Raw genomic sequence first — 57,671 nt, forward strand, 5'->3', positions numbered from 1 at the left:
GCCAAATGGGTATTCTGATTACCGATCACAATGTTCGCGAAACTCTAGCAATTATCGATCGCGCCTACATTATGCGAGACGGTCAGATTCTCGCCTCTGGCAGCGCTGAGGAACTTTACAACAATCCCTTAGTCCGTCAGTATTACCTTGGAGATAACTTCCAGCGTTAAAGCCTTATGTCTTCCGCTTCCTTCCGACTGCGATCGCCAATTTCTGTGCTCGATCGCTATATTGCTCGTCAATTAGCAAGTCCGTTTATATTTGGCGTAGCGGCGTTTTCGTCGATTTTGGTGTCGGTTGGGGCGATTTTCGATCTCATCCGGCAGATGACCGAACTGGGACTGCCGATCGCGATCGCTGCCCGTGTTCTCCTGTTAAGAACACCAGAATTTATTGCGCTGTCGTTTCCGATGGCAACGCTGCTTTCCGCCTTAATGGTTTATAGCCGTCTGTCTACAGATAGCGAACTGATTGCGCTCCGGAGTGCGGGGATTAGCATTTATCGCTTGATCGTGCCTGTGGTAGTGCTGAGTTTTCTGGTTTCGCTGCTGACCTTTGCATTTAATGAAGCGATCGTTCCCGCCGCGAAATATCAAGCAGGAGTCACCCTAGAGCAAGCCTTAAAGCAAGACAAGCCAAGGTTTGACGAAAAGAATATTGTGTTCCAGCAGTATCGCGAGGTGAAGCAGGATGGAGCGTCGCAGCAGCAGCTTGAGCGAATTTTTTACGCCCAGCGATTCGACGGAGTGCAGATGAAAACCTTAACGGTGCTGGATTTTTCCCAAGAAGGACTCAACCAGATTATCACCGCTAATTCTGCCCAATGGAACTTCGAGCAGCAAACCTGGGACTTCTCCGACGGCACGATTTATCTCGTCGATCCGAATGGCTCATACCGAAATATTCTCAAATTCGAGCGGCAGCAGATCCAACTCCCCCGCACCCCGCTCGACCTTGCCACTCGTAAAACCGATTCCGCCGAGATGAATATCGCTGAGGTGCAGGACTATATCAAGCTGGTGGAGCAGAGCGGCAACCAAAAGAGCGTCAACCAGCTCACGATGAGAATTCAGCAAAAAATCGCGTTTCCGTTTGTCTGCTTGGTCTTTGGGTTGGCAGGGGCAACGCTGGGAACTCGTCCTCGACGCGGCGGCAAAGGCACCAGTTTTGCGATTAGCATTTTGATTATCTTTACGTATTACCTGCTTTCGTTTGTGTGTGATGCGTTCGGGCGATTGGAGATTTTCACCCCAGTTCTGGCGGCTTGGTTGCCCACGGTGGTAGGACTGAGCGCGGTGAGTTGGCTATTGGTACGGGCAGCACGATAAGCATGGACAAACCGCTCTTTCTTCGGAATCTCTGGTATTACGCGCTTCCGGGCGGATCGCTGAAACCGGGACAAACGATCGCAAAAACTCTTCTAAACGAACCGATTTTATTCGGACGAACGCGATCGGGTGACGTTTTCGCGCTGCGAGATATTTGTCCGCATCGCGCAGTTCCCTTAAGCTGTGGACGATTTGACGGCGCTGAAGTGGAATGTGCCTATCACGGCTGGCGATTTAATCAAACTGGAAAATGTTCAGCAATTCCAGCCTTAACCGAGGATCAAACGCTTGATTTTTCTCGATTTCGGGTGCGATCGTATCCAGTGCGAGAGCTTCAGGGGAATGTCTGGATTTTTATGGGAGCTGAGGATCAGAGCCTTCCCGAAGATGAACCGCCGCAGGTTCCAGGGTTCGACAGTACCTATCAAGCTGTGGTCGTGATGAATTTCCCCGCGTATCTCGATCATGCGGTCGTTGGATTAATGGATCCGGCTCATGTGCCATTTGTCCATCGATCGTGGTGGTGGCGTTCTGATCCGACCTTAGCAGAAGAAGTGAAAACCTTTGATCCATCGCCGTTAGGGTTCACGATGCGGCGGCACAAACTGGAGCGATCGACGCTGCTCTACGATTTAGTTGGTGGTGATCCAGAGGTCGAGATTTCGTTTCAGCTTCCGGGTGTGCGGTTTGAGCAAGTGATTACCAAGCAGCATCGCGTTTGTAATTTAACAACGATGACCCCCTTGAATGACAACGAAACTGAGGTCACAACGCTGTTTTATTCAACCATTCCTTGGTTTAATCTGCTCAAACCGTTTTTGGTTCCAGCGACTCGGACATTTCTGAATCAGGATCGTGAAATGGTGGTGAAACAGCAAATCGGGCTAAAACACAATCCTGGATTAATGCTAATTAAAGACGCAGATACTCAGGCGCGGTGGTATTACCAATTAAAGGCGGAATTTACGCGATCGCAAGCCGAGATGAGATCGTTTGTAAATCCCGTAAAAGAGCAGATTCTCCGGTGGCGGTGTTGATAGCGTTCTACTTTTTTTCAGGCGATCGGCACACAAATTCCATCACTTTATGCGTACTGCTCCCCGCTTTCGGTTGCAGCAACATTCCCGTATCGCCATAGTCAAATTTTTGAATCAGCTTCCGATTCGTTGTGTAAGCGTTCACTTTTCTAAGACGCTGCGATTGAGCAGCACAATCCGCCGACCAGCGCATCACTGCACCATGTACAGGCTGATCAACCTTCACGTCGAGTAGCGCATTATTCGCGTCTGGAAACTGGCGATATTCCCAGTACCAGACGATCGAGCCATTTCGCTGAATCGAACTGGTATCGACAAAAAACTGGTCTTTGACCGAATTTTCTGTGATCTTTGTCCACTGAGCCGTCTGAGCAAGAGTCGATCGCATTGGAAGAATCGTCGCGCCCAACAGTAAAGTAGCGCTACTCAAAAATGCAGCAGAGCGATTTACAAACTTCAAAGCATTCATAACTTTCCTAACGGTTCGTCGGTTTCTCAGTCATCGGAGTGGTGCGGCTAGAGCCGCGATTTGCAGTCCCTAGATTGCGGAGGGCTTGCAGGGCAAATTGATCCTGTGGACGCTCATCGAGTGCCCGTTGGAAGTAGAGCCGAGCCGCTTTTTGATCCTTGCGCTGAGCAGCGGCATAACCTGCGGTCATGTAGCGATCGTAGAATGTTTCGTTTCGGCTCGCTTTCTCAGGCTTTTCCGCAACGGTAGGCTGGTAGGCTCTCAGTGCTTTTTGCACATAAGGCGCGATTTCTCGGGCATTGAACTTATTCGCGTCGCCCGTCATCCACCAAGCTGCGACTCGTTGAACCGCAGCCGTTTCATTATTGCCGATCGCTTTTGCTTCTTCTTTCAGCACGTCGCGCACGATGCACGTCACAATCGATCGAGCGATGCCTGAATTTGCTTCAAATTCAGATGGAGAGAGCGATCGTCCGGTACAGGCTTTTGACCAGCGTGGGATATTGTCGGGCTTGACTTGCCAATCACTGAATAGTCCAGTGTTAGGCTTTTCGGGTTTTGAGGCTTGGCGTAGGGCTTCAACGATCCGATCGACTTGAGCATTGCTCAACTGCGCCGATGCGGGTAGCGCAATTAAACCGAAAGCGCTGATCACGAGTAATGGTCTGATTAGCTGTTTACAAAAGTGCATAGCCGCTAAAGGTTGCATCAAAAATATGATCGTTATTTTGATCTTAAAGTGCCTGACCCTAACAAATCTTGTTTGGATCGAGCAGTGCTGATATCAAAAAACTATGAAGGAATCAGGCTTCGAGGTCAAGCCATTGTGTGACAGCCAATTCAACAAAAACAGGGGGCTGATTTACAGCCCCCCGATTTCACGACCGTTGCGACTGCACTCTATTGCGTCACACGACCAACCACTTGTTCTTTGAGCTTGTTGAACTCCTGCCCTAATTCCTCACGGTTGGAGGCTTTCAGCAAATATCGATACACAAACCAGATGCTGTAGCCCAGTCCAACCAGTTCAAAGGTCGGCTGTAATAGGGGAACGTCGTTGATCGCACCTAAAAGGGCGAGGGTGAGCTTGACCGAAACGATCGAGCCAAAAATCAGTCCGACCGTCACCAAAGGTTTGCGGTACTCTGAGAAAAATCGACCGAGATATTCCGGCAGCGATGCCAAAACCGAATAAGTCTTGTCGGCGATTTCGCGCCACTGTTCGCTGCTTGAATTGCTAGAGACAGGCGCAAGCGTTCCAGCTTCGTCCATTTTGATCGTCGGAGTTTCGACGGTGGAGGCTTCCATTTCTTTCACTTCAGGTTCCATACTAAATACCTTGGAAACAATAACCTAGTTTGTCTCGCTGGAGCAAAATTCCAGCATTCGGACAGTAGCAGAATTCAACTTTAATTTTCGCTATCTTTCAAACATAGCGAAAGTTCAGAGATAAATTTGTCTCTTGCAAGATAGATAATCCTCAAAAATCTGAACTCTGTAAACCCTACTTTCGAGCAAATTTACCCTCCAGTGAGGAGATGTAAAGGTTAATAGTGCGTTTGTTCTATAACTTACCATTAGTCAAGCGCGATCGCATCACTAAAATTCTATAAGCTGCAAAATTCCTGAATCGCTTGCCAAATCTGCGCTTCTTGATTCACTAGACTGTGATCGCTGTCCAATTCGATCAAATTTACCCACGATCGGTCTTTTACATACAAGCGGCTTTGAGCGATCGGAATCACTTCGTCGTGGACTCCATGTAAGACCAAGGTTGGAATGGGTTTCTTGATCTGGGCTTCGTCGTAGTTTTTGAGGTCTGAAACAATATCGTAATTCAAAGGTAATGATCCACCTATGCCATAGTGATAGATCAAAATTGGCACCCCGGATCGCCATCGCTCTAGGTCAGATGGGTCGAATGCAGGAAGCCAATGATTTAAATAATTAAATGCAGGTGCAAGCAAAACGACGCGATCGATTTGATCACACTGCTCGGCAATCCAAGCGGCAGTTAATCCCCCAAAGCTAGAACCAATTAACGTTACAGGTTCGTCGTGCAACAGGCTTTTAACCTGCTGAATTTGGCGAGTCAGGGTGAGATGTGGAAAATCGTTTTGATTTAGATCAGGAACTTCTAGGGAGAGATGAATCGATCGGAAACGATCGCAAAGTTGACGAGCTTTGGTCGATCGTGGACTTGAAGCAAATCCATGCAGATAAAAATATTTCATCTCTCCGCAAAAGTTAATAACTGATTTGTAATGTGACCGATCCTTCGACTCGCTGTTCTCCCCCAACGACCGGACTCGGAGCGGCTTGAACCTTTGCATTTCGTAACTCCATCACCGCAGCATCCCGGAAAATAGGCGGCGGTGCAGAGGCTCCATTCACCTGAACATTCACAATGTCTTTACGGGTTAGATTCAAGGCACTGAATACTGCATCTGCTTGAGCTTGTGCCTCTTGAGTGGCTTTACGGAGCGCTTGTTTTTGGGCGGCGGTGATCGCTTCATCTGACGCGACAAAGCTGACCCCATCAATCCGACTTGCGCCTCTCTTCACCGCTTCATCGATGATCTCGCCTGCTCGCTCGGTCGGAACTCGAAACGAAACATTATTCGATCCCGTGTAGCCGACTAGGGTTTGACGGTTGTTGGTGTAATCATATCGAGGACTCAAATTGATTCCCGTGGTTTCGAGCTTATCGACTTGGCGCGATCGCAAGAAGGTGACGACTGCATTCGATTTGCGAGCCACTTCTTGCTGCACTTCATTAGCGGTTTTGCCTTGGACTTCGACCCCCAATCGCACTTGCGCCAGTGTCGTTTGGATATCTTCGAACCCGCGACCTGTGACAGTTAAGGTTCGCACTAATTTCTCCTGAGCCTGAACCGGACTGATCATCGATAAGCTAACAATACCGATTGCCATTGGGATGGCACTCAACCGTTGCCAAGGTGACTTCTGAATGGATTTCTGAACTGGACTCATCATCACAATTGCCGTACTTAAGAATGTACCTACTTTGCCATCGCATTGGATGAATCGTGCGATCGGTTACACTTTTCGCAACTTAAGACGGGTTGTGCTTGCGCTCATGAAGTTTCAGACGAATCTCTGCGTGAACTTCTCGCGTGATCGGATAGAAATACACCAACACCATGCCAATGAGCAGCGCGATCGTGGGAACAGGGCCGATCGACAGTCGAATCGCTAACAACACCTCATCTGGCTGAACAGGCAGTTGAACTGCTTCAGTTGGCTTGACATATCCTGCCCATCCTAAACTTTGCAGCACGATCGCCACCGCAATCCCCAAGGAAACCTTTTGCAGAAACGTCACAAAGCTATAGAAAATTCCTTCGCGGCGTTGTCCAGTTTGCAGCTCATCGAGTTCGATCACATCCGGCAACATTGACCAGGGAATTAAATACGCGACCGATACCCCAAATCCTGACATCACTGCCAACACGTACATCAAGGTCAACTGTCCCGGCTGTAAAAAGAACAATCCGCCTTGTGCAATAATCCACAGCACCATGCCCGCAGCATAAACGCCCCGTTTGCCAATTCGCTGACTCGCCGCATTCCACAGCGGAAGGACGAGCATTGCAGTCAGTTGCACGGCTAATACCACGCTTGGAACTGCCCATGGGCTATTTAGTCTCATCCAGCTTCCGACAAAGTAAGGAATAATCGCTGCTGTAAGCTGAAAACTCAGCCAAGAACACAGATAAATCCCAACGACAAATAGAAATGGACGGTTGCTGAGGGCAATTTTGATTTGTTGCGCGATCGGTATCGAGACAGGTTGCTCTGATTCAGGACGCTGTAGCCCGATCGCTTTCATCCGATCGAACGTCCCCCAAACACACCAAAACAACGGCAACGATCCCAAAACGGCACAGACGGCACCAATCACCAGATAGCGCTGCCGCACTTCGGGAAACATTGATCCAATGATGCCGACCAGCACGACTGAGAGAATACTGCCGCCGATCGAGAACGCAAATCGGTAACTGTTTAAACTGGTGCGCTCATCGTAATCCTGCGTCATCTCCGGCGTGAGTGCTGTGTAAGGCAAATTCACCACCGTATAGAGCCACCCAAACGCGATCGAAATAAAGGTGTAATACCAAAACAACCCCCACTGCTGCCCGTCTGGATTGTTGCTAAACTTGGGCACAATCCATTGCAGGAAAAAGAAAAAACCGAACGGAATTGCACCCGCCAAAATCCAGGGGTAGCGGCGACCAAGGCGCGATCGAGTCTTATCGCTCATCACCCCAACCATCGGATCGTTGACTGCATCCCAGACCTTCCCGACCAATTGTGTTTGTCCAGCCAGTCCAGGATTTAACCCCGCCACGTCCGTCAGAAACGGCGAGAGATAGAAGATCAAAATATTTGCCGTGATTGCAGGGCCTAAATCTCCGGCTCCATAAGCAATTTTTGTTTTGAGGTCGAGTTTTTCAGAAATCGGCTCGTTAGCAGAATTATTCATAACAAAGTCGCAGAATCCGGGGTAACAGTTGTATTATTTTCATCGTCTTCACCTGTGTAATCCGCAGGTTGCAGAAAAACTTATCTATTTTTGACTTCACTATGCCCGATTCCACTCAGTCCGATCTTCATGTCAGTTGGTCAGATTATCATCTGTTAATCGAAAAGCTTGCAGCTCAAATTTACCGATCGGACTGGCAGTTTAATCAAATCGTCTGCTTGGCAAAGGGCGGATTGCGCGTTGGCGATGTCCTTGCCCGCATCTTCGATATGCCGCTGGCGATTTTATCGACTTCCTCGTATCGCAGCGGCAGTCAGTCGAGAAGTACGCTTGTTTTCTCAAAAGATCTGACGATGACGACGCTGAATTTGGGCAGTCATGTTTTGTTGGTCGATGATCTAGTGGATTCGGGCGTGACGTTGCAAAAGGCGATTCCTTGGCTCGATCTGCACTACGGCTTCTATATCGAGGAGGTTCGTACTGCCGTTCTCTGGTACAAAGCCTGTTCTGTGATCAAGCCCGATTATTATGTGAATTATTTGGAGCATAATCCCTGGATTCATCAACCGTTTGAGAAATATGAAAAGATGGAACCGTCGGAACTCTTGAAGCTTCCTGAGTAAAACCTGTGCCCTAGTAAATAGAGCTGAGTTTCTGCTGTCCAGATGTCATCTGCAATATAAGGCTAGGAGCGGCTAATCATGTATGGAGCAGACCCAAAAGATAAGCATCCAATGAAGGGATTTCCGCAAATCTGCTTCATTCAAAATACGGTGTCAAATCCCAATATCATTATTGGTGATTATACTTACTACGATGATCCAGAGGATTCAGAAAATTTTGAGCGCAACGTTCTATATCATTTCCCATTCATTGGCGATCGCTTAATCATTGGAAAATTCTGTGCTTTGGCAACAGAAATTAAGTTCATCATGAATGGTGCAAATCACAAATTGAGTGGGTTCTCGACTTATCCGTTTGACATCTTTAACAACGGTTGGGAAAAAGTAACTCCTCAACCTGAAGAACTCCCCTACAAAGGCGATACCGTCATCGGTAATGATGTGTGGATTGGTTATGAAGCGGTGATTATGCCAGGAGTGAAGGTGGGAGACGGAGCCATTATTGCTGCAAAATCTGTCGTGGTCGGTAATGTGCCACCCTACACGATCGTTGGGGGCAATCCAGCCAAGCCTATTCGTCAGCGCTTTGACGATGACGTAATCCAATCGTTGCTTGAAGTTGCTTGGTGGAATTGGGACATTGAGAAAATTACGCGCAACCTGGAAACGATCGTAGCAGCAGATATTGAAGCTCTAATCAATTGCAAGTAAGTAGCCTAATCGCTCAAACAAAAAAACGGGTTAACTGTAAGAAGTTAACCCGGCAGCTTGGGAACGCGCAGAGAAACTATTTTTGAACAACCAATTTCACGTTTGCATTGTTCAAGCCAGGGCGCTTGACTTCAGCCAAGGTCTTGTTCACAGCGTACTTCTGGTTGATCGAGTTGATCAGCTCAGTTTGGTTGTGCTTCTTCGCAACACCCCAGAGGTCAGCGATCAGGTCAAACGAACCATCAGCGTTACGCGACCAGCCCAAATCATATTCGCCGTCGAGAACTGCAACAATGTCAGAACGAACGCGCTGACCGTTGTAGCCACGAACATCAGCTTCGGTCTTAACCGAGATGCCCAGATCGCGAAGCGAGGACTTGAGGATTTCAGCGTCGGTGATTTTGGTGCGAAGAGTGCTAAAGTGAGACATTTTAGGTTTCCTCCGTGGAAAGTTGATAACAACGACAACGTTTAGGTTTTAGATGTTTTGTAACTCCAAGTACTTGCGTACTCAAGTTGCAAAACAGGTGTTCATACTGCTGGACGGTTGCCCAGCCCTTTGTCCTGTGGGAAGCAGGACAAAAGCCTTTTAGAACTCAAGCCGCTGATATTCAGCAACTGAGGCTGCCGCAGGTCGCGCACGCTGCCTAGCCCAATCCCGAAGGGCTGTAACCTGCTCAGTCATTGTCTTGGACAGCGGCAGAGTCGCTCTCGATGCCGCAATGATGTCCAACTGGGTAAACTCTCGATCTTGAGCGAATGCCTCGTACATGGCTGCCACTAAGGCTTGCTCAATTTCCGCTCCCGAAAAGCCGTCGCAGACGTTTGCGAGTTGGTCGAGATCAAAGCGTTCGATCTCTCGGCGGCGTTTCGCGAGGTGAATTCGGAAAATCTCTTTACGCTCTTCAGCGGTCGGGAGGTCAACGAAGAAAATTTCGTCAAATCGACCTTTTCTAAGGAATTCTCCCGGAAGGCGCTCGACTCGGTTCGCAGTCGCCATCACAAACACTGGAGAGGTTTTCTCCTGCATCCAGGTGAGGAAGGAACCAAAGATCCGGCTGGAAGTCCCGCCATCAGAATCGGCTGAGCCAGTGGTTCCAGCAAATGCCTTATCCATTTCATCGATGAAAAGGATTGCGGGTGAAATCGATTCCGCAGTTTTGAGCGCGTTGCGGAGGTTCGCCTCCGATCGACCCACCATTGAGCCGTCGTAAACTCGACCCATATCTAATCGCAGGAGAGGCAAGCCCCACAGCCGTGAAGTCGTCTTGGCAATCAGTGACTTTCCGCAACCGGGAACACCCAGAATCAGCATTCCTTTAGGTTGGGGCAGTCCATACTCTCTCGCTCTTTCGGTAAAGGCATCGGATCGCTGTCTTAACCAGTGCTTCAGTTCATCGAGTCCACCCACCGAATCGATCGTTTCATCTTCTTCGATGTACTCTAGAATGCCGTTGCGTCGAATCAGTTGCTTTTTCTCAGAAAGAACAATGTCAACTTCTTCTTCGGTTAAGCGTCCGGCAGTTACCTGAGCTTTACGATAAACTTTTTCTGCCTCGTCGCGGGTCAGACCTAACGCCGCTTTTAGAAGCTTCTCGCGGGTCTCGGTCGTAATCCGGCGAGTCCGAACTTGATCAAGCTGAGCGGTGAGAACTTGATTCAACTCAGCCATGTTGGGGAGTGGGAAGTCCATCACAACGACTTCTTTCTCCAGCTCGATCGGGATGTTTTGCATCGGAGACATCAGCACGATCGCTTTTTGCGTTCCTTTGAAGCTGGCAATCGCATCACGCAACCACCGAGTCACCGCAGGGGAATCAATAAACGGGTGCAAATCCTTGAAAACAAAGATGCCGGGTTCGCGCTGTCGCATCACCCACTCGATCGCAGCTTCTGGAGAAACTGTGTTGTGCTGGGTCACGCTGCGAGGCTGACCATACTCCACAATTCCGTGAGTCACTGTCCACAAATACAACCGCTTGGAAGGTTTCGTCTGAGCAAGAATCGAGATCGCTTGCTCTGCCCGCTCTTCTTCCGAAGTTACAAGATAAATTAAAGGATATTGAGCCTGTAACAGGATATTTAGCTCTTCTTGCATAACCGCGACCCACTAACAACGGTGCAGATGTGTGAAGCGAACCGATCAGACTGCGAACTCTGCGATGGAAACTAGCAGGGAACGACAACCTTCTCTTCGCTGGAAGACCCGATCGAAACGGTCGATAGCTCATCCTGAGTAACAGCGTTCGAGGAGTGCCCTAAAGCAGTCAACTCGCCGTTTCGCAGGACTACCGGAGTGGTACAACTGGGACAGTCGTAAATCCGATGGGTTTGACCATGAGCTTCTTCTTGCTGCTCGACAACCTCCGGGTATGTGAGGTAAAAGTCGAGCGCCCTCTCTGCGAGGACTGACATCGCCTCTGAACTCATCGCCGCTTGGATTTTTAGCTTGCGGTGCAATTCGGGCGGGAGATACAACGTAACTTTCTGCTTGTCTTGCATAGAACTTTCAGTCGTTTTACCCGGGTATGCAATTACGATATCTGGCATATCTGGGGCTGTCAAGACGGTATGCCAGCATGACGGCAATATTGTTACATTCATTTACATTATGAAGCAGGGTTTGAGTTGGATTTTGGTGGGAGTGATTGGGCTGACAAGCTGCAATGGCTTGCCGTGGGAGCGATCGAGTTCTCAGCAGGACAGTCTTCCTGACCGCTGGCAGACCTACCGGAATCCTCGATTTGGTTTTGAGTTTTTGTATCCGGAGGGCTGGATCGATTCGATTCCACCGGAAAATCAAGATGGCATTGTGTTTAGTGATCCGAAGAATGTGGGGTTTGAAATTCGCAGTTGGGCGCAGTTGAAGCGATCGACTCAAAAATCGCAGCCGACGAACTTTACAACAGCGCAGGGGATACCTGGACGATTAGAGGTGAAGGTCGAGGCGCAGACTAGCATGATGATGTTAACGATCGACCATAAAGACGTGAGATATCACTGGCGCGGCATTGCTCCGAGTGGGCAGTTTAGCAACTACTACCGATTTTTCTCGTTTATTGCTACTCGGTATCGAGTTCCGAATTAGAGGGATTGTTGAGAGCGATGGGGTTAAATCAACCTTCTGTATAAAGCGGAGAACATATGGAAAGTTTCTGTATATGCAGCCGTAAGAGCGTACTATAAAAAATCTTTCTCCATATTGCTCTGCACCAGTGTGATAACCCGAAATAATTCATTCTAGTCAGCCAATTTAGGACACTATGCGAGAAAATTCAGTGCAGTTAGACCGCTAATCTTTCTGTGGGGGCGTAGCGAGAGATGATCGGTGAGTTTGCGATGACCAAGCTATTACGAGTTCTCTCCGAGGGCATCGTTAGGGCATTATTTGGTGAGGTGCAATCAGCTTTGCTGCTGTCCGCTGCACACGTGAAGGTTAAGTTGTAAAATTAATAAGATTTCCTGATACCTAGATTTAGCTTGGTATATAACTCAATTAGAGTAGTTGAACACTGAATCAATTTGCGCCAAAACTTAAGAAACAGAAGCAAACTTGTCGATTAACAATTCGTTTAAATCCCATGAGAGGCTACTTAGGAAAACTACTGGAGTGGTTCAAAACCCTCCTTCGGAGATTGAAACGATCCCGCGATCAGAAGCCAAAGTATACGCTTCTGACCCGAAAGTTGTCTGAAGCTGAGTTGGAAAAATCTGTAGGTGAGTCTTCCTCCTTTTCAGCAAAGGTAGAATCACCTGATGAACAAGCTAACCCACAGCCACCTCCTTCCATAGAAATAGATACGTCTCAGAAGCCGGCAAATTACCCACCAATGCCACAACGGGATCTTCTGATTGATAGACCATTTGAGGTTAAGCCGTCTCAGAAGCCGGCAAATTACCCACCAATGCCACAACGGGATCTTCTGATTGATAGACCATTTGGGGTTAAACCTGAACAGGATAGAGCTAGCTCGCCTGCGGCTTCAATACAAGAAGAAAACACCTCTGTTCGTGTTACTCCACAGTCATCAATATTTAGAAATAAAACTCAATATACTGATAAATTCAGCCGAAAGCGTCCATATATCAAATGTCATGTTGACAAGCTTGAGAGAATTGTGAATTCGGAATGGAATAATCCGGATGTTTTGAGGGAAGTACATCATGAGTTACAGTTCCGAACTCGACAAAAAGCTCGAACTTTGCTCGCCCGTATTTCAGCAAGATTAACAGAGTTAAAGGACACAAAAACATTTGTTTGGCCAACTACCACTGCAACAGTAAAGGTTGGATCAAAAAATTTATCTGAAGATGTTTTCAAATATGAGGAAGGACTTCTGAAACTCTATGGGTATAAAGTTGGTGTAAATGGGCTACCAGAAAATCAACGTAGGCAGATTCTTGATGATATCTTCTTGCATTCCTTGCCATCCATAGATAACGTCGCCTACTTAAGTGAGTGGGGTCAACTAGGTACGGCTAAGAGACTGAAAAAGCTAGCTGACTCTATTGCAGCATTTACACGCAATGCGAGACGCCGTAACGCAGGTGCTTTTGATAAGGCAATTCGGGATTGGGAAGCTGACTTAGCTTATTTGAAGCGCACTTACTATGATGAGCGATTTAGTTTTCAATGGCCTCGGACAAACACTGCGAGTCGTGAGTAGCATGGTTTAACAATGTCCATGTACCCGACCGGAGGTTTTCTGTTAGAGTCTAAGGCTGTTAGCGGCGAGTGATGGGCAACGTTAGTTCGGATTACGATCGCTCCTAATATTCCTCGTCAAAACGCGATCGCACTACTTTCAGGCTGATACCCAAGACGAGCGATCGTAACTATATGCCAATGACTTTGAGCGTAATGCGATCGCGCCCCTGTCGCTTTGACTCGTACAAACCTTCATCAGCGGCTTGAATTAAATCGTTTACCTGCAAACTAGGATTGGGAAGACAGATCGCAACGCCCAAGCTAGCAGTTACATAAGCCGCAACGGAAGAACCGGGATGGGGAATTCGCTTTTGATGGAGTCGCTGACGAATCAGTTGGGCAATACGAACCGCTCCTTCCGCATCTGTATCCGGCAAGATGACAACAAATTCTTCACCGCCATAGCGTGCAACCACATCCCCAGCGCGATTCACGACCGTCAGGAGTAGGTTGGCAAATTGAATCAGGCAGGCATCCCCAGCTAAGTGCCCGTAAGCATCGTTGTAGCGCTTGAATTCATCGATATCCAGCAAAATTAGGGAAAGGGGTTTCTGGATACGGCTACAGCGTCGCCATTCTGCTTCAGCCGATTCCTGAAAATGAAGTCGATTCGGAATCGCAGTAAGACTATCTCTGCGAGCTTGCAGTTGAAGCTGTAATTCCATTTTTTTGCGATCGCTAATATCCATCACAATGACCCCCACCTTGGAAGGTGCATGATGAGTCGACGTAATGGGGAAATAGGAGGTTAACCAGGTACGCTTCACTTCTGGCTGTACAAGACTTTTACCACTTTCCTCCTGATTTAAAACGGGTTGCCCAGTCATGAGCACCTTTTGATAAACGGGTTCCAGGTTGGGAGCCAGATTCGGAAGCACCTGCCAGATGGTTTGACCTAGATGTCGCTCGATCGACAAACCATTCATCTTTGAGAGGAGTTGGTTAATCCGCACGTATCGCAACTGGTGATCCACAATCCCTAAACCGACTGGAGCTGCTGCAAAAAAACCATCGAGAGTTGCCTTGCTCTCCTGCAACTCAGCCGTCCGCTCTTCGATTTGCTGTTCTAAAGAGTCCAGCGTTCGTTCTAGAGCCAGCTCCGCTGCTCTACGCTCCTGGATTACCGCCCCCAATACTAATGTCGTAATAGAACACACGGCAATAAACGACTGCAACAACAACAGGGAACCTGTTGTAGAGTTGGTTATGAATGATCCCAATCCCTGAGAGGTCATCATGATCGCGATCACCGAGATGATGCAAACCAGTACACTGGTGAAAAATCCACCGCACCGAAAAACTGACCAAATTAAGATAGGCAAGAACGTATATTCAATTGGATAGTTCTGAATAAACACGACCCAACCGATCACCAAGCTCAGTCCTAAAGCGAGAACCATCCCGCAGAACTGAGCGCGTGAACAAAATCTCCCGTTTGAACGCCACAGGAGTAAAGGAGGGGTGAACAGCAGATGAGCCAGCATACTCGCCAGCCACCAAGTCAACCAAGCGACACCATAGTCTGTCCACGGTGTAAGCTGTACTAAGCACGTAGAAGTAATCCCGATCGTGGCGGATAACATCGGCGAAACTACTGCTGCTACGATAAAACCGTTCACAGACTGGACTTGATTAAATGCAGGCGACGTACCGGTTAACCGTTTAATGAGGGCAACGCCAGCGGCTGGCTGAAGGCAATTAGCAACAACGCATACAAGATTTAGGAAAACGAAAACAGGAATTGAAAGGGGCGGCTCTACTTTGAGAAAATCCGGTACTACCCCAATCAGTGACCCTAGAGCAATCCCTGGAAATGCCAACCATCCACACCAGGTAAAAAATGCCAGAGTTAAGCCGGAGGGCAACCAGATAGCGGTCACTTTACCTGGTAAGGGGGCAAAAACTAGACAAAGGGTAGCGGAAACGCTGTAAGCGATCGCAATGCTCAAAGTAACAATGACCCATTTCACTATCTGGTTCAACCTAGTAGATGACATAGCTGACAATCAATTCCCAAGTAGAATGAATCACTCGCACAACTTATCACACGTTCAAATGCCAAAATTTGGGTGATAATTCGGGATGAGCAGAGGAGCGTGATCGACCCACACTGTATCTTCCACTCTATGCGGAATGAGGAGACACCGATAGAGACCTCGAAGTGCTTCAGATTCTTGGAACAGAAGGAGAAGCCTTTAGACGCTTACTCTGTGGTTTGGTATTGGTAGCTTGACCGCGTTTATTTCTGAATGCGCTATCGTTTCAGGATGCGTGAGAGACTAAATCAAGTGAACAAGAGTTTAGGCAATGATGCGATCGGTGCAAAACAGTCAAATCAGTCCGCGTGAACGATCGTGGTTTTATTGGTTTACAGTGCCAATTTATCCCTATAGCCAGCGTCGGACGATCAGGCGCGAAGTCGTCGAAAATGCTGTTTGGATATTTGAACAGCTTCAGGGAATTTTCTACGTTGTTACACCGATTCGGATGACGGTTGTAAAGCTTGATGCAGGTGGGCTTTTAGTATATGCGCCTGTTGCCCCAACCGTTGAATGCTTGCGATTGCTGGATGATGTTGTTTCCGTTCACGGTGACGTTAAATATATTATTCTTCCAACTGCTTCGGGTTTAGAGCATAAAGTATTTATTCCGCCATTCGCTCGGAAGTTTCCTAATGCTCAAATTTATGTTGCACCCGACCAATGGAGCTATCCAGTTAATCTACCGTTGTCTTGGTTGGGATTTCCTCGCGATCGGACGCATTTACTCGATGGTCGATCGGTTCCCTTTGGCGATCAGTTTGAGTATGCGAAATTAGGCCCGATTCGATTGGGATTAGGCCCGTTTGAAGAGATTGCCTTGTTCGATCGACGCTCTAAAACGCTAATGGTGACGGATTCTGTTGTATCGGTTCCAGAAGTTGCGCCAGAAATCCTGCAAATTGATCCTTACCCGTTGTTGTTTCATTCGCGTGAGACGGGGGCGGAGGGCATTGAAGATACCGAAGCCAATCGCCGCAAAGGCTGGCAGCGCGTTGCATTATTTACGTTTTACTTTCAACCCAGTGGATTAGAGGTTGCCGATTTAGTTCCGTCAGTACGTGAAGTCGCCAAAGCGCCCGATCGCTCGAAAAAAGCCTTTTTCGGTTGGTATCCGTTCCACTGGAAAGCAGGGTGGCAGCGATCGTTTGAAGCATTGCGAAAACATCGATTGATTGTTGCGCCAATTTTGCAGAGATTGATCCTGAATCGGGAACCGCAGATCGTGATTGATTGGGCGGAAAAAGTTGCCAGTTGGGACTTTGAGCGCGTGATTCCCTGTCATTTGGAGGCACCGATCGCAGCCGATGCAAAAGAGTTTCGGGCGGCGTTTAACTTTCTAGAGAAGAGCGGCGATCGAACTTTACCTGATCAAGATTTTGAACTGTTGAAACAACTTGAACAGGGCTTGATTAAAACGAAAGTGACACCCCCACCAAAAGACAAGATCTAGAGAAACAGGATAGGGAAAATTCCTTATCCTGTAGGCGCTAAACGATACAGAGCTGGATCGAACTTACGTATATTTAACGCACCGCCTCTAACATTCGCGAAAAATAGAATTTCGTGCTAGTCATTGCTGTGCGCTTAACTTTAAAGCCACAGCTTTCCAGCACTTTCACAATATCGGCTTCACGATGCTGATAAGCGCGAGTGGTTTTACTGGGGCCCGGAAAAAACTCCCCGATCCGCTTCAGAATCGTTAGCAAAAAGGTTTTCGGTGCAAAACTCAAAACCAAACGATCGTCCGCCAAACTTGCCAAATGCTTGATCATCTCTGTCGCTTGTTCCGTCGGATAGTGAATCAACACATCCAAACAAACAACCGTGTGATACTTGCCGCTCAGTGTTTCTAAGTCTTGTACAGCGAAAGCCGGATTGTCTTGAAGCCCAAGTTCGCTCGCTCGCTCCTTTGCTTCACCCACCATCTTTTCGGAAATGTCGCTAGAAAACAGCTTCGCGCCTTCTTGCGCTAGCGGAATGCTCAAACTTCCGACCCCGCAACCCGCATCACAAATGGTTAAACCTGCTAAATTTTCATCACTTCTGAGCCAGCCAAGCAGCGTATCAACCGTCTGTTGATGTCCAGTGCGGATATCAAGCTGGACTTTATTTACCTCACCATCGCCATAAATTCTGCGCCAGCGATCGAAGCCCGTTGCGTTGAAATACTCACGCACTTCGGTTTTATCATCGACTCCGTTCATAAATCTGTGTTTCTTTTTGTTGATTCCCTTTTACCTATCGTATTACTCGATCGTCCCCGGCCTACGAAAAAGTTAAACGAGCCAGTCCGCATCAATTTTTCTCAATTAGCAATCAAGAGAATTTTTGGATTGCTAATAATTTCTGTAGAAACATGAGGTTCTGATGAAATTTTGATGTAGGGGCACCTATGACACAAATCACTCAGGTATTCTACGGAGAGGCAAAACCCCAAATACCTCAACAGTGGCTCGTGATTCTACGGGTTTGTTCGAGGCTGTGAGGGAACTTTTGCTTTGACAAGTCAATCTGAGTATCTTGGGGGCACCTGAACCGTGCCCCGTTTTTTATGCAAGCTTTTTATCAAACGTGAGTCGCTGCGGTGCGATCGTTCCATTTTTTCGCCATCTCAAAAAATTAGCAGGTTGCTTCAGGAAAGAATGAGGTAGATTGATCGCAGCGCGTGGAGCGGTTGTAGCAAGCGCGATCGCGGTTCCAAGATCACAGACATTCCAGTTCACTAAATTCTGCACCCCAGACAAGAGCAATCGCGTCGTTCCCGCAAGTGTGCCATTAAGTAATCTTGCTGTCCCGTGAATCACCTCAATCTCACGCGCATCCCAAGGATAGCGCCCATCCGGTAATCCAAGCGGCGAAAGCGCATCGCTGACCAAAAAAATTCCACGATCGTACTGACTAGAGCGCAGCAAAATCTCGATCATGATCGGTGAAACATGCTGCCCGTCTGCAATCAAACCGCAGTACACATTCGGGTTAGCGATCGCGGCTCCGAGCAGTCCGGGTTCCCGGTGGTGCAAACTCGGCATCGCGTTAAAAGCATGTGTCACCATCGAAGCGCCTTGATCAAAGGCTTGCTGCGCTTGCTCCGCAGTGGCTTGCGAATGTCCCAAACTCACCGTAATTCCCAAAGATTTGAGATATGCGATCGCCTCACCAGTTGGATCAAGTTCGGGAGCCAGCGTGATCACTTTAACAATTTCCGCATAATCACCTAACACCCGCTTTACAGTTTCCACATCAAGCGGCAGAAGAAATTCTTCGGGATGTGCGCCGCGCTTCTGTCGATTGAGAAAAGGCCCTTCGAGATGGACACCCAGGATTTGAGGTAGGTTAGAGTCGGCAAGAACCGAGAGCGATCGTTGGATATTGTCGATTGAAGTCGTAACGATCGTCGGCAAAAATCCATCCACACCTTGATTCCAGAGAAACTGACAAATTTTCTCTAACTGGTCGCAGTTTTCCGAATTGAGATCTGGAAATGCTAGTCCCAATGCACCATTAATCTGTAAATCAATACCGCCCAGAGAAATCCAATCCCCGGCAACATCAACGATCGGAGCCGTTATTTCAATCCGAGGCGCAATCTCTAAAACCACCTCATCGATCAAAATTTGCTGCAATCCTTGGAAACCGGGTACTTGAGCATTGATAATCAAAAAGCGCATCTGTCACACTTGATTGCATTCGTTTTGGATCTTCGCATATGACTCAGCCGTTGATTGGAATTATTATGGGCAGCGACTCGGATCTGCCGACGATGCAAGCTGCGATCGCCGTTTGTGAAGAATTCGGTGTCCCTTGCGAGGTCGAAATTGTCTCAGCCCATCGCACCCCAGAACGGATGATGGAGTATGCAAAACAGGCACACACAAGAGGTTTGAAAGTCATTATTGCGGGGGCAGGAGGCGCAGCACATTTGCCAGGAATGGTGGCATCGATGACGGCTTTACCTGTGATCGGCGTTCCGGTACAAACGAAGACGCTGCAAGGTGTGGATTCGCTGTACTCGATCGTGCAGATGCCGGCTGGAATTCCGGTGGCGACAGTAGCGATCGGCAATGCCAAAAATGCAGGACTCCTCGCGGTGCAAATTCTCGCAAGCCACGATGCCGAGTTATTTGCCAAAGTGCAAGCGTACCGTCAAAGCCTTGCAGAAATGGTACGCGGAAAACAAGCGAAACTTGATGAATTGGGCTACAAACAATATCTAACAGAATCTTAAACGACCCACACATTCAACCTTCAATCTCATCCCAAACGAACAAGTACAGCTTGATCTCGCTTATCAGATCCGGCGCTTTCTCAAGGGCTACAACCTCACCCCTGAATCACTCGACCGGGGCAAAATCGCGCTAGAATAGTACCAATGTATCGATGCGAAACGTCATGCCGTTACGATTTCGGCAGCAACGCCATGATCTGATCCACAAAGGCTTGATGATCAACGACAGGCTTCGAGATATATCCATCTGCACCGCTTTGCTTCAGAAAGTTCTCTCGATCGCCCTCCATCGCGTGTGCTGTCACCAAAATAATCGGCAAGTTTGCAGTTTTGGCATCGGCTTTCAGTAGTTGAGTCAACTGAATTCCATTCATCGCCTTACCTTGGTACATACTGCGAGAGAGAGACACATCCATCAAGATAATGTCTGCCTCTCCGGACTGTGCAATCTGAATCACTTCGTCTACATTCTCAGTATGCTTGACTGCCAGACCTCCGCGTTTTGTCAGAATTTTGGAGAAGACCCTCGCGTTGATCAGATCATCCTCCACAATCAGAACGGTTTGCATTATAAATTCCTCTTACGAAATGCACTGGATACGGCAAAATAGAACGATTGTAAGGTAGCTCAACTGTATTAGTATTTTCAGGCAAGAGCGATCAACCCTTCGGAACCCCCAAAACTCCGACTATTGTAAAAGTTCAGCAGGATAAATAGGCTCATGGCGCGGACGCAACCTCAATCACAACAGTTAAACATTCTCCCAACCGGACAGGTGATCCCAACTGCTCTACATACGGAGATGCAGCAGTCCTATCTAGAATATGCCATGAGCGTGATCGTAGGACGTGCGCTGCCGGATGTCCGCGATGGCTTAAAGCCTGTGCATCGTCGTATTTTATACGCGATGCACGAATTAGGGCTAACACCCGATCGACCTTACCGTAAATGCGCCCGTGTCGTTGGGGATGTCTTAGGTAAATATCACCCGCACGGCGATCAGGCGGTTTACGATGCGCTGGTGCGAATGGTGCAGGATTTTTCTAGTCGCTATCCGTTAGTTGGAGGTCACGGAAACTTTGGATCAGTCGATAATGATCCGGCTGCGGCGATGCGATATACAGAAACGCGACTATCGGCGATCGGGAATGAAGCTTTATTAAATGAAATTGGCGAGGCAACGGTTGATTTTGTTGGCAACTTTGATAATTCACAACAAGAACCAACCGTATTACCCGCGCAGTTACCGATTCTGTTGCTAAATGGCAGTTCAGGGATTGCGGTGGGGATGGCGACGAATATTCCACCCCATAATTTAGGTGAAGTTATTGATGGGTTGGTGGCGTTGATCGATCGACCTACCTTATCAGATGATGAATTACTCGCGCTGATTCCGGGGCCTGACTTCCCCACAGGCGGCGAAATTCTTGACACAAACGGAATTCGAGAAGCTTACTTAACCGGACGCGGAAGTATTCCCGTTCGTGGAATTGCTAATCTCGAAGAAGTTAGCACTGGACGCGGCAAGCATCGTAGAAGCGCGATCGTGATTACAGAGTTGCCTTTCCAAGTGAATAAGGCAGGGCTGATCGAAAAGATTGCGGAACTTGTGAACACAGGCAAGATCGAAGGCATTGGGGACTTGCGGGATGAGAGCGATCGCGAGGGGATTCGCGTGGTGATCGAACTGCGCCGCGATGCGAATCCTCAAAAAATTCTTAACCTCCTCTACCGACAAACTCCACTGCAAACCAATTTCGGCGTAATTTTGCTGGCGTTAGACAATGCTCAACCGCGCCAAATGACGCTGCGAGAATTACTGAATTCATTTTTATCGTTCCGCGAAACCACCCTAACTCGGCAATATCGCAACGAATACGAGCAAGCCGAAAGCCAACTTCACATTGTTGAAGGTCGATTAAAAGCGTTGTCGAACCTTGATGACGTGATTCAAATTCTGCGGAATGCTCCGGATGGCGGCACTGCTAAACTTCAGTTGCAAGAGCGACTGGATTTGAGCGATCGACAAGCCGATGCAATTCTTTCGATGCCGCTGCGTCGTCTCACCGGAATGGAGCGTCAAAGCCTGCAAACCGAGCATGATGAACTTGTTGTGAAAATGCAGGAGCTAAATAAGCTCCTCAGCGATCGCCGTGAATTACTGAAAGCGCTGAAGAAAGACTTACGATCGCTGAAGAAAAAATACAGCGACGATCGACGAACTAAAATCGTTGCGGCTACAGAAATTGCAGCCGAAGTCAGCGAAAAAGATGATGTTCCTGCGGCAAAATCAACAACAAATTTATCATTTGAGTTTGAGGAAGAAGAACAGTCCGCAGTCGTGGAAGTGACACGGCGCGGATATGTGCGGCGAATGACTCCGAAAGTGTACGATCGCGTCAGCAAAAATCGCAACGATGACACCGCCACGAAAGAACTTGAAGACGGAGACGATTTCGCAACGCAAACCGATTTCACCACAACAGGTAAAACGCTGGTTGTCTTTACGCGCAGTGGAAAAGCTTTTGCGGTGAAAGTCCGCGACATCCCACAAGCAAATAACGGCAAATCGAAAGGGACACCGCTTGTAACCCTCCTGCCACCTGCCGCACAAGCAGAACCGGATTCGATCGCAGGCACGTTCATCCTGCCAGACGCGATCGAGGATCAATTTGTCCTGCTGCTCACCGAACAAGGACGCATCAAACGATTACCACTGTCTGAATTTACAGATTTAACCGGACGAGGACTCACGGCTCTGAAGCTCAAAGAGGGTGATCAGCTTTTATGTGTGAGTCCGGTGCAAGTCGGAGAACAAGTCTTACTGGCGACCTCAAGCGGACGAGTCTTAAGATTTGAGGTGAACGATTTGCAGATTCCGATCGCAACTCGCACCTCTCAAGGTCAAACCGGAATGCGCGTTTCTAAGAAAGAACAGATTGTCGGTTGGGCGATCGCTAACGAAGACGATACGTTTCTGATGATTTCTGATCAAGGTTACGCGAAACACATGGAGGTGAGGGCCTTACGTCGAGCAAGCGCGGGAGAACTCGGAACCCAATCCTTCCACTTCAACAACAAAACCGATGTAGTGGCAGGAATCGTTGCCGTATTACCTCAATCGCTGGTGTTCCTGTTAACGAATGAGAATCACTTAGCGCGGATTGATGTAGACGAGATCGATCTGAGCGCGAGAGACGATCGTGGTAGTCGAGTCGTCAAACTGAGCAAAACTGAGCGGGTGACTCATGTAAGTTTGCCTGTGCTGTATGGAGACGAGGAAGCGATCGAATAGATCGATGTTGCGGTGGGCAGATGGCTAAATCTCTGATCACCGCGACACAAATGAATTAAAGCTGCGACTTAAAGGATCTTGTTAGCTTAGGTAGCGCAAAAAAATGATTTGTGAATCTTGTAGCGGACAACCTATCTTCAGAAAAGTGAGACGACAACATTGGCTAAACGACAGACTCTACATTGTTGAAAATGTTGATGCTGAAGTTTGTCCAGACTGTGGAGAGCGCTATTTTCATGCCACCGTTTTAGACAAAATCGATCGACTACTCACCGCAGAACATATCCGGTCAAGCAGCTCTCCGCAAGGAGCATGACTTCCCAGATGGTGATAGGACTTAACCATAATTCAGTGTCGGAGTCTGAGATTATATTCTTCAAGTTCTGGGAAAGTTGTGGGTCATCAAACAGATACCAGAGTCAAATATGCGTATCCAGCAGGATTTTTATTGCAGCACTTCCCAAGGCTGCTCAATGGGAGAAACGATATCACCTAAAATTTCACCACGACCTTTCATACATCCAGCAGCAGGACGGGGCTTATGAGATTGCGCTGGAGTGATGATCGCAATAGGTTTGCCCTCATGAATTACAGTGAGGGGTGTATTGGTTCGTTGAAGTTCTGACAGTATTGCTTGCAGAGTTTCAAGAAGGTCATTCGTCGTAATCGTCATTGAGTTAGATTGAATGAATAAAATAGAGTTTATTCGTTACTCATTTTCTTGAGTTGATTTGAGGCATCCGCGATCGCACCCGCCACACGACGAAATGTAACGATTTGTCAAGGCAAATGAGAGAATCCCCTTTCGCATCGTGCCCGAAACTCGGTAAACTACAAAGTGACTTCTGAGATACTGCAATAACAACATGAGCGTAGTTAGCCAAGTTATCCTACAAGCCGACGACGAGCTTCGTTACCCAACGAGAGGCGAACTCAACGGGATAAGAGAGTTTTTTCAAACCGGAGAACAGCGCACTCGGATCGCGAGTGTTTTGTCTGAGAGCGAAAAGAAAATCGTAGAACAAGCCAGCAAGCAATTGTGGAAAAAACGCCCCGATTTCATTTCTCCGGGCGGTAACGCTTACGGAAACCGGGAACGGGCGCTGTGTTTACGCGATTACGGCTGGTATTTACGCCTAGTGACTTATGGCATCCTCTGCGGTAGCACTGACCCGATCGAGAAAATTGGCGTGATCGGTGCGCGGGAAATGTACAACGCGCTCGGTGTTCCAGTTCCGGGAATGGCAGAGGCAATTCGTTGTCTCAAAGAAGCTTCTCTGGGTCTCCTGAGTGAAGCTGATGCAGCAGAAGCGGCTCCCTACTTCGATTTCATTATTCAAGCAATGTCATAAGGCATTCAACTTAATCGACTCCCCGGAGTCTCTGGCAGACGATCGTGACACTATCGCGGCGTTTCTGGAGATTTCGGGGAATTTGCTTTTTAAAGTTCCGAAATTTTGTAGAAATTGATTGGAGAAAAAAGATGTCTGCAACTGAAGTTTTGTCATTCTGGTTCGGGGACAAGCTAGAAATGCGGAAGGAATGGTTTACCAAAAATCCAATTTTTGATGCAGAGGTACGATCGCGCTTTCTGTCGCTTTACGAGCAAGCTGCATCGAATCAGTTGGACGACTGGAGCAATTCTCCTGAAAGCTGTTTAGCGTTGATCATTGTGTTAGATCAGTTTCCGCGCAATCTGTTTCGGGGCACACCTCGATCGTTTGCGACAGATACTAAAGCATTAGAAATTGCGAAAGATGCGATCGATCAGCAATTTGATCAGCAAGTTACCCCAGTCCAGCGATTCTTCTTCTATTTGCCGCTCGAACACAGTGAAAATCTCGACGATCAAAACGAATCAGTCCGTTTATTTGAGCAATTTAAAGGCAATCCTGAGTTAGAAGAAATCTACGATTACGCTTTGCGCCATCGAGCGGTAATCGAGCAGTTTGGGCGGTTTCCTCACCGCAATCAAATTCTGGGTCGTTCTTCTACGCCAAAAGAAATCGAGTTCCTGAAACAGCCTGGATCGTCGTTCTGAAATCTTTTTAAGCCAAAATCATGAACATTGCCGCTGACACGATTCCCACGCTTGAGCAAATCAATCAAACAAAATCTGCGATCGATGCCTATATTCAATCTCTCAATCAGAATTCTGATGGTAGAGACGGCGCACTGCCGTATTACTTATTTCACGAACCGGGTCGATCGATTCGCGGCACGGTAATGATTTTTCACGGATTCAGCGCTAAACCGCATCAAATGTGGCGATTGGCAGATTATCTCTTTCGCAATGGGTTCAACGTTTATCAACCCTCGATCGCAGGACATCCGCTCATCAATCCAGCCAAAAACTGGTGTCAGGTCGATCTCAAGCCCGAATATGCAGAACCGATTAAAGAAAAGGTGCAAAAAGATCCGGTGCTGCAAGCGTATATCAAAAACTTCACGAATAATCCAGGAGCTACCCGTCCCGGATTTATGCAACAGATGGGATTGATGGCGCGATTAGTCATGATTGAGCCGCAACTGCTCGATATTATCAAAGCGCTAGAATTGCCCGATGATCCAGATTTCGATCGCTATTTCATTTCTTCGCATTTACGCTATCTCACCGAAGCGCAAGCAAGATTAAACGAACTTGCGGCAATGCCGGGAGATATTTTCACGGTGGGCTTGTCGGTTGGCGGTGCGGCTGCCTTGGGATTAGCGGCATCGCGTCCCGATCGCGTCCGGAGAGTGGTTGCTTATGCGCCCTTGCTGAAGATCTACGGGGAAGAACGGCGGCGCTATGTGAACTTAGCAGGCCCGTTGGACATTAGCGAATCGGGTTGGGATGCGAATTTGAGATTTCCGGTTGGATGTCTGACGGCTGCCGATCGCTTTGGGAGCAGCATGGTTTTGAGTGACAAATCGGTGCGATCGCTCTCAAACATTCCCACGTTCTTAGTCTTGACTGAGAACGAAGATGCAGCCGATATCGAAACGAATCAAGACTTTTACCAGCGCATCGGTGGAGAAGGCGAAGGACACCGATTCTTCCTGTATCCCAAAGAAGATCTCGTGCCGCATCCGATGGTTGATCCAACTGAAGTCAGCCAAAATATGAGTAATCGATTCTGGCAGAGCCTGTATCAGGAGACGTTCCGCTTTTTGACTGCTGGACGAGTAAGCACGACCAACTTGCATAGCATTGAGCAAGATCCAAATTTACCGATCGTGCCTCCTGTTTAATTGCAGTTGCGATGGGTGCTTTCTGAACACAGCGATAAAAGCACTCATCGCCCAGCGTTGAGAATTTGTTCTGCGGTAAGTTGCAAGTGTGGAAATGTGAGAGAAATGACGCAATTGCTCCCCTGAAATCGCTTGACTTGATAGACTCCATCCACCAACGAGTACACGCTAACGGTCGGACGTTTCGGAGAACCAATATACTTTGCTGCTCCAAACGGATCAGGATCAACAATCCAATATTCTCGAATTCCTTTGTTTTGGTATTCTGTCACCTTCTCGCGGTAGTCTTGCAGCGCAGTGCTATCGCTGACAACCTCCACGATTAGAATGGCAGCAGTCGTTAAGATAGCAGGTCGATCAATAGATTCTTCAACTGCTTCGATTGGCACGATCGCGACATCTGGAAGGCGAGAGGTGTTTTCTTCTGTTTGCTGTCCAGGATCGCGATGTGCTTCCCAAGGGAGCTGTCGCCGAGTAATCTCATCGTCGAATGCGCGTTCTAGAAATTTAGCAATTCGATAATGTAACCAAATAGGCGGAGTCATTAGCTGTAATTCTCCCCGGACTAATTCGTAGCGCTCTTGACTTGTTTCACAGAAGTCCAAATATTCCTGAAAAGTCAGTTTCTTCGTCTTTGCGATGTTCATGCGATCGTGCCTCGCCACTCCGGTAAGACAATCATAGCGAGCGTCGTAGTTCTTGAATACTCTGACGAATTAGGGGAATCGTTGACACTAAGATTAATCCGGCGATCGCTAAGCTAATCGCGCCATCTGCCCACATCCAATGAAAAACAGCAACGGAGAGCGCTGCAACAATCACCCCAATCGCTCCTAACGCGTCCGCGACAACGTGCAAAAATGCCGCACGTAAGTTCAAATCGTGATCGCTGCCTTGATGCAAGATTGCAATATTAATACCATTCACCGCTAAACCAACGATCGCAGTAATTAGCATCGGTAAGCTAGAGATCTCAGGTGATGTTGTTTGAAACCGGGCGATCGCTTCCCACATAATCCACAGCGACACTACGATCAGTCCAACTCCGTTTAGCAAAGCTGCCCAAGTTTCCGGCGAGCGACTCGGTTTGATGGTAACGGTATTCTCGCCGATCCAGCCCCACTGCATCGGAGCCTGAGCCATCCGCGTCGCTAATAATGCCAACACCAGCGCAAAACAATCAGACACTAAATGTCCTGCCTCCGCCACCAGCGCGAGACTGTGACTCGATACGCCGATCGCGCCTTCAACTCCGGCAAAGCTGCCTACCACAATCAGCGCAGATAAAAGCTGACGTTGCTTGGTTTGGGGATCGTGGACAGGACAGGCGCAATTGAGAGAATGAGGAGCGTGCATCGGCATCTCAACGAATACAACGGGATCATTGACTGTGACCAGTGTAGATGAGTTTCCGCTGAACGCTCCAGAAATCTACCACTTCTTGTAGGGCAGGAATTTACCATTCATGGTCAAAAGGACGCGATCGCCCTTCGGATCTTCGATTTTCTCGATGTCGAGGGTGAAATCGATCGCGCTCATGATGCCATCCCCGAATTTTTCATGAATGACTTCTTTGATCGGCATTCCGTAGACCTGCATGATCTCGTAAAAGCGATAAATCAACGGGTCAGTCGGAACAACAGGGCCTAAACCTTTCACAGACGATTGAGTGAGTTCTGAAGCAAGATCCTGACTCAATCCCAAAGCGTGTAATAGCTTTGAGGCTTCATCTTCAGAAGCCGTCGCTTGGCGGTAAAACAGGGACGCAATCCAAACTTCGTCGCGTCCGAGCATGGCTTCTAGATCGGCGAAGCTCAACCCCTTTTCCTTTTTTGCGGCTAGGAGTTTTTGTGTGATTTCTGGGATAGTCATGGGATGTATCAAATTCGGGTCGGTTCTACTTGTAGGCGAATTTGATTCTATAGATTTGTTGCGATCGCTACCGTTCGCTCATTTGGAGCGATCACGATTCCTGCCAAAATAAATAGAGACAAGTCACCGACTTGTCTCTACCATCGTTTGGATTTCCCGACACAATCCAGGAATACAGCAATTAAGATTCAGTTTAAGACTCAGTAGTTGCCTCGTCTTTCGAGGGTTCGACAGTTTTTGCTTGGGCGCGTTCCTCGCGTTTCTTGCGATCGGCAGCCAGCGCATCTGCAATCACCGCTTGAATCTGCGTCATTTTCTCCAGATTGCTGCGGTACAGTTCCAAATCTTTTTGCATCTTGTCTTGCGACACGTTCAAGGCTTGACCGACTTGTTTTAAGGCTTCAGTTAGTTTGGCAGTATCCTTGACCGAATCGGGGCTAGCCGTTTCGAGAACCGTGTACAAACCAACCGCAAATAAACGGCTGTATTTGAACTTCGGATTTGATGCGATCGCGGCTAACACCTCGCGAAACTCACCCGCCTTGTCGGGAATTACAAGGTTCTCCCAAGGATTTTGCGATGCGGCAGAAAGTAGGTGCTGGGCATCGTTGCGATACTGTTGCGGATCGGATTCGAGGGCGCGACAGAGCGAGCTGAAAATCGATTCTTTGTCGGCTTCAGGGCGATATCCCTGCATAAAGCGATCGAACGTCGTCACCACACCCAGCGCATAGAAGGGGTCGTAGCGGAAGTCCGTGTTGACGGCAAGCAGGTGCATTTCGACCATCAGTTCTTCCACCACTCGCCGGAAAATCGAATTCACCGGACGGGTGTGCAGATTGTAAAACGATCGCTTGGTATCAGAAACGGTACGAACACTATTCACGGGATTTTTCGGGGATCTACGTTAAACCATTGTAGAGGGTAACGGGAGATCGATATTGTTTTTGCCGCGATTCGCTCTCAATTTAGAAATTGTGAGCTGTCAGAATTGTTCAAATTGGTTTTAAGGGAGATGGGTATGAAAACGGTGGCGACGGTAGCGGTGGCGCTTGCAGTGTTGGGTCAGGGTGTAGCTATCGCAGCGCTACCCGATGTGGAGACGTATGAATTTGTGACTAAAAAATACAATTTGCTGATGCGTCAGAGCCGCGATGGCTGTGTTTTTTATGCTGATCCAAAATTTATCGTGGCGCGAAGCGAAAAGCCCGATCGCTCCGATAAAAATATTCGTCAACTGATTGTGTTGCAAACGATGACGAAAGACGGCGGTTCGGCTTGTAGTGGTGTGTTTCAGTTTCAATATGCGGATGTGAATTGCAGAACCAACACAGTCACCTACACGGATGGTGTTGGTTCTCCCGCAACTTGGAAAACGGCTAGCTATTCTGATCCCGCAATGGCTAAGAAAATCTGCGCTTTACCGACGGTTGAATTTGCCACGCCTACTCAGAATCTGCCACCCGCAAGATAGTTTTCGAGACTAATCGCGTTTTTTTGCGATCGGCTTCCGATAGCTCTCCGCCTGCATTTAACTGAGTTGCGTTATTTTGCAAAACGGTTGCGGCATTGCGATCGCCCAGTTGAAGCGCGGTTTTTGCCGCCGTTTGCAGCATTGTGACAGCACCTTGACGATCACCCTGCTGTAATTTCGTTTCGGCGATTTGGGTTTGGCGGTATTTCGCAAGTGTCAAGATATTCTGCTGAACCTCCGGGTCAAGTTTGGGTTGATATTGTGCTTGCGAAGCGATTTCGACGGGGAAGGTTTCGGACGCGAATCCGGTCTGTCTTGCTGCGGGGTCATCGTATCTAATCTGAACTGCGGCGATCGTGTTTTTCCCTTCGGGTAACTGATTGACATAAAGATTTGCCAGAATTACACGGGGCGCATTGGTCATCAAGTCGCCTAATCGGACGATCGCTAAATTTCCTTCTTGCTGTACCAAAAGTTCGATCGTTTCGGGAGCAACTTGGGCGATCGGTTTAAGTTCTGCAAGCCGAGTTCCAGGAGCCAGCGTGAGGTGCAGAAACGCATTGGTAAGTCCGATCGATTGAATGCGATCGAACAGTCGTCCGAATTCTGTTACCGCTTGTTCAGGTTCCTGAATGTACGAGAGCGCTCCACCACCCGCATCGGCAATCTTTTCTAAAACATCTTGATTCCAAGAGTCGCCAAATCCAAGGGAATTGATCGATAAACCCTGATTGGTGGCAACTTGAGCCAGCTTGAGGCAGCGATCGTTATCGCCATGCTCGTTTTCGCCATCGGTGAGGACAAACAGTTGCGAAATGGCTTCTCTTTTACCTTTAGCAGTTTCTTCGATGCCCAATCGAATGCCCTCGTCGATCGCTGTTCCGCCTGCAGCTTCGAGGCGATTTAATGCTGCTTTAAGACGGTTTGGATCATCGACGATTTGATTTGGCAGGAGAACTTTGGCTTTGTGGTTGAACGTGACGATCGACAGCCGATCTCCTGGTGACAAGCGATCGATTAATCGTTCTGCGGCTTGCTTGACGGTTGAGAGCGATCGTCCTTCCATCGAACCGCTTTGATCGAGTACCAGACAGAGATTAAGCGGCACTGTGCGACCGGAGGAACTGGGGAGCGCTTCAATTGCGATCGAAAGTTGTCGTTGGCTACTTGATTGAGCAGCGTCTAGATGAGCATCACTCAGCGCACACTTTAAACCGACTTGCATTGCAATCACTCCATCTGTGGAGAATTCAAACTTGCTAACAACTACAGCTTATCTCAGGCATTCTCCGCATTCAGATTCCCGCCTTTAGAGTCAGCCATCTTGACGAAATTTGCCCCAGATCAATTAGTATCTTTTAAGTCTGCATTGCTCAGGTTGTCGCTCAAACATTATTCATGCAAGCCAATTCTCTCGTCATTAAAGTCGCATCGTTTGAGCGCGATTACAGCGATATTGTCGCGATTCGGACACGGGTTTTTCAGGAGGAACAAGGAGTCGATGCAGCGCTGGAATTTGATGGGCGGGATCAAGCCGCGACGCATTTTCTAGCGTATTGGGGAGAAAGAGCGATCGCAACGGCGCGGATTCGATTTCTATATGCAAGGACTGCAAAATTAGAGCGGCTTGCAGTTTTAGCGACCTTCAGAAATCAGGGAATTGGTAGAAAAACTGTAGAAACTGCTCTAGAATTTTTGGCTGATAAAAACATCTCTGATTTACGCATTCATGCTCAAACCTCAGTCGTTGCGTTCTATCAGCAATTAGGATTTGTTACGGAAGGTGAGGAGTTTGAAGAAGCGGGGATTCTGCATATCAAAATGAACTACAAATTTCCGTGACTAATGGACTACAAATGAACTACAAATTTTCGTGACTTTAGTGAACTGGGATTGACGGGAGTGATTGCAAAGCAGCAAGAGCAAAAGTGGGTAAAAGGCTTCTGGGTCGTGGCAATCGCTTGGGCGATTGGGGCGGCGATCGATCGCATTTGGTTTGCCGTTGATCGATCGATTCCTGCCTGGGATCAAGCCGAATATCTAACGGGCGCAATGAACTTTTGGCGGGCTTTTCAGCAACCGGAGTGGTTTTCTCAGGCTTGGTGGACAAGCGTTTGGTTGCTTTCTTCTAAAATGCCACCACTTGTGTATTTAACGACTGCACCATTTATTCATTCATTCGGTTCTGGACAAGATCGATCGACGCTCGTTAATTTGCTATACAGTGCAATTCTACTTGCATCAGTTTATGGATTAGCGGTTCGATTATTCAGTGTTCAAGTTGCGGTCTGGTCGTTGGTATTGTGTTTAATATTGCCTGGATTATATGTAGTTCGGTTAGATTATTTGATCGATTTTCCACTGGTCGCGATCGTTACGCTGACGTTTTTTTGTCTCACACTCTGGGCAACAGAAACAATCTCGCCTAAATCTCATCATTTGTCGGCGATCGATGATCAAGCTGCTTCTGTACCCATTACACAATCGTTTGCGATCGTACAATCTTTTTCATTTCCAAAGATTCAATCCTTACGATCGTGGTTCTATGCGGCTGCATTTGGGATTTCATTCGGACTTGCATTTCTGACAAAACAACCTGCACTCTTTTTTCTGTTTACACCGATCGTTTGGCTTAGCATTCTCGCAATCAGAAAAAAAGCATGGCAGCGATTGCTGCAATTAGTCTCAGGTCTCATCATTGCGGCTCTAGTCTGTTTGCCCTGGTATCGAACGAATTGGCTGATTATTCTTACGGCAGGAAAACGCGCAACTGTAGATAGCGCGATCGCAGAAGGCGATCCACCGTTGACCAGTCTGGAGGCTTGGATTTATTACTTCAAGGCTCTACCCGCTTTAGTTTCTGTACCGCTATTCGTCGTGGGCTTGGTGGGATTGTTGCTGTACTGGAAGCGATCGGTGATCCAAGAACAGTGGGAATGGGTCGACGGGCGATGGCTGAAAATCGCAGATTATGGCGGTCTGGGCAGACGGGGATACCGCCGCGAGATTCATCACGCTTGGTTGCAGTCGGTTCGCTGGTTATTGATCTTTTTGATTGGCGCGTACATTCTTTGTTCTGCAAATGTGAACAAAGACGATCGCTATATCGCACCCTTGCTACCTGTGTTGGCGATTTTACTCGCACAAGGATTGCTGTTATTTCCCGATCGCTTACGCATTTTTCGCTGGGGCGCGATCGTGCTTTCAACCATTTTTATGATCGCGAATCTATTACCGATGCAATACAGTCCTCGATTTCTGCAAACGGCTCACGCTCGTCATGCAGTGCTTTCGAGCAATTGGCATCAAGCGGATGTCGTGAATGAAGTGATTAGTGCAGAACCATATTTGCAAAGTACGATCGGGGTTTTGCCGTCGCTCCCAGAATTGAATCAGCACAATCTGAATTACGCTGGCATCTTAAGAAATTATCAAGTGTATGGGCGGCAGGTCGGAGCTGATCGAAAGCAGGTTGAACCGGATGCGCGATCGCTCTCCTGGTATGTGACAAAAACAGGCGATGCCGGATCAATTCGTCGTCCAGAAGCTTACACTGCGGTCAGCCGAGCGATTGCCCATAGGCCAGATTTCCTGCTGCACAAGTCCTGGGAACTGCCCGACAACAGCAAACTCGAATTGTATCGTCGCTCGATCGCACCCGTGCGCGTCGCGCCCTCTCCTCAACCCGCCGAGCAAGTCAAACTCGAACAAATTCGCATTCCCAACCAAGCCGCTCCCGGAAAGCCGATGCCGATTACCTACCGTTGGTCAGGTTCTTGGAAGCAGTTACGCTCTGGCTCTGTGTTGCTGACTTGGACGCGAATTGCGGACGATACCACTAAAAAGCCTAGAGAGCGATGGTTTCACGATCACGCGATCGCGCTAGGTACGCTCCATTCTCCCGCAAACTCTGATAACGCTGCTTTCCAAGTCACCGAGAGCATTGCTGCATTACCGGCTCCGAATACTGAAGGCGTTTACACCCTCAGGGTTGCCTATCTCAATCGCGAGACCCAAGCGACTTACGCGATCGACAGTCCTGATGTGCGCTTAACCATCGCTCCAACCGCTATGATCGAATCGCCCGAAGTGGATGCCGTGACTCAACTCCGCGCCCTCGCTGCGACCATGCCACAGGGAATTAAGGCGCTTGATCGTATCTTTGCAAAAGTTGGACAACTGAATCAATACGATCCGAATCAAGATTACGTTACACAAGCGAGACAGATTCTAGAATACCGACTACAACAGGAACCGAATAATCTAGAGTTCGCTTATGGATTAGCTTTAGCGAATGTTTTGAAACGGCGGGTACAACCCGCGATCAACGCTTTTGAGCGTGTGACTCAACTCGATGCCAGAAATCCGATCGCCTACGCTTATCTTGCTTTTGTCAATTTGTATGATTTTCGTCCTCATGCAGCACAAAAGGCAATTAATTCTGCGATCGCGCTTGATCCGAAACTCAAAGAACTGCATACGTTGAATGCTGTTGCTGGATTGATGCAGGGAAATTTGGTACAGGCTTGGCAGGAATATCAGCGATCGCGCTAAAGTTCCGCCCACGGCATCAACATTCGAGTGCTAGGCTGAAGGAGCGCAACTTATTTGAGTTTGATCGTTTTCCAGTGACTTCTCCTTTCTCGTCCGAACGCCTATTGTTCACGCCTGCAACACCGATCGCAGACGCAGTTCCGCTTATCTTTGCTTTTCCAAACGAATACAGTGTCGGAATTACGTCACTCGGATATCAAGTCGTTTGGGCAACGCTGGCAGCACGATCGGATCTCGATGTGGCGCGATTGTTTACGGATGTGCATGAATCTTTGCCGTCTGAACCAGAGCTATTGGGCTTTTCGATGTCCTGGGAATTGGATTATGTCAATATTTTGGGACTGTTGGAATCATTAGACATTCCGATTTGGAGCCGCGATCGCACGGATGAGCATCCGATCGTCTTCGGTGGCGGCCCGGTACTCACCGCGAATCCTGAACCCTTTGCAGATTTCTTTGATGTGTTCTTACTTGGAGATGGAGAAATTCTGCTGGATGCGTTTATCAATGCGTATCAAGAAGTTCGTCACGCCGATCGCGCCACACAACTAAGGTATCTAGCACAAGTACCGGGAATCTATGTTCCAAGCTTGTATGAAGTGACTTACGAAAGTGCAGAGGGTGCGATCGCGGCAATTGTTCCGACTGATTCGACTGTTCCCGCTCAAGTTCAGAAGCAAACCTATCGCGGCAATACGCTTTCTGCTTCGACTGTTGTGACCGAGAAAGCGGCTTGGGAAAATATCTTTATGGTCGAAGTGGTACGGAGTTGTCCGGAGATGTGCCGTTTCTGTTTAGCAAGTTATCTCACCTTACCGTTTCGGATTGCAGATGTCGAAGCTTCATTGATTCCAGCGATCGAACAGGGCTTGAAGTACACCGATCGATTAGGCTTACTGGGTGCATCGGTGACACAACATCCAGAGTTTGAGAGCTTACTGGACTATCTCAATCAACCCCAGTTTGATCAAGTGCGATTAAGCTTATCTTCGGTACGAACCAATACTGTGACCGAAAAGCTTACACAAACATTGGTGAAACATGATGCGAAGTCCATCACGATCGCTGTTGAAAGTGGCAGCGATCGCATCCGGCAGATTATCAATAAAAAGCTGGCAACCGATGAAATTACCCAAGCTGCAATCAACGCTAAAGCAGGCGGGTTAAGTGGGCTGAAGCTTTACGGCATGGTGGGACTTCCCGGCGAAGAGCAAGAAGACTTAGAACAAACCGTTGCAATGATGCGATCGCTGAAAAAAGCGGCTCCAGGTTTGCGGCTGACACTCGGATGCAGTACCTTTGTGCCGAAATCACACACTCCGTTTCAATGGTTTGGTGTGAATTCGCAATCCGAAAAACGCCTACAATTCCTGCAAAAACAACTCCGATCGCAAGGCATTGATTTTCGTCCTGAAAGCTACAACTGGTCCGTGATTCAAGCAATCTTATCGCGAGGTGATCGCCGACTTTCTAAGTTTTTAGAACTCGTCCGTAACTATGGAGATTCACTCGGCAGCTATCGACGAGCATTTAAGGAACTGAAAGGACAGTTACCAGATTTGAATCATTATGTGTTCGATCGCTGGGAACTCGATCGCGTGCTGCCGTGGAGCCATTTACAAGGGGCATTACCGCAAACCACGCTAGAGAAACATTTAGCAAGTGCGATCGATCAGTTCAAACCTTTAACTGTGTAATCGCAATCTGACCCGATAAGCAAACATCCACATCAGAACCTCGATCGCGCTTTCGTGCCCCATAGTTACCACAGTAGTAAAAATCATCGCCCTCAATGCGAAAATCACTCGGAAGCGGTTGTGTGCAAGGTTCGCAGAAGACAATTTTCGGATCAGGCGCATCCGGCTCAACATAGGGAAGATTTACATTCCAGTAGAATCCCGGCTCATAGGAACGATCGCTCAATTCCTGCAAAACTTTCGCGGCGAGATTAGCCGATCGATTCCAATCCACCGGAATCTTACCTTTCTTATATTGCGAAATGGCAATCCCTGGAACGCGATGAAATGCTGCTTCTCGAATGGCTGCAACCGTTCCAGAGATATAAACATCAACGCCCATATTTCCACCTGCGTTAATACCAGATAAAACCAGTTTTGTATCAGGAAAAAGATAGTTTAGAGCAATGCGACTACAATCCGCAGGAGTGCCAGCGATCGCATATTCTCGATCGCTGCGTTTTTCCACTCGAATCGGTTGAGTCGTTGTCACTTGATGACCACAGCCGGAATAGTGACCGCTCGGTGCAACCAACACTCCGGTTCCATTTACCGCACTTAACAATGCCCGAATTCCCGGCGCATCAATGCCATCGTCGTTCGTCAAGATAACCGTCATCAGTCTCCCAAATAAATTCCGAGTTCACGCGCAGTCTTCACCAGTGTACTGTCTGCATCGCATCAAGCTCCAGTAGCCGATACTCGTTAAAATTCCGATTCGTTTGACTTCAGCCATAATCCCATACACTGAATAAGCTGTGAGTTTAGTACGATCGAAACCAACAGTATCCAAGATTACAGAATAGATTTAGGAATGTCAGAAGAAACAGACATTTTCACGATTCCCACCGCACCCGAAGATTATCGATCGGGCTTTGTCGGCATCATTGGTCGTCCCAATGTTGGCAAGTCCACGATTATGAATTTCCTGGTGGGTCAAAAGATTGCAATCACCTCCCCAATCGCACAAACCACGCGCAATCGGTTACGCGGCATTCTCACCACGCCTGAGGCTCAGATTATTTTCGTAGACACCCCCGGAATTCATAAACCGCATCATCAACTCGGACAGGTGTTAGTCAGAAATGCTAAGGGCGCGATCGATGCGGTTGATGTGGTCTTATTTGTGGTGGATTGCTCAGTCGAGCTAGGTGGCGGCGATCGCTATGTTGCCGAACTGTTGGAGCAAACGGAAACACCTGTGATTTTGGGTTTAAACAAATCAGATCAGCAGTCTGATGATGCTTTAGATAGACAGTATCGGGAATTAGCAGAAAATAGAGGCTGGACGATCGCGAAATTCTCAGCGCTTCAAGGCGATCACATGGAAGCACTGCAAACCGCTATCATCGAAAAGCTAGAACCGGGGCCATACTACTATCCGCCCGATTTAGTCACCGATCAGCCAGAGCGCTTCATCATGGGCGAACTCATCCGAGAGCAAATTCTACTTTTGACCCGTGAAGAAGTGCCGCATTCAGTCGCGATCGCGATCGAAAGAGTTGTCGAGGAGCCGAAGCTGACACGAGTTTTTGCCGCAATTAACGTCGAGCGTCCTTCACAAAAAGCAATTCTTTTAGGAAAAGGAGGCAGCATGATTAAAACGATCGGTACTGCGGCTCGCGAACAGATGCAAAAACTGATCGAGGGCAAAGTGCATCTAGAGTTATTTGTGAAAGTGCTGCCGAAATGGCGACAATCGCGGGTACGATTGGCTGAATTTGGCTATCGAGAAGAAGATTAACGATCGTTCACTAAGTCTCTAAAACTCGCCCAAATTTGTACACTTTTGTACACTGAAGAAGACAAACGTTGGTGTCCTCTTATGGTGCGATTGCGGATTTGGCAATGGATTGTGTTGGCCCTTCCGATCGCGCTTGTGGTCGGATTTCTACTTGTTGCCGCAGGCTTGCAAATTCAAGCTTGGGGCATTAGCTGGATTTGGGCGATCGTCGGATTAATCTTCTTCGCTTGGCGATGGTTGTTAGTTAAATGGACACAACCCGCCTTACAGCAAGTTGAAGCCATTGTTGCCGAACTATCCGAGGAAGCAACCGAGTTAACGGATTCACCCGCAACTGAAGTTACTCGAAAAGTTGAAGCCGAAGTCCAAAAGATTTTGACGGAAGCACAATCTGATTCGCCGCTCTGGGAAGACTGGAATACTTTTTGGCAGCGCTGTTTGGGCATGATTCGAGCGATCGCATCAGTCTACTACCCAGAAGCTCAGAAACCCTTATTAAACATCTATGTTCCGCAAGCCTACACATTGTTGCGCGGAACAGTCGATGACTTAGATCAATGGATGCGCCAACTATCCCCTGTGCTAAATCAAGTCACGGTAGGACAAGCAGTACAAGCTTACGAGATCTATCAAAAACTTGAACCCTCCGCCCGAAAACTTTGGAAGGCTTGGGGTTGGGCACAATGGTTACTAAATCCAGCCGTAGCAGTCACTAAAACCGTCACACAGCGTAGCGGCAATCAAGCTACACAAGAACTACTCGGAAATCTCAGTCAGCTATTGCGAGAAGCCGCATTACGAAACTTAGCTCGACAAGCGATCGCGCTTTACAGTGGCACAACTCCCCCAGCATTAACAACGATCGGGCAACCTGCTACACCTAAGTTTCAAACCCTACGAGACATCATTGCTCAAGCAAATCCAACGGATGTCGTCGAACAAAAACCTGTCAGCCTATTGTTAGTGGGTCGCACCGGAGCCGGAAAAAGCAGTGTGATCAATACTTTGTTTGTTGAAGCTCAAGCCCAAGTTGATGCGCTCCCTTCAACCGATCAGATTCAAGACTATCAGTGGCAAACAGAAACCGGAGATACACTTACACTCTGGGACACACCCGGGTACGAACAAGTCGAGCGTCCTGAACTACGTGATCGAGTATTAGACTATGCCAGAAACACGGATTTAGTGTTGCTAATCACACCTGCACTCGATCCAGCCTTACAGATGGACTTAGACTTTCTGAGTGAACTACGATCGCTCTCATTACCAACCATTGCGGTCGTCACTCAAGTTGATCGCTTACGTCCAATTCGCGAATGGAATTCGCCATACAACTGGCAATTCGGCGATCGACCAAAAGAAATCTCAATTCGTGAAGCAGTTGCTTACCGTCAAGAAGTATTAGGTCACGTTTGCTCATTTGTGCTGCCGCTTGTGACCCTTGGAAACAATCGTGAACCTTGGGGAGTAGATGCCCTATCGATGTCGATTCTCAACACGATCGATCCCGCTAAACAAGCCCGGCTTGCTCGATTCATGCGAAACATCGATGCTCGAAGCGCCGCAGCAGCAAAGATTATCGATCGCTACACCTTCCAGATGACCACTACTCAAGGTCTAACTACCTTTCTAAAAAGTCCCATCCTGCGATTCATCTCAGAAATCACAACAGGTTCACCTACGCTTGCATTTCTCTTAGCCGAACGCATTCCGATCGAACAATTGCCGATCGTCATTGGCAAACTACAGATGGCTTACGATCTCTACACACTGCTACAACCTAAAACTCCACTTGACCTTAAATCACTGTGGAACTTGATTGTAGATAACACAGCCACTCCGGATCGGGTTGCTTGGGCGTTTGGTCATGCACTGACCGAATACTGGACACAGAATTTATCGATCAACCAGCTTGAAGTCCGCTATCACAACTATCTCAGCCCTGAGCAACAATCTCCCAAGTGAAGCACAGATTATTACAAATTGTGTGTTTCTAGCACAATCAAACCATTAAATTCGACGATTCCGAACAATTAAAGCTTAATCTAGTTTTAAATTCAGATTAACCTTGAGCATCGCGAGTTTGTTTATTGTATTGAAGGGTTTGTTCGCCAACAATTCCAGATTACTTTTTATTGTGAATGTTCTTCAAATTTCCACCGATTGACAACTCTGAGCAGTTTGCTCGATCGCTGTTATTGGCTCACTTATGCGATCGCCTGGATTATCCATTACGCCTAGTTTTTATCAAGCCTCTATCTTAGTGATTGACGATGAAACTGTCATTCTCGAATCGCTCACTTCAGCCCTGACTCAAGAAGGATATCGAGTCTTGACAGCCAGAGATGGACAGCACGCACTTGATATTATTGAATCCCTAAAGCCCGAAGATCCGGCGATCGAACTCATCATCCTCGATCTCATGCTGCCTCGCTTAAGTGGACTTGATTTATGTCAAATTCTGCGTCAGCGAGGAAACACAGTTCCAATTTTGATACTAAGTGCCCGCGCCAGTGAAACTGATATTGTTGTCGGTCTAGAAGTCGGTGCAGATGACTATCTCACCAAGCCGTTTGGACTGAGAGAACTGATTGCACGCTGTCGAGCATTGCTGCGCCGTCGATCGCAAGACCAACCCGAAACACAGGCGATTTTGCAATACGAAGAGATCACACTGTATCTGCAAGAGTATCGCGTTTTCGTGCGGGGACAGGAGATCAATCTATCCCCCAAAGAATTCTCCCTGCTAGAACTGTTCATGAACAACCCGCGCCGCGTGCTCTCGCGAGAACAACTGTTAGAACAAGTTTGGGGAATAAGCTATCTAGGTGATTCTAAAACCGTAGATGTGCATATTCGCTGGTTGCGCGAGAAGCTAGAACTTGATCCAAGTACACCGCTATACATTACAACCGTTCGCGGATTTGGCTATCGATTTGGATAGCAATCTAACGACGATCGCCCCGATATTCACCTACAGTGCAGGGACGATTCGGCGAATCCTACGGGAGCACGATCGACCTACGTTAACCAGGTTCCCACCTGCGGCACGATAAATTTGTTGACCAACCATCCCACCCACAAGCCCTCCCAGCCAATTATCGTTAACGTCCGCATCACAGACGATCGGCGAAATCCTGCTCGTTCCATCCGATACTTCGCTCCCCCAACCGCCCACAGCCAAATGCCTGTCGCTACCAACCCCGCCGCACTCCACCGCGCCAACTCTGCGTTTTGATCCCGCAGCAGCACTCCTGCGATCGCACTCACGCCCGCCAAACTCAGCACCACTAGCCCGCTTCTACCCAACTGAAGCGATGACCCAACCGCTACTGCCAGCGCCGCCAGCGCCGCACAGACCCAAATGCCAAACGCCACCCGCGAAGCAGCAAGCCCCCAGCCAGCCAGCACATAGACAATCCACAGCAATGTCAGCCCAGATAGCGGAACGCGATCGAGTTCCCGGCGTGGAACCCGAAACGCCGCGATCGCGCTTAACACTCCTCCCAAAACCGTAATCAGCACATCTATCTGTGTCGGAACCTGAAGCATTCAACCATCCTTAGAAACCCAAACTGCCTCCAGGTTATCAAACCCGTTCATGTGTTACCCTAGATAAGCTGTTAAAACTCTCACATTCAGGATTTCGGGTGGTGCATTCTAACGAATCGCTGCTTTCTGAATGGACGATAAACCCGAACTAGGAGATCAATTCATGCCAGTTGTTTCGTTGGCTCAACTACTTGAGTCGGGAGTCCACTTTGGGCATCAGACCCGCAGATGGAACCCCAAAATGAGTCCCTACATCTACACCGCTCGTAACGGTGTACACATCATTGACCTGGTGCAAACCGCTCAATTGATGGACGGCGCATATAACTATGTGCGGACTGCATCAGAACAAGGGAAAAAATTCTTATTCATCGGCACAAAGCGTCAAGCTGCGGGCATTATTGCTCAAGAAGCAAGTCGCTGCGGCGCATATTACGTCAACCAGCGCTGGCTAGGTGGAATGCTCACCAACTGGGCAACGATCAAAACCCGCGTTGAGCGCCTCAAAGATCTAGAGCGCCGAGAAGAAACAGGCGGACTCGATCTGCTGCCGAAGAAAGAAGCATCGGTGCTGCGTCGGGAATTGGAGCGACTCCAGAAATATCTGGGCGGTATCAAGAATATGCGGAAGCTGCCTGATGTGATCATCATGGTCGATCAGCGTCGGGAGTATAACGCAGTTCAAGAATGCCTGAAGTTGAACATTCCGATCGTGGCGCTCCTCGATACCAACTGTGACCCCGATACCGTTGATGTCCCGATTCCGGCAAACGATGACGCGATTCGATCGATCAAGCTGATCGTCGGACGCTTAGCGGATGCAATCTACGAAGGTCGTCACGGTCAACTCGAAGCCGAAGAAGAGTACGACTACGAAGGCGCAGAAGAAGAGTACGAGTACGACGAAACTGAAGTTTCGGACGACGAAGAAAGCGCAGAATCATAGGACAATGTGGAGGAGAATATTTCTCCTCCATCCTCTCTAAAGACATTGGGAACTGAGGCAAATGGCAGACATTTCAGCAAAAGCGGTGAAAGAACTGCGCGAAAAGACGGGCGCAGGGATGATGGATTGTAAGAAAGCGCTGACCGAAAACGGCGGCGACATGGAAAAGTCGATCGATTGGCTTCGTAAGAAAGGCATCGCGTCGGCGGGCAAGAAAGAAGGCAAAATCACGGCTGAAGGTCTGGTTGACAGCTATATTCACATCGGCGGACGGATCGGTGTTTTAGTAGAAGTGAACTGCCAAACGGACTTTGTGGCGCGCAACGATGCGTTCAAAGAGCTAGTTCGGAATATTGCCAAGCAGATTGCCGCCAGCGCGAATGTAGAGTATGTCCGCGTTGAAGATATCCCGGCAGAAATTGTCGAGCGGGAAAAATCGATCGAGATGGGCAAAGATGATATCGCTGGCAAGCCCGACAACATTAAGGAAAAGATCGTTCAAGGTCGGATCGATAAGCGCCTGAATGAAATGTGCTTGTTGCCCACTCCTTACATCAAAGATCCGAATATCACCGTTGAAGAATTGGTGAAACAGAACATCGCGCAACTCGGCGAAAATATCCGGATTCGTCGCTTTGTTCGCTTTGTTTTGGGTGAAGGTATCGAGAAGGAAGAAACCGACTTCGCTGCAGAAGTCGCCGCACAAATGGCAGGCGGAAAGTAAGGATTTGATTGAAACAAAAAAGCGAGGAGACAATCTCCTCGCTTTTTTGTTTCATGCCTTGGGTGCGACGATCGTTAACTCTTATCCTCGCTTCGCAACCCTTTTGTAATCCGAGACAGATCGCTCTTCTCGTCGATCGCAACCCGAGTCGGCGACCCACTAATAATGCGCTCAAAATTGCGGAACGAATCCTTAATCTCAGGCCCTTGATCGCTGATTGTATATTCCCGGATTCCTTTATCGTGCCAAGATCCGCGCATCTTAAACACATTCAGCGCTCTCGACATTTCTCCCCGAATTTCTACATATTGCAGCATGATAATCGTGTCGGTAATCGTCGAGATATGCGAATCCGTGATCGAATGTGACCCCATAAATTGATCGGTGGTGTTCGTGAAGAAACCTGTAATCTCTTCTTGCTTTGCGAATCCAGTCACCCCAATCACAAACTGACGAAACGCATTATTACTCACCCCTCTTGCCAGCGCCGAAAGCGAATCGATCGCAATTCGAGACGGCTTGAATTCTGCAATTTCAGATTTAATAATCTGCAAGTGATCCTCAAGTCCTGCCGACTCCGGATACGCGCAAATAATTTTCAATAAGCCCTTTTGCTCTAGATCTTCAAAGTCAATGCCCCAAGAGTAAGCGTTTCTCGACAGTTGAGCGCGAGACTCCTCGTAAGCAAACAGAATCGCCCGATCGCCCCTGGTACAAGCTTCTTGTAAAAACTTGCTCACCAGCAGCGTTTTTCCGGTTCCGGTTGCACCCGTTGCCAGAATGATCGAATCTTTGAAAAAGCCGCCGCCGCACATTTCGTCGAGCGTTTTTACACCTGAAGAGACGCGCACATTCGACGATCGCTGAGTCAAACGCATCGCGCCCAACGGAAAGATATTAATTCCCTGATTCGTAATCGTGAACGGATACTCTCCTTTCATATGCGTCGTGCCGCGCAGCTTCAGAATCTCGATCGTTCTTCTACGTCGTTCGCCTTCCAGCACATTTCGCACGATCGCAACGTTATCCGAAACAAACTCCTCTACTCCAAACCGCGCCACCTGACCATATTCCTCGACGCGCTCTGTGGTCATAATTGTCGTTGCGCCCACTTGTTTGAGCCGCGCTACTAGGCGAAAGATCTCGCGCCGCACCACCGATGCTGCATCATACTGTTGAAACACAGCCGTCACTGAATCGATCGACACCCGCCTCGCTTTGTATTTACGAATCGCATACTGAATGCGTTCGATCAAAGCGGATAAATCAAAATTTCCAACGACATCTTGACCCTCTGGATCGGGAGAAGCATCAAGAATAAACAGCTTTCCTTCATCAATAAATTTTTGAAGATCCCAGCCGAAGCTAAAGGCATTTTTGATAATATCTGCGGGCGATTCTTCAAACGTGACGAATACGCCTGCTTCATCAAACTGAGTAATACCGTTGTAAATAAATTGAACTGCAATCAGCGTTTTTCCAGTGCCAGAAGTGCCGCTTACTAAAGTTGTCCGACCAATCGGTAAACCGCCATGACTAATATCGTCAAAGCCTTCAATCATCGTGCGGATTTTCTGGACACCCAAAAGTTCGGGAGGGTTACGTTGTTCGATCGGGTTGCTCGAAGTCATAGGGTTAGAATGTCACACAAACGGAGCAAGCTCCTTATTAATTATGAAAAGAATTAAAACGGGACTGATTCATCTATTTACCACAAAACTTGCAACTAAAAAGTCTGATTCAGTGTTGTCAGGCTGTTTTATTCTGCATCAATTTCTTCTTCGCGTAATTCTTCATAAAGCAAATCCAGTCCAATTAAAACTTTTTCTCGATCGGACAAATCTCCAATAATTTTACGCACAGGTGGGGGTAGAATTTTCGCCAATGTGGGTGTTGCAAGAATTTTGTCTTCTTCGGCTAACTGCGGATTCTTTAACACATCAATGACTTTCAGCGCATAAACACCTTGAAACTCCTTTTCAAGAATATTATTCAGCATCTTTAGTGCACGAACCGAGTTTGGTGTATTGCCGGCAACATACAGCTTCAAGACGTAGGTTTTTTTCAAAGGACTCATATTTTAATCGATCACGATGAACACTAGCGTAGCGCTCACGATGGGCTGAAGAATCCGAATTCTAAGTTAAGATTCACGCGGAATTGAGCGACGGTACATCTCGCAAAGATGGGCGATCGTATCAATCAAGGTGAGCCGATAATCGAGGAGAATTTCTTCGCTTCTTCCTTCTAATTTTAGCTGTTTTGCAAATTCGTCCATCAGCTCCATATGGATCTCAACGATGTGCGACACAGGCACATCTGCAAAAAACGCCGCATTGACAAAATTGTCGATCCGTTGATTGAGATCATGATCGTCCTGGAAATAACTCAAGATAATGACGCGATACTCGATCCGAAGCTGCTCTAGAAATTCCGCCTGCTCATTGGGAGGTAAGTTTTTGAGAAAGACTTTTGGACTGCGTTTGTAGTAGATTCCTAAGTAGCCTAATCGCTCTTTGAGTTTGTCGGTCAGTCGGCGCTGTTGCATCATTAGAAAGTTCTGCGCGAGCAGATCGCGAGTAAAATCCGGGGTCGTAATCGGATCAGGAAGCTGACACATCGGGGACAACGCTAAAAACGCTTCGATCGCTTGAGCAATCGAGATATCGAGGCGATCGAGGTCTGCGAGTGACACCCAGATCTTAGCGGTGTGGTAGAGAAAGGCGAGTTTGTGGTCAATCTGCCGTGGTTCAGGTTGAACAATCACAACCGGAAGCAAGGTCGCCGCTGTATGGAGCCACTCTAGGACAGACATTAAGTTCTGCCCGTCCTCTAAAATCAGACAATCTAGCTGCTGTTTTTGGTGCTCAATCAGTTGGAAAAAATCGGCTTCGGACTGCGCGATCGACAAAGCATAGCGGTCTTGTAGCATCTCGCCTAAAAGTGACTGCTCGACTAGCCGAGTCAGATCAGGGGAATCGAGGTACACACCGATCGAAAGCTGCGGACGCACGATCGAAGAAACAGGAACTGTCAAAACGAAAAACCTGAATGGAATGAAGGGAGCTAAATCGTATTCTAAGATTCTTCCTACAAAAATGTTGAAGAGAAAGTGCCAGAGTTAGGGCACAGACTTTTATCAAAGGTCTAATTTAGATTGAAGCGTTTGGCGCTCCGTTAATTATAATTACATAAAGCTTTTTCTCTCATATATAGGTTTCCCACTGTGTCATGATTTAGGCTTAAATAAATTTAAATTCGCTTCAGTTGAGTGTGAGCACTCAACCTCATATAAATTCCATTTCAGTTAGTGCTTTTGCAGCTCGATAAACCGTAATCAGACCTTGATCAGCGATTAAAATCAAGGACAACGCTGATTTGCAATCTTCTGCCGAATCGGTCAGGATAAAGCGATGGTGATCTATCCAGCCTCGATTCATGATTTCATCGAGCCTGCCCCCGTTTGTTTGCAGTCGGCAACTTCGGCTGAAGTAATCGAACTGCTGGGGCGGTATCACGCTGACCGCTTGGTGTTCGTGGATGAGCGGCAGTCTCCGATCGGCGTAATTCATGCGTATGCGTTGCTCTCTCACGTCGGACAGGCGGAAGAGTGCGACCTTGAACCCTTGATCGAGCCGCTACCGACGATCGCAGACACGACGGATTTACTTGGACTTGAATTTTCGAGTCCGATTCGGTATTGGGCAGCGGTGAACGCCGCGCATCAGTTTCTCGGATTAGTCGATAGCGTGGTGTTACGCACCTGGTCAGAGTTTTTGCAGTCCGAGCCGATTAAGCCGAAGGTTTCCTCTGAATCCCTCTGGCATCGCGCCAAAACCGAAACCTGTGCAGAACTGGAACGATCGCGCCTGAAGCTCTCACCTGCAATGAATCAGCTTCAGCAGCAAATTCAAACTCAGACTGCCAAACTTGGCTATGAACTCGTTGACTGCTCTACACGCTTTGATGCAGTCGCTGAACCTGACTCAAACGCAACGTTAATGCAATTTCTGGATCACCTACCGTTGCCCTTGATGCTGCAAACTCAAACTGGAGAGGTGATTGCTCAAAACAAAGTGTGGGCAGAGCAACTGGGAGATATCCTCGATCCAAACTGGGTGCAGCGAGATGCAGCCACGATCCTAGAGCTTGCCGCGCCTGCTGTTCAATCTTCAACCCGTAGCGCACCCGTGGTTGCCTCTGTGACGGCTAACCTTTGCCAAAAAGGCTCTGCACCAAATACCTGTATTTGCGTTTGTCCGCTAAAAAATGGACAAGAGCGCGTGTTACAGTTTGCCAAAATTCCGCTTGGGGAACTGTTCTCACACCAGCATATTCCAGCGGTAGATTCTGATTCAGCGTTTCGACTGGCAGCCTTTGAGCAAGGGACAGCGCACTCCGATCGTTCCCAAGCACCGATGCAAGAGAGCGTTTGGCTGGTGCTGGCGCAAGACATCACGGAACAACAGCAGCTTTCGCGAGAACTCGCAGCCAAAAACGCCGACCTGATTCAACTCAATCGTCTGAAAGACGAATTTCTTGCCTGTATCAGTCACGAACTCAGAACCCCACTCACCGCCGTTCTCGGCTTATCGAGTTTGCTCAAAGACCAGCTTTCTGGAACGCTGAACCAACGCCAGATTCGCTATGCCCAACTGATTCACCGCAGCGGGCGGCATCTGATGGCGATCGTCAACGATATTCTCGACTTGACGCGGATTGAAACTGGACAACTCGAACTGACCTTTTATTCTGTCCGCCTGAAGTCTCTGTGCGATCGAGTAATCGAGCAAGCGCAGCAAGTCTGTTTAGAAGAAGAGAAACCAGAAACTAGAACAGTTCTCGACGCGATCGGAGCTTTGCCAGCATGCACCCTAGAAATTGAGCCAGGACTGGAAGCCTTAGTTGCAGATGAACTGCGCCTGCGTCAAATGCTGGTGCACTTGTTGTCGAATGCGTTAAAGTTCACCGATATTTCTGGCAAAATTGGCTTAAAAGTAAGTCGTTGGGAAGGCTGGATTGCTTTTACCGTCTGGGATACCGGAATTGGGATTCCTTCTGAAAAGCAGCATTTAATTTTCCAGAAGTTTCAGCAGCTTGAGAATCCGATGACTCGTCGATTTGAAGGAGCTGGATTGGGATTAGTGCTGACGCAGCGTTTAGCACGACTGCACGGTGGCGATGTCTCGTTTGTGTCTAAGGAGAATCAGGGCAGCGAATTTACGCTTCTGCTGCCGCCCACTCATCCGCATCCCACCGATCGCATTGCTGTTTCTCGCCCGAAATCGAGCAGCAATCGCCTCGTTCTAGTCGTCGAAGCCGTAGTGAAGTCGATCGAACTGCTTTCAGAACAGCTTGCCGAGCTAGGATACCGCGTGGTGATTGCGCGATCGGGAACCGAAGCGATCGAAAAAGCCCGTCGTTTACAGCCTTGTGCAATGTTTATCAATCCGCTGTTGCCGACGCTCTCCGGTTGGGACGTGCTGACGCTGCTGAAAGCTGAGCCTGAAACGCGAGAGATTCCGGTGATTGTGACGGGAACTCGTGGCGATCGCGATCAAGCCTACCGCAATCAAGCCGATGGATTTGTAGCATTGCCGATCGTGCAGAAAGCGCTTCAGCAAGTCCTCAACCAACTCACGCCCGATGAGGTATCGGTGCCGTCGATCGTGGAGCCACTGCCCCAAAGCATCGTGATTTTGCGGCTGAGTCCAACCCGCTACGGGGAACTGCATCGGTTGGGAAATCGATCGGGGATTGATCTGAATGCTTTGCTGCACAGCCAGAATTACCGCGTAGTCGAAGCAGACGACCTAGAGCAAGCCGAACTGCTCGCACAGGTCTGGAAGCCGAATATCGTGCTACTCGATGCGGCGGTCTCTGACCCGATTGGCTACCTGAAACTATTAGGAGACTGTAGTTTTCTAGCTTCGCTACCCTTGGTCACGCTCGATCCGGTGACGGCACAAGCCGCGAATCAAGTGCCTGGATTAACTGTGTTTCCTTGCTTAGCACCCGTTGACGAAAGCGCAGAATTCTCCGCACTGCTGCAAGTGATTCAAGTGGCAGCAGGCTTTGCTTGGCGACCGTTCGTGTTGGCGATCGACTCTGCTAAGTTGCGCTCTCCCGAAGCTAAGCGCTCAGATTGGCTACAAGCCGTGATGCAATACTTTCAAACGGCTGGATTTCGCGGCATGATTGCGCGATCGTGGCAAGATGTCCTACAAAAGCTCGATACCCAAAGCATCGATTTACTCTTGCTTCATGCTTTGGACTTGGATCAATCCACGACCGAGCGGCTTTCATCCTTAAAGCGATTCCGGGAAACCGTTGCGATCGTGGTCATCAATCATCAGCCCGAAAATACGCCGCTGCTCGAAGCGATCGCGACCGTTGTACTGCCGCCAATGCCCATGGAAGATTTGCTCAATCGCGTTAACAGCATTTTGACGAAATGACCCTGCATGAAATTGCAGCTATCAATGCCTGGGTTGAGCAGACGTTTCCGATCGACTGTCTTTACTCTCTCGACTCTGTGTTAGATGAAGACTGGCTACCCGAAAGTTAGTTCGTTGCTAAAAACTCTAAATATGAGCTGCTAATTTCTTTGACTGCCAACTCATAGAATTGTTTACCGTGTTCGGGAGTGGCAAGTGCAGGATTCGACCCCATGCGTCCATCAGGGTAGTGATTGCGAAAATCGATCGCGCCATAAATTCGATGCCCCTTCGCTACAGGTTCACTCAACGGCGCAGATTTAATCGCTTCGGGATAAACATACTGAGTTAGTGCAACTTCACTCGGCGTTGCATGAGATCCCTCTTGATCCCCGTATAACTCTTTTGCCAGCTTATACACCGAGCCGCACATATACCAATTACTCACCACACACTGAACACTGTGCGAAATTCCTGAATCCGCTAGATAATCATACGTTTCTGAAAATGCCGCTTTTAACGTTGCAACATTTCCCCCGTGTCCGTTAATAAAGAAAAATTTGCGAAATCCCGCTTTCGCCAAACCGGAAACGTAATCCCGAATCACCAGAATCATCGTACTCGGTCGTAAACTCATGCTGCCGGGGAACGCCATGTGATGCAGCGCCATTCCCACATTGATCGTTGGCGCAACTAAGGCATCGATCGACTCCCCGGCTCCTTTGGCGATCGCTTCCGCACAAATCGCATCCGTTCCGATCAATCCCGTCGGCCCATGTTGCTCAGTCGAACCGATCGGAACAATGATGCCCGTCGATCGCGTCAAATACGTCTCTACTTCTTGCCAAGTCGATAAATGCAGCAACATAAGTGTTTTTTCAAATTCCTCCTTCCAGTTTCCTTCATTTCGCCTACAGAATCGCGTTATCATTTCCTATATTGACGTTGCTTAGAAAGCCGATTCCGTAGGCGCTGTGGACTTAAAACAAATATTCAAAACCCAAAACCCCATCATTGGGGTGGTTCATCTCCTGCCCCTGCCGACTTCTCCGCGCTGGGGCGGTAGTTTGAAGACCGTTCTCGATCGTGCCGAACAAGAGGCGACTGCCCTCGCCGCTGGCGGCGTAGACGGGATTATTGTGGAAAATTTCTTTGATGCCCCGTTTCCCAAAGATCACGTCGATCCGGCAGTGGTCAGCGCCATGACTGTGATTATTCAGCGCTTGCAGCAAATGATCACGTTGCCGATCGGGATCAATGTGCTGCGGAATGATGCTCAGAGTGCGTTGGCAATTGCCTCTTGTGTGCAGGCGCAGTTTATCCGCGTCAACGTCTGGACAGGCATTATGGCAACGGATCAGGGCTTGATCGAAGGACGCGCTCATGAATTGATGCGCTACCGTCGCGAGTTGGGCAGCGATGTGAAAATTTTTGCAGATGTTTTGGTGAAACACGCTCGTCCGTTAGGATCGGTGAATTTGACCACAGCGGTACAAGATACGATCGAGCGTGGATTAGCCGATGCAGTGATTCTGTCTGGCTGGGCAACGGGCGATCCACCTAACCTAGAGGACTTGGAATTAGCGCGGGATGCGGCTGAAGGAACTCCTGTATTTGTGGGGAGCGGCGCAGATTGGGAAAATGTGCCGCAAATGATGCAGGTCGCAGATGGTGTAATTGTGTCAAGCTCGCTGAAGCGGCAGGGCAAGCGAGAGAATTCGATCGATCCAATTCGCGTCAGCCGATTTGTGGAAGCGGCGAGAAGAGGGGTTCCGCTGCAAAAAAATGAGAAGTCAGTTCCGCCCGTGAAGCTGCGAAACTTTTAAGTTGCCAAAATGCCGTAATGATGAAATGTGATCATGCTTCACTCATTCACGTTCAACCGATGGCTTCAGTCGGCGAACGAGTTGAAGTTGAGCAGTGAGATCGCTAGAACGGAGAGTTGATCGAGCGAAAATGCGATCGTTGAGATCGTCTGGCAATTGTCGATTATTTGCTGTAGCAGCAGCGAAATTAGCCATCAATGAATTGATGCTTACACCTGAAACGGATGTAACTTTGTCTACCTCTTCCCTTTCCGTTCTTACGGATATGAGTCGATTGACATTCTGGGCATTGCATTAAAACTGATCCCAATTTCTTCCTCTATTATGCAATGCCCAGATTTTTGCGAGTTGCTTCTCGATAATGCTGTCCTCAAGGGTGCTTATCTCGATCGCTCAATTGCCCCGCAGTTTCCCGGCTCGTTGCATCGTGTGGATGACCATTTAGATGACCATCCACAGTCTGATCTGTCCTGCCATTCACCGTCACAGTTCTCAAGGGTCGTTTAATCCGATCCTCAAACGACTTGATCACAATGTACAGCACTGGAACAATAAACAAGCTGAGGAAGGTTGACACCGCCATCCCCCCGACGATCGCAGTTCCGAGGGATTGTCGAGCTGTTGCACCAGGACCCGTCGCAATCACAAGCGGCACAGCCCCGATTGCCGTTGCGATCGCGGTCATCAGAATTGGTCGCAGTCGTTCCTGCCCTGCGGCAATCACTGCACTCGCAATCCCTTTGCCGCGATCTCGTTCTTCGTTGGCAAACTCCACAATCAAAATTGAGTTTTTACTTGCCATCCCAATCAGCATGACAAAGCCGATTTGAGTGTAAACATCATTCGAGCTTCCCCGCAGTAACACTGCCAGTAATGCACCTAAAATTGCCAAGGGTACAGTCAGCAGAATGATAAAGGGATCAACATAGTTCTCGTACTGTGCCGCAAGCGTCAAGAACACAAAGACGATCGCTAATCCAAAGATAAAGAGTGCTGCACCGCCTGACTCAATTTCTTCGAGGGATAGTCCTGACCACTCGAACCCGAACCCTTTGGGTAAGGCTTCTTTTGCAACCGCTTCCATTGCCTGAATTGCTTGTCCTGAGCTTGACCCCGGTGCGGATGCGCCGTTGATTTCCACTGAGCGGAACAGATTGTAGTGCGTAATGATCGAAGGGCCATTCTTTTGGCTCACTCTAACTAAGTTCCCTAGCGGAATCATGCGTCCGGGTTCACCATTTGCACCCGCACTGCGAACATACAATCGCTTGATGTCTTCAGGATTCGATCGAAACTGTTGGTCAGCTTGTACATACACGCGATATGCTCGGTTGAACTGGTTAAAGTCATTAATGTAAGCAGAACCGAGAAAGATTTGCAGTGTACTGAAGATATCTTGAATCGAGACATTGAGTTGATTCGCTCGGTCGCGATCAACTTCAATGGCAATCTGTGGTGTATTGCCATTGAAGTTCGGGCGCAAGCCAGACACTTTCGGACTTTGTGGCGAAGGATAAGTAGAGGCACGCTGCATAAAGTTACCTAGCGTTTCACCGAGAGCCGGAAAGCCTAAACCCGTGCGATCTTGTAAGTGAAACTCAAAGCCACCAAAGTTACCGATACCCGGAACCGCAGGTAAGTTAAACGGCAGAACTACCGCTTCTTGAATAGCTGCCATTTTTGGAAACAGTCCGGTTGGTCGAGGGAAAAAGCCACCAATGATAGCTTCTAGTGATTGATTCGCTCCGGTTCTTTCTTCCCAAGGTTTGAGGGTGGTAAAAATCAAGCCATTGTTCGGTGTTGCTCCACTAAAGCTAAATCCACCCACCGCGAAGATGTTAGCAACTTCTGGCTGTGCTTTCAGAATTTCCTCAGCTTGTTCTAGAACTTTCTCGGTGTAGTTGAGTGAAACTCCTTCAGGGGCTTGAACAATGGTGATAAACACACCTTGGTCTTCATCTGGAATGAACGCTTGAGGCACAAAGTTATAGACAAAGTACGTCAGCGTCAATGCTCCTGCGAACAGTGCCAGAATCAATCCTTTTCGACGTACCGCCCGATCGAGGTTTCGTCCATAACTTTCACGAGTTTTATCAATGATCCAATTCACTCGCCGGAAAAACCAATTGTTGCTTTTGGTTTGTCCGGGTCTGAGCAACAATGCCGACAGCATTGGCGTAAAGGTCACCGCATTGAAAGTTGAAACTATAACTGAAAACGCGATCGTTAATGCGAACTGTCGATAAAGCTGTCCGGTTGTTCCCGGAAAGAAAGCTACAGGCACAAACACAGTGATCAACACCAATGAAGTTGCAATCACAACGCCGAACAATGTGTTCATCGATGCGATCGCAGCTTCTAAAGGTCGCTGTCCTTCCTCCTGAATCCGTCGGGTAATGTCTTCAATGATTACGATCGCATCATCTACAACTAATCCCGTTGCCAGTGTTAATCCAAACAATGTGAGCGTGTTAATCGAGAATCCCAGCAGTTTCACAAAGATAAACGTACCGAGAAATGCGATCGGAATCACGATCGAGGTAATAAACGAAGCTCGCCAATCTTGTAGAAACAGAAATAGAATCAACACCACTAGAATGATGGCTTCAAACAGCGATCGAATAACTTCTCTTGCACCGGCTTCAATAAAGGTTGTGGTGTCAAATGCAATCTCATATTTCAGTCCCGGCGGAAAGCTTGCCGAAAGATTTTGCATTTCCTCTTTGACCGCTTTGGCAACATCGAGCGCATTACTGCCAAACTGTTGGTTCACGCCCAATCCTACGCCTCGGTGGGTCACCCGATCTTCGGTTGTAAATCTCAGCAAAGAACCATAGTTCTCGGCTCCAAGCTCTGCACGACCGACATCTCTCAGCCGCACTAAAGTTCCAGTCCCCGCAGTTTTAATAACTAGATTGTTGAATTCCTCAGTGTCTTTGAGTCGTCCTTGTGCAGTGATCGAATACTGATACTGCTGTCCTGGAGCTGCGGGAGCTTGTCCGATTTGTCCGGCTCCTACCTGGATGTTTTGCTGTTGCAGTGCAGCAATCACATCTTGAGGCGTGAGTGTTCGACTAGCTAATCGCTCTGGATCAAGCCAGAGACGCAGTGCATAAGTTCGCTCACCAAAGATCTGAACTTCACCGACACCTTTAATCCGGCGAACTGCATCAGCTAGATACAAATCTGCATAGTTACTGAGGTAAAGATCGTCATAGAGATCTTGATTTTTCGCCTCGTCTCGCTCGGAATACAGCCCGATCGCTAACAGAAAATTATTGTTCGTTTTAGCAACTTGAACCCCAGTTTGCACCACAGGGGCAGGTAAACGCGACTGCACCGTAGACACTCGGTTTTGCACGTCCACCGCAGCTAAATCCTGATCGCGCCCCAAGTCAAACGTTAGATTAATCTGACTCACGCCATTGTTGGCGCTAGTGGATTTGATGTATTTCACACCATTAATCCCGTTGAGTTGCCGCTCTAGAATGTTCGTGACCGTTGATTCGACGACTTCAGCATTTGCGCCCACATAGGCCGAAGTCACACTGACTTGAGGCGGAGCAATTTCTGGGTACTGCGCTACAGGTAAGGTCGGAATACAAGCCAGCCCCAGCAGCGTGATCATGATTGAACACACTGTTGCAAACACAGGGCGTTTAATGAAAAACGTGGAAACTGAGAAAATCATAAATTAGCGCCATTGGTTAAGGTTAAGGTGAAGGTGGACGCTGAATCTGTGCGGCATCTGCGATCGGCGCACAGTTTTGCAGTTGTAAAATTCCCGAAGTTACGATGCGATCGTTGGCTGTGACTCCTTCTAGCACTTCTTGTTCGTTACCGATAATTCTGCCAAGCTGAATGGGCTTTTGTGCTGCAACTAACTGATCGGGAGTCACTTCAATTTTTCCACCCCCTCTAGGCGCAGCAGGCGCTTCACACCCTGAAGCATTGAACGGAGCTGCGACAAACAGAAAATCTCTTCCACCTAAGCGCGAAATTGCCGTGGTTGGCACTAACACACCCGGACGAGTTGCCCAAACCACTCTCGCTCTGACAAATTGCGAAGTTCGTAGATTTCCAACATTGGCAAATCGCGCTTTCGTCAGTACAGATTGCGTCGTCGGATCAACGTTCGGTGCAACAAAGGAAATTTGTCCGGTTTGGATTGGCTGATCTTTCTCGTTTAGCAGCTTGACAGGTAATCCCGTCTTGAGCGCGGAAGCTCGCTCTAGAGGAATTTGAATCTGAATTTCTAACTGTTGATTTTGCGTGACGTTGAGTAGTTGAGTTGTATTGCTCACCGTGTCACCCACTTTCACAGGAATGTCCCCGATCGTGCCTGCAAACGGTGCTGTAATCGTGAAATTTTGTAACTGGGCAGCGCCTTCAGCCGTATTCGCTTGCGCCTGTTCGACGGCTCGCTGATTTCGAGCAACGGTCGTTTCTGCCCGCTGAATGGCGGCACGTTGAGCAGCGAGATCCGCACTGGCTTCCCTGAGGGCAGCTTGAGCGGTTTGCAGCGCATTTAATCGCTGATCCACGACTTGCTGACTGGTCGCGCCTTCTTTTTGCAGTTGCACAAAGCGGTTGTATTCTTGTTGCGCTAATTGCACATTTGATTCGGCGGTAGCGCGTCGAGCATCAAGCGATCGCAAGTTTTCATTCGCGGCTGCTACATCTGCCCGTGCCGATTCCACCTCAGCTTGAGCGGTTTGTGTTGCAGACTGCCGACTCGCAAGCTGAGCGCGTTGTTCGGCGGAATCAATCTGAATTAAGGGTTGCCCTGCTTCCACTTGCTGTCCGGGGCGCACAAAAATCGCTGCAACTTGCCCAGAGACCCTTGGCTGCAATGTTACCGACTGGCGGGAATCGAGGCTGGCGGCATAGTCAGAGCTATCTTCGATCGTCGCTGCCTTCGGATTTGCAAGCGGTACCGGAGTCGGTTGCGGTTTCATCTGACTGGCAATCATGATCGGCAAAATCAGTCGATTAAACAGAATCCAACCCAATCCGCCGACGATCGCAGCTCCAATTAAAGCAGGAACCAAATATCGTCGCCAACGAGGAGGTTTTCGTTCTGGAGGGGTTTCGGTAGAAGTCTGAAGCGTCAGATCTCGATTAGTTTCTTCGCCGTTCATTAGTTTAGCCACTAAGGTCTAGATACGATCGGGCGTGGAGCGTAAGGACAAATTCAAGGATCAAATGGCTTTCTATATTACTATGGATGCGAACTATTTGATCTCTGCCTGTTGATAGAAGATCTATCTGGGGATAGTTAGCAAGTCGGCAGAAGTCCTTCAGCGGTCAGATGCACGAACAGTTTCAGAACAGTAATACTTTTCAGACAAAACAGTTTTACCATTTATTTTTATGAGTAGCCCGATCGAATTTAATGTGTTCGCCCCACGCAACGAAGCGGTTCATCTCGTTGGTTCTTTCACTCAAGAAGATATCCCAATGCAGAAGGGCGAAGATGGGTTTTTTCGGGTAAAAGTCAATCTCGAAGATGGGCAATATCAATACAAACTGCGCGTAAAATCAAACAGTCCCGCCTTGCAAGGACAATGGGTTGAGACAAATGATCCATACATGACGGAGATGGATCGTAAAACAGAAAATGGAGTTGTACGAGTAAAAGACGGACAACGCATTTCAGATACATATATCTGGCAGCACGATCGTCAACCGCTTCCCGAAAATCGCGATGTGATTCTCTACGAAATGCACATTGCAGATTTCTGCGGAAAAGGCACTGATATCTCTGATCCCACTAAGTTTAAGCAGGTCTTAGACAAGCTCGATCATTTAAGCGAATTGGGCATTAATGCGATCGCCCTCATGCCCGTTACCGAATACGATGGCGACTATCGCTGGGGCTATATGCCGCTTCACTTTTTCGCACTTGAAAGCAGCTACGGCAAACCCGAAGACTTTAAACGCTTGATCGATGAATGTCACGGGCGCGGAATTCGCGTTTTGATTGATTGCATTTTCAATCACACAAATGAAGAAAGCCCGTTGTTAAAGATCGATCGTGACTATTGGTACTACCACGATCGGCATTATCCCGAAGATGATGCAAACTATTGGGGGCCTGAGCTGAGCTACGAAAATTACGACAGCGATCGCAACATTCGACCGACCTGGAATTTTGTTCGCGATGTAGTGCAATTCTGGATTCGCGAGTATCACATTGATGGTATTCGCTATGATGCCGTGCGCCAAATCGCAAACTATGAATTCTTTGGCTGGTTATTTCAGCAAATTGAAATTAAAGATAAGCCTTTTTATCAGATTGCAGAGCATATTCCTGATACCAGTGAGGTTTGCAGCCCCAAAGGTGTGTTTGATGCTTGCTGGCATGAAAGCTTCCGCTACTTCCTGAAAGACGCGCTTATCGGTCAATCGGTCGATTTAGAGGAACTCAAGAAAGCGATCGATGCTCGTCAACAAGGGTACGCTGGCGCAACCTCAGTGATTAACTATCTAGCAACACACGATCGCGAACACATGATTGTTGAACTGGGCGATGTTGGCATTTTTGATCAGCCTGCTTTCGATCGCGTCAAATTCGGCGTGATTCTTCAGCTTACTGCTCCGGGTATTCCCATGATCTGGATGGG

Annotated in this window: 54 protein-coding genes and 1 pseudogene (2 of these 55 running past the window's edge); 26 read left to right on the forward strand and 29 right to left on the reverse strand. The window is 48.3% G+C overall.

Annotated features, from left to right (window positions below):
• The 3 genes in view from lptB to NC981_RS08080 are tightly spaced (at most 6 nt apart) and all read left to right on the forward strand, a layout consistent with a single transcriptional unit that may run on beyond the window.
• Positions 1-170 carry the 3' end of an LPS export ABC transporter ATP-binding protein gene (lptB, locus tag NC981_RS08070; RefSeq protein ID WP_190379928.1) on the forward strand. The gene continues 559 nt to the left of window position 1, outside the view, so only the last 170 of its 729 coding nucleotides appear in the window; the start codon falls outside the window, past its left edge; the stop codon is at positions 168-170.
• A 6-nt stretch (positions 171-176) separates the two neighbouring features.
• Entirely contained in the window at positions 177-1,328 is a 1,152-nt protein-coding gene (locus tag NC981_RS08075) for an LptF/LptG family permease (protein ID WP_348242371.1), read from the forward strand.
• A 2-nt stretch (positions 1,329-1,330) separates the two neighbouring features.
• Positions 1,331-2,365 (forward strand): aromatic ring-hydroxylating dioxygenase subunit alpha, encoded by a 1,035-nt coding sequence (locus NC981_RS08080; protein WP_348242372.1) that lies wholly within the window; start codon positions 1,331-1,333, stop codon positions 2,363-2,365.
• A gap of 7 nt (positions 2,366-2,372) precedes the next feature.
• On the opposite strand, the gene NC981_RS08085 is transcribed toward NC981_RS08080, so the two are convergent.
• From NC981_RS08085 to NC981_RS08110, 6 genes are all read right to left on the reverse strand, one after another.
• Positions 2,373-2,834 (reverse strand): surface-adhesin E family protein, encoded by a 462-nt coding sequence (locus tag NC981_RS08085; RefSeq protein ID WP_190379931.1) that lies wholly within the window; start codon positions 2,832-2,834, stop codon positions 2,373-2,375.
• 7 nt (positions 2,835-2,841) lie between these two features.
• On the reverse strand, positions 2,842-3,489 hold the full coding sequence (locus NC981_RS08090) for a hypothetical protein (RefSeq protein ID WP_348242373.1): 648 nt from the start codon (positions 3,487-3,489) through the stop codon (positions 2,842-2,844).
• 245 nt (positions 3,490-3,734) lie between these two features.
• Positions 3,735-4,163, reverse strand: a complete 429-nt coding sequence (locus tag NC981_RS08095) for a CAAD domain-containing protein (RefSeq protein ID WP_190379933.1) — start codon at positions 4,161-4,163, stop codon at positions 3,735-3,737.
• A 278-nt stretch (positions 4,164-4,441) separates the two neighbouring features.
• Positions 4,442-5,068: a YqiA/YcfP family alpha/beta fold hydrolase gene (locus NC981_RS08100; RefSeq protein WP_348242374.1), complete on the reverse strand. Its 627-nt coding sequence runs from the start codon at positions 5,066-5,068 to the stop codon at positions 4,442-4,444.
• Positions 5,069-5,081: 13 nt separating this feature from the next.
• On the reverse strand, positions 5,082-5,828 hold the full coding sequence (locus tag NC981_RS08105) for an SIMPL domain-containing protein (protein ID WP_348242649.1): 747 nt from the start codon (positions 5,826-5,828) through the stop codon (positions 5,082-5,084).
• Positions 5,829-5,910: 82 nt separating this feature from the next.
• On the reverse strand, positions 5,911-7,341 hold the full coding sequence (locus tag NC981_RS08110) for an MFS transporter (RefSeq protein ID WP_348242375.1): 1,431 nt from the start codon (positions 7,339-7,341) through the stop codon (positions 5,911-5,913).
• 101 nt (positions 7,342-7,442) lie between these two features.
• Here NC981_RS08110 and NC981_RS08115 point away from each other — a divergent pair, with 101 nt between their 5' ends.
• Complete coding sequence (locus NC981_RS08115; RefSeq protein WP_348242376.1) at positions 7,443-7,964, forward strand: phosphoribosyltransferase family protein; 522 nt, start codon at positions 7,443-7,445, stop codon at positions 7,962-7,964.
• Between the two features lie 78 nt (positions 7,965-8,042).
• Positions 8,043-8,675, forward strand: coding sequence for a Vat family streptogramin A O-acetyltransferase (locus NC981_RS08120; RefSeq protein WP_348242377.1), 633 nt, complete (start codon positions 8,043-8,045; stop codon positions 8,673-8,675).
• A 76-nt stretch (positions 8,676-8,751) separates the two neighbouring features.
• Here the strand turns inward: NC981_RS08120 and NC981_RS08125 are convergent, their stop codons facing one another.
• The 3 genes from NC981_RS08125 to NC981_RS08135 all read right to left on the reverse strand — a co-directional run bounded on the left by NC981_RS08125 (position 8,752) and on the right by NC981_RS08135 (position 11,177).
• Positions 8,752-9,105 (reverse strand): DUF1257 domain-containing protein, encoded by a 354-nt coding sequence (locus NC981_RS08125; protein ID WP_059000258.1) that lies wholly within the window; start codon positions 9,103-9,105, stop codon positions 8,752-8,754.
• A 159-nt stretch (positions 9,106-9,264) separates the two neighbouring features.
• On the reverse strand, positions 9,265-10,773 hold the full coding sequence (locus NC981_RS08130) for an AAA family ATPase (RefSeq protein WP_348242378.1): 1,509 nt from the start codon (positions 10,771-10,773) through the stop codon (positions 9,265-9,267).
• 71 nt (positions 10,774-10,844) lie between these two features.
• Positions 10,845-11,177 carry a hypothetical protein gene (locus NC981_RS08135; RefSeq protein ID WP_348242379.1) on the reverse strand — a complete coding sequence of 111 codons (333 nt, stop codon included), beginning with the start codon at positions 11,175-11,177 and terminating at the stop codon, positions 10,845-10,847.
• Between the two features lie 109 nt (positions 11,178-11,286).
• Between NC981_RS08135 and NC981_RS08140 the strand changes: the two genes are divergently transcribed.
• Together NC981_RS08140 and NC981_RS08145 are read left to right on the forward strand one after the other, a co-directional pair.
• Positions 11,287-11,763, forward strand: a complete 477-nt coding sequence (locus NC981_RS08140) for a hypothetical protein (RefSeq protein WP_348242380.1) — start codon at positions 11,287-11,289, stop codon at positions 11,761-11,763.
• 598 nt (positions 11,764-12,361) lie between these two features.
• Positions 12,362-13,342 carry a hypothetical protein gene (locus NC981_RS08145; RefSeq protein ID WP_348242381.1) on the forward strand — a complete coding sequence of 327 codons (981 nt, stop codon included), beginning with the start codon at positions 12,362-12,364 and terminating at the stop codon, positions 13,340-13,342.
• Between the two features lie 169 nt (positions 13,343-13,511).
• Here NC981_RS08145 and NC981_RS08150 read toward each other — a convergent pair whose 3' ends face one another.
• Entirely contained in the window at positions 13,512-15,353 is a 1,842-nt protein-coding gene (locus tag NC981_RS08150) for a diguanylate cyclase (RefSeq protein WP_348242382.1), read from the reverse strand.
• Positions 15,354-15,693: 340 nt separating this feature from the next.
• On the opposite strand from NC981_RS08150, the gene NC981_RS08155 reads away from it, so the two are divergent.
• Positions 15,694-16,875, forward strand: coding sequence for a DUF4336 domain-containing protein (locus NC981_RS08155; RefSeq protein WP_348242650.1), 1,182 nt, complete (start codon positions 15,694-15,696; stop codon positions 16,873-16,875).
• A gap of 73 nt (positions 16,876-16,948) precedes the next feature.
• On the opposite strand, the gene bchM is transcribed toward NC981_RS08155, so the two are convergent.
• Both bchM and nagA read right to left on the reverse strand, forming a co-directional pair.
• On the reverse strand, positions 16,949-17,629 hold the full coding sequence (gene bchM / locus NC981_RS08160; protein ID WP_348242383.1) for a magnesium protoporphyrin IX methyltransferase: 681 nt from the start codon (positions 17,627-17,629) through the stop codon (positions 16,949-16,951).
• Between the two features lie 345 nt (positions 17,630-17,974).
• Complete coding sequence (nagA, locus tag NC981_RS08165) at positions 17,975-19,093, reverse strand: N-acetylglucosamine-6-phosphate deacetylase (RefSeq protein ID WP_348242384.1); 1,119 nt, start codon at positions 19,091-19,093, stop codon at positions 17,975-17,977.
• Positions 19,094-19,131: 38 nt separating this feature from the next.
• Between nagA and purE the strand changes: the two genes are divergently transcribed.
• A complete protein-coding gene (purE, locus tag NC981_RS08170) occupies positions 19,132-19,650 on the forward strand; it encodes a 5-(carboxyamino)imidazole ribonucleotide mutase (protein WP_348242385.1) in 519 nt (172 codons plus the stop codon).
• Between the two features lie 170 nt (positions 19,651-19,820).
• Here the strand turns inward: purE and NC981_RS08175 are convergent, their stop codons facing one another.
• Positions 19,821-20,219, reverse strand: a complete 399-nt coding sequence (locus tag NC981_RS08175) for a response regulator (protein WP_348242386.1) — start codon at positions 20,217-20,219, stop codon at positions 19,821-19,823.
• Positions 20,220-20,372: 153 nt separating this feature from the next.
• Here NC981_RS08175 and gyrA point away from each other — a divergent pair, with 153 nt between their 5' ends.
• On the forward strand, positions 20,373-22,946 hold the full coding sequence (gene gyrA, locus NC981_RS08180; protein ID WP_348242387.1) for a DNA gyrase subunit A: 2,574 nt from the start codon (positions 20,373-20,375) through the stop codon (positions 22,944-22,946).
• A gap of 103 nt (positions 22,947-23,049) precedes the next feature.
• Positions 23,050-23,262 (forward strand): YgiT-type zinc finger protein, encoded by a 213-nt coding sequence (locus tag NC981_RS08185; RefSeq protein WP_348242388.1) that lies wholly within the window; start codon positions 23,050-23,052, stop codon positions 23,260-23,262.
• A 129-nt stretch (positions 23,263-23,391) separates the two neighbouring features.
• On the opposite strand, the gene NC981_RS08190 is transcribed toward NC981_RS08185, so the two are convergent.
• A complete protein-coding gene (locus NC981_RS08190; RefSeq protein ID WP_348242389.1) occupies positions 23,392-23,619 on the reverse strand; it encodes a type II toxin-antitoxin system Phd/YefM family antitoxin in 228 nt (75 codons plus the stop codon).
• A 193-nt stretch (positions 23,620-23,812) separates the two neighbouring features.
• On the opposite strand from NC981_RS08190, the gene apcD reads away from it, so the two are divergent.
• The 3 genes from apcD (at position 23,813) to NC981_RS08205 (ending at position 26,180) form a co-directional block, all read left to right on the forward strand.
• Positions 23,813-24,298 carry an allophycocyanin subunit alpha-B gene (gene apcD / locus NC981_RS08195; RefSeq protein ID WP_348242390.1) on the forward strand — a complete coding sequence of 162 codons (486 nt, stop codon included), beginning with the start codon at positions 23,813-23,815 and terminating at the stop codon, positions 24,296-24,298.
• Positions 24,299-24,429: 131 nt separating this feature from the next.
• Entirely contained in the window at positions 24,430-24,987 is a 558-nt protein-coding gene (locus NC981_RS08200; protein WP_348242391.1) for a DUF924 family protein, read from the forward strand.
• A gap of 20 nt (positions 24,988-25,007) precedes the next feature.
• Positions 25,008-26,180: an alpha/beta hydrolase gene (locus tag NC981_RS08205; RefSeq protein ID WP_348242392.1), complete on the forward strand. Its 1,173-nt coding sequence runs from the start codon at positions 25,008-25,010 to the stop codon at positions 26,178-26,180.
• A gap of 44 nt (positions 26,181-26,224) precedes the next feature.
• On the opposite strand, the gene NC981_RS08210 is transcribed toward NC981_RS08205, so the two are convergent.
• From NC981_RS08210 to psb29, 4 genes are all read right to left on the reverse strand, one after another.
• Positions 26,225-26,827 (reverse strand): Uma2 family endonuclease, encoded by a 603-nt coding sequence (locus tag NC981_RS08210; RefSeq protein ID WP_348242393.1) that lies wholly within the window; start codon positions 26,825-26,827, stop codon positions 26,225-26,227.
• A gap of 31 nt (positions 26,828-26,858) precedes the next feature.
• A complete protein-coding gene (locus NC981_RS08215) occupies positions 26,859-27,536 on the reverse strand; it encodes a cation diffusion facilitator family transporter (RefSeq protein ID WP_348242394.1) in 678 nt (225 codons plus the stop codon).
• 75 nt (positions 27,537-27,611) lie between these two features.
• Positions 27,612-28,052 carry a cyanase gene (gene cynS / locus NC981_RS08220; protein WP_190377036.1) on the reverse strand — a complete coding sequence of 147 codons (441 nt, stop codon included), beginning with the start codon at positions 28,050-28,052 and terminating at the stop codon, positions 27,612-27,614.
• A 193-nt stretch (positions 28,053-28,245) separates the two neighbouring features.
• Positions 28,246-28,938 carry a photosystem II biogenesis protein Psp29 gene (gene psb29, locus NC981_RS08225; protein ID WP_348242395.1) on the reverse strand — a complete coding sequence of 231 codons (693 nt, stop codon included), beginning with the start codon at positions 28,936-28,938 and terminating at the stop codon, positions 28,246-28,248.
• Between the two features lie 135 nt (positions 28,939-29,073).
• Here psb29 and NC981_RS08230 point away from each other — a divergent pair, with 135 nt between their 5' ends.
• Positions 29,074-29,526 (forward strand): hypothetical protein, encoded by a 453-nt coding sequence (locus NC981_RS08230; RefSeq protein ID WP_348242396.1) that lies wholly within the window; start codon positions 29,074-29,076, stop codon positions 29,524-29,526.
• Here NC981_RS08230 and NC981_RS08235 read toward each other — a convergent pair.
• Positions 29,498-30,751, reverse strand: coding sequence for a VWA domain-containing protein (locus tag NC981_RS08235; RefSeq protein ID WP_348242397.1), 1,254 nt, complete (start codon positions 30,749-30,751; stop codon positions 29,498-29,500). The genes NC981_RS08230 and NC981_RS08235 overlap by 29 nt on opposite strands.
• 173 nt (positions 30,752-30,924) lie before the next feature.
• Here NC981_RS08235 and NC981_RS08240 point away from each other — a divergent pair, with 173 nt between their 5' ends.
• The 3 genes from NC981_RS08240 (at position 30,925) to NC981_RS08250 (ending at position 35,777) form a co-directional block, all read left to right on the forward strand.
• The gene (locus NC981_RS08240; RefSeq protein WP_348242398.1) at positions 30,925-31,368 is read left to right on the forward strand and encodes a GNAT family N-acetyltransferase; all 444 of its coding nucleotides are present in this window, start codon (positions 30,925-30,927) and stop codon (positions 31,366-31,368) included.
• Positions 31,369-31,428: 60 nt separating this feature from the next.
• Positions 31,429-34,080 carry a phospholipid carrier-dependent glycosyltransferase gene (locus NC981_RS08245; protein ID WP_348242651.1) on the forward strand — a complete coding sequence of 884 codons (2,652 nt, stop codon included), beginning with the start codon at positions 31,429-31,431 and terminating at the stop codon, positions 34,078-34,080.
• A 74-nt stretch (positions 34,081-34,154) separates the two neighbouring features.
• Positions 34,155-35,777, forward strand: a complete 1,623-nt coding sequence (locus tag NC981_RS08250; RefSeq protein ID WP_348242652.1) for a radical SAM protein — start codon at positions 34,155-34,157, stop codon at positions 35,775-35,777.
• On the opposite strand, the gene surE is transcribed toward NC981_RS08250, so the two are convergent.
• Entirely contained in the window at positions 35,758-36,435 is a 678-nt protein-coding gene (gene surE / locus NC981_RS08255) for a 5'/3'-nucleotidase SurE (protein ID WP_348242399.1), read from the reverse strand. The genes NC981_RS08250 and surE overlap by 20 nt on opposite strands.
• Positions 36,436-36,630: 195 nt before the next feature.
• Here surE and era point away from each other — a divergent pair, with 195 nt between their 5' ends.
• The 3 genes from era (at position 36,631) to NC981_RS08270 (ending at position 40,504) form a co-directional block, all read left to right on the forward strand.
• A complete protein-coding gene (era, locus tag NC981_RS08260) occupies positions 36,631-37,560 on the forward strand; it encodes a GTPase Era (protein ID WP_348242400.1) in 930 nt (309 codons plus the stop codon).
• 81 nt (positions 37,561-37,641) lie between these two features.
• Positions 37,642-39,525: a GTPase gene (locus tag NC981_RS08265; protein ID WP_348242401.1), complete on the forward strand. Its 1,884-nt coding sequence runs from the start codon at positions 37,642-37,644 to the stop codon at positions 39,523-39,525.
• A 244-nt stretch (positions 39,526-39,769) separates the two neighbouring features.
• The gene (locus NC981_RS08270; protein ID WP_190377027.1) at positions 39,770-40,504 is read left to right on the forward strand and encodes a response regulator transcription factor; all 735 of its coding nucleotides are present in this window, start codon (positions 39,770-39,772) and stop codon (positions 40,502-40,504) included.
• A 77-nt stretch (positions 40,505-40,581) separates the two neighbouring features.
• Here the strand turns inward: NC981_RS08270 and NC981_RS08275 are convergent, their stop codons facing one another.
• The gene (locus NC981_RS08275) at positions 40,582-41,112 is read right to left on the reverse strand and encodes a hypothetical protein (RefSeq protein ID WP_348242402.1); all 531 of its coding nucleotides are present in this window, start codon (positions 41,110-41,112) and stop codon (positions 40,582-40,584) included.
• A 163-nt stretch (positions 41,113-41,275) separates the two neighbouring features.
• Between NC981_RS08275 and rpsB the strand changes: the two genes are divergently transcribed.
• Entirely contained in the window at positions 41,276-42,058 is a 783-nt protein-coding gene (gene rpsB / locus NC981_RS08280) for a 30S ribosomal protein S2 (protein WP_190377025.1), read from the forward strand.
• 61 nt (positions 42,059-42,119) lie between these two features.
• On the forward strand, positions 42,120-42,782 hold the full coding sequence (gene tsf, locus NC981_RS08285) for a translation elongation factor Ts (RefSeq protein WP_190377024.1): 663 nt from the start codon (positions 42,120-42,122) through the stop codon (positions 42,780-42,782).
• Between the two features lie 74 nt (positions 42,783-42,856).
• Here tsf and kaiC read toward each other — a convergent pair whose 3' ends face one another.
• From kaiC to NC981_RS08300, 3 genes are all read right to left on the reverse strand, one after another.
• Complete coding sequence (kaiC, locus tag NC981_RS08290) at positions 42,857-44,413, reverse strand: circadian clock protein KaiC (RefSeq protein WP_348242403.1); 1,557 nt, start codon at positions 44,411-44,413, stop codon at positions 42,857-42,859.
• A 128-nt stretch (positions 44,414-44,541) separates the two neighbouring features.
• Positions 44,542-44,859 carry a circadian clock protein KaiB gene (gene kaiB / locus NC981_RS08295; protein WP_190377022.1) on the reverse strand — a complete coding sequence of 106 codons (318 nt, stop codon included), beginning with the start codon at positions 44,857-44,859 and terminating at the stop codon, positions 44,542-44,544.
• 66 nt (positions 44,860-44,925) lie between these two features.
• Complete coding sequence (locus NC981_RS08300; RefSeq protein WP_348242404.1) at positions 44,926-45,819, reverse strand: circadian clock protein KaiA; 894 nt, start codon at positions 45,817-45,819, stop codon at positions 44,926-44,928.
• Positions 45,820-46,195: 376 nt separating this feature from the next.
• On the opposite strand from NC981_RS08300, the gene NC981_RS08305 reads away from it, so the two are divergent.
• The gene (locus tag NC981_RS08305; RefSeq protein ID WP_348242405.1) at positions 46,196-49,240 is read left to right on the forward strand and encodes an ATP-binding protein; all 3,045 of its coding nucleotides are present in this window, start codon (positions 46,196-46,198) and stop codon (positions 49,238-49,240) included.
• Positions 49,241-49,346: 106 nt separating this feature from the next.
• On the opposite strand, the gene NC981_RS08310 is transcribed toward NC981_RS08305, so the two are convergent.
• Complete coding sequence (locus tag NC981_RS08310) at positions 49,347-50,087, reverse strand: creatininase family protein (protein ID WP_348242406.1); 741 nt, start codon at positions 50,085-50,087, stop codon at positions 49,347-49,349.
• Between the two features lie 106 nt (positions 50,088-50,193).
• Here NC981_RS08310 and btpA point away from each other — a divergent pair, with 106 nt between their 5' ends.
• Positions 50,194-51,045, forward strand: a complete 852-nt coding sequence (gene btpA / locus NC981_RS08315; protein WP_348242407.1) for a photosystem I biogenesis protein BtpA — start codon at positions 50,194-50,196, stop codon at positions 51,043-51,045.
• 42 nt (positions 51,046-51,087) lie between these two features.
• Here btpA and NC981_RS08320 read toward each other — a convergent pair whose 3' ends face one another.
• From NC981_RS08320 to NC981_RS08335, 4 genes and pseudogenes are all read right to left on the reverse strand, one after another.
• Complete coding sequence (locus tag NC981_RS08320) at positions 51,088-51,240, reverse strand: hypothetical protein (protein ID WP_348242408.1); 153 nt, start codon at positions 51,238-51,240, stop codon at positions 51,088-51,090.
• Positions 51,239-51,340 (reverse strand): annotated as a pseudogene (locus NC981_RS08325) (IS1 family transposase); the annotation flags it as partial. The pseudogene NC981_RS08325 and the gene NC981_RS08320, both read right to left, overlap by 2 nt.
• A 75-nt stretch (positions 51,341-51,415) precedes the next feature.
• Positions 51,416-54,736 (reverse strand): efflux RND transporter permease subunit, encoded by a 3,321-nt coding sequence (locus NC981_RS08330; protein ID WP_348242409.1) that lies wholly within the window; start codon positions 54,734-54,736, stop codon positions 51,416-51,418.
• Positions 54,737-54,758: 22 nt separating this feature from the next.
• Complete coding sequence (locus NC981_RS08335) at positions 54,759-56,186, reverse strand: efflux RND transporter periplasmic adaptor subunit (protein WP_348242410.1); 1,428 nt, start codon at positions 56,184-56,186, stop codon at positions 54,759-54,761.
• Between the two features lie 232 nt (positions 56,187-56,418).
• Between NC981_RS08335 and NC981_RS08340 the strand changes: the two genes are divergently transcribed.
• Positions 56,419-57,671, forward strand: partial view of an alpha-amylase family glycosyl hydrolase gene (locus tag NC981_RS08340; protein ID WP_348242411.1) — the 5' portion only. The gene runs 400 nt beyond the window's last position; only the first 1,253 of its 1,653 coding nucleotides appear in the window; its start codon is at positions 56,419-56,421; the stop codon falls past the right edge of the window.

Source organism: Leptolyngbya sp. DQ-M1, from assembly GCF_039962505.1.
Lineage (GTDB): Bacteria > Cyanobacteriota > Cyanobacteriia > Leptolyngbyales > Leptolyngbyaceae > Leptolyngbya.

Bases quoted from the DNA above. Each gene is read 5' to 3' on its own strand.
- NC981_RS08210 (WP_348242393.1), bottom strand. From the start codon at position 26,827: ATGAACATCGCAAAGACGAAGAAACTGACTTTTCAGGAATATTTGGAC.
- cynS (WP_190377036.1), bottom strand. From the start codon at position 28,052: ATGACTATCCCAGAAATCACACAAAAACTCCTAGCCGCAAAAAAGGAA.
- apcD (WP_348242390.1), top strand. From the start codon at position 23,813: ATGAGCGTAGTTAGCCAAGTTATCCTACAAGCCGACGACGAGCTTCGT.
- NC981_RS08200 (WP_348242391.1), top strand. From the start codon at position 24,430: ATGTCTGCAACTGAAGTTTTGTCATTCTGGTTCGGGGACAAGCTAGAA.
- purE (WP_348242385.1), top strand. From the start codon at position 19,132: ATGACTCAGCCGTTGATTGGAATTATTATGGGCAGCGACTCGGATCTG.
- NC981_RS08240 (WP_348242398.1), top strand. From the start codon at position 30,925: ATGCAAGCCAATTCTCTCGTCATTAAAGTCGCATCGTTTGAGCGCGAT.
- NC981_RS08265 (WP_348242401.1), top strand. From the start codon at position 37,642: ATGGTGCGATTGCGGATTTGGCAATGGATTGTGTTGGCCCTTCCGATC.
- NC981_RS08100 (WP_348242374.1), bottom strand. From the start codon at position 5,068: ATGAAATATTTTTATCTGCATGGATTTGCTTCAAGTCCACGATCGACC.
- gyrA (WP_348242387.1), top strand. From the start codon at position 20,373: ATGGCGCGGACGCAACCTCAATCACAACAGTTAAACATTCTCCCAACC.
- rpsB (WP_190377025.1), top strand. From the start codon at position 41,276: ATGCCAGTTGTTTCGTTGGCTCAACTACTTGAGTCGGGAGTCCACTTT.
- tsf (WP_190377024.1), top strand. From the start codon at position 42,120: ATGGCAGACATTTCAGCAAAAGCGGTGAAAGAACTGCGCGAAAAGACG.
- NC981_RS08115 (WP_348242376.1), top strand. From the start codon at position 7,443: ATGCCCGATTCCACTCAGTCCGATCTTCATGTCAGTTGGTCAGATTAT.
- NC981_RS08110 (WP_348242375.1), bottom strand. From the start codon at position 7,341: ATGAATAATTCTGCTAACGAGCCGATTTCTGAAAAACTCGACCTCAAA.
- era (WP_348242400.1), top strand. From the start codon at position 36,631: ATGTCAGAAGAAACAGACATTTTCACGATTCCCACCGCACCCGAAGAT.
- kaiC (WP_348242403.1), bottom strand. From the start codon at position 44,413: ATGACTTCGAGCAACCCGATCGAACAACGTAACCCTCCCGAACTTTTG.
- NC981_RS08310 (WP_348242406.1), bottom strand. From the start codon at position 50,087: ATGTTGCTGCATTTATCGACTTGGCAAGAAGTAGAGACGTATTTGACG.
- NC981_RS08140 (WP_348242380.1), top strand. From the start codon at position 11,287: ATGAAGCAGGGTTTGAGTTGGATTTTGGTGGGAGTGATTGGGCTGACA.
- NC981_RS08190 (WP_348242389.1), bottom strand. From the start codon at position 23,619: ATGACGATTACGACGAATGACCTTCTTGAAACTCTGCAAGCAATACTG.
- NC981_RS08305 (WP_348242405.1), top strand. From the start codon at position 46,196: ATGGTGATCTATCCAGCCTCGATTCATGATTTCATCGAGCCTGCCCCC.
- NC981_RS08320 (WP_348242408.1), bottom strand. From the start codon at position 51,240: ATGGCTAATTTCGCTGCTGCTACAGCAAATAATCGACAATTGCCAGAC.
- NC981_RS08330 (WP_348242409.1), bottom strand. From the start codon at position 54,736: ATGATTTTCTCAGTTTCCACGTTTTTCATTAAACGCCCTGTGTTTGCA.
- NC981_RS08215 (WP_348242394.1), bottom strand. From the start codon at position 27,536: ATGCACGCTCCTCATTCTCTCAATTGCGCCTGTCCTGTCCACGATCCC.
- NC981_RS08235 (WP_348242397.1), bottom strand. From the start codon at position 30,751: ATGCAAGTCGGTTTAAAGTGTGCGCTGAGTGATGCTCATCTAGACGCT.
- NC981_RS08125 (WP_059000258.1), bottom strand. From the start codon at position 9,105: ATGTCTCACTTTAGCACTCTTCGCACCAAAATCACCGACGCTGAAATC.
- NC981_RS08105 (WP_348242649.1), bottom strand. From the start codon at position 5,828: ATGAGTCCAGTTCAGAAATCCATTCAGAAGTCACCTTGGCAACGGTTG.
- bchM (WP_348242383.1), bottom strand. From the start codon at position 17,629: ATGAACGGAGTCGATGATAAAACCGAAGTGCGTGAGTATTTCAACGCA.
- NC981_RS08175 (WP_348242386.1), bottom strand. From the start codon at position 20,219: ATGCAAACCGTTCTGATTGTGGAGGATGATCTGATCAACGCGAGGGTC.
- NC981_RS08085 (WP_190379931.1), bottom strand. From the start codon at position 2,834: ATGAATGCTTTGAAGTTTGTAAATCGCTCTGCTGCATTTTTGAGTAGC.
- kaiB (WP_190377022.1), bottom strand. From the start codon at position 44,859: ATGAGTCCTTTGAAAAAAACCTACGTCTTGAAGCTGTATGTTGCCGGC.
- NC981_RS08095 (WP_190379933.1), bottom strand. From the start codon at position 4,163: ATGGAACCTGAAGTGAAAGAAATGGAAGCCTCCACCGTCGAAACTCCG.
- NC981_RS08335 (WP_348242410.1), bottom strand. From the start codon at position 56,186: ATGAACGGCGAAGAAACTAATCGAGATCTGACGCTTCAGACTTCTACC.
- NC981_RS08155 (WP_348242650.1), top strand. From the start codon at position 15,694: ATGCGATCGGTGCAAAACAGTCAAATCAGTCCGCGTGAACGATCGTGG.
- NC981_RS08080 (WP_348242372.1), top strand. From the start codon at position 1,331: ATGGACAAACCGCTCTTTCTTCGGAATCTCTGGTATTACGCGCTTCCG.
- surE (WP_348242399.1), bottom strand. From the start codon at position 36,435: ATGACGGTTATCTTGACGAACGACGATGGCATTGATGCGCCGGGAATT.
- NC981_RS08075 (WP_348242371.1), top strand. From the start codon at position 177: ATGTCTTCCGCTTCCTTCCGACTGCGATCGCCAATTTCTGTGCTCGAT.
- NC981_RS08270 (WP_190377027.1), top strand. From the start codon at position 39,770: ATGCGATCGCCTGGATTATCCATTACGCCTAGTTTTTATCAAGCCTCT.
- NC981_RS08130 (WP_348242378.1), bottom strand. From the start codon at position 10,773: ATGCAAGAAGAGCTAAATATCCTGTTACAGGCTCAATATCCTTTAATT.
- nagA (WP_348242384.1), bottom strand. From the start codon at position 19,093: ATGCGCTTTTTGATTATCAATGCTCAAGTACCCGGTTTCCAAGGATTG.
- NC981_RS08120 (WP_348242377.1), top strand. From the start codon at position 8,043: ATGTATGGAGCAGACCCAAAAGATAAGCATCCAATGAAGGGATTTCCG.
- NC981_RS08205 (WP_348242392.1), top strand. From the start codon at position 25,008: ATGAACATTGCCGCTGACACGATTCCCACGCTTGAGCAAATCAATCAA.
- NC981_RS08275 (WP_348242402.1), bottom strand. From the start codon at position 41,112: ATGCTTCAGGTTCCGACACAGATAGATGTGCTGATTACGGTTTTGGGA.
- NC981_RS08185 (WP_348242388.1), top strand. From the start codon at position 23,050: ATGATTTGTGAATCTTGTAGCGGACAACCTATCTTCAGAAAAGTGAGA.
- NC981_RS08135 (WP_348242379.1), bottom strand. From the start codon at position 11,177: ATGCAAGACAAGCAGAAAGTTACGTTGTATCTCCCGCCCGAATTGCAC.
- NC981_RS08230 (WP_348242396.1), top strand. From the start codon at position 29,074: ATGAAAACGGTGGCGACGGTAGCGGTGGCGCTTGCAGTGTTGGGTCAG.